Genomic DNA, 55,062 nt, shown 5'->3' with positions numbered 1-55,062 from the left:
AAGCCACCGGCGCGGGTGATGCCGGGATCGAGGTGCTGGCCGATGCCGATGGCAGCTACACCAAGGCGCTTGGCCTGAACATCGAGGGCGCTGGCTGGGTCAATGGCCGCTCCAAGCGCTATGCGATGCTGGTCGACAACGGCACCGTGACCGAAATTCAGGTCGAGGAAGCCGCCGGGGCCTGCACGATTTCCTCGGGCGAGTCGCTGCTGGATCTGGTCTGAGGCGTCACGCTGAAGAAGCTGGTGAACTCCTGCGCGGCGACCGGATCGCCGTGCAGGGCAATGCGCCCCGCTGCCGCCAGGGCGGTGGGCGGAGGGCCATAGACGGCAGCAGCCAAGGCATTGCCGCTGCCCTCAAGCACGAAATCCGCATCCGGCGCGCGCACGGCGCGGACCTGCGGCAGGCCATTCGCGGACAAAACCACCTCGAACCCCTCGGTTCCTGACAGGAAGCCCGCGCGCAGTGGCGATCCCGCCGCCCGCGCCCGATCCACCGTTGCCGAAATGGAAATCATCAGCGCCGAGATGCTGATGAACTTGCGCGGATCATGGCCCGGCAGCAGCAAGGCCCAGCGGCACAGCTCTGTCAGCAGCGGGTGCAGCGCCCGGCCCAGATCGGTCAGCGTGTAAATTCCCAGCACCGGATCATGCGCGATGATCGCGGTCTGGGTCAGTTGCCCCAGTCTTTGCGTCAGCACGCTGGCGGTGATCCCGGGCATGCCCGCCCGTATCATCTGGAACCGCTTGGGCGCGAACATCAGTTCGCGCACGACCAGCAGCGCCCAACGGTCGCCGATGAAATTCAGGGCGTGGGCGCCAAGGCAGCCCTCGTCATAGCGGGTTCGCGGGGTTTGGCCGATCTCATTCATGTTTTCATATTAACAGTTGCTTTTTACTACTGCAACTGAGACCCTTCGACTCACCGGCGTTTCTTTCGCCGTCTGAGGAGGACGACAGATGACTTACTATTCCGGTTTTCTTCTGGCTGTACCGACCGAGAACAAGCAGAAATACATCGACCACGCCCGCATGGCCTGGCCCTATTTCAAGAAATGGGGCGCACAGCGCATGGTCGAGAACTGGGGCGTCGATGTGCCCCACGGCAAGGTCACTGATTTCTATATGGCGACCAAGGCCAAGGAGGATGAGACGATCCTGTTTTCCTGGATCGAATGGTCCGACAAGGAAACGGCCGACGCCGCCTATGCCAAGATGATGTCCGATCCCGACATGGCCAAGATGGGCGACATGCCCTTTGACGGGATGCGGATGATGTGGGGCGGGTTCGAACCCGTCGTGGACGAAAGCTGAGGGTGGGGCGATGTATCACGGAAAACCATGCTGGTTCGAGCTGTCCACCGCCAAGGGCGCGCTGGACGATGCCGGGGCCTTCTATGACAAGGTCTTTGGCTGGAAGATCAGCGACGCCGGAATGCCCGGCTTTACCTATCATCTGGCGCATTACGATGGCGGCCCGATTGCCGGGCTGATGGAGCGGCCCGAGGACTGCGCCGATGTCCCGCCCTTCTGGATGATCTATTTCGACGTGGACGATGCCGACGGTGCCGCTGCCAAGGTCAAGGCGCTGGGTGGCAAGGTCTTTCGCGAACCCGCCGACATTCCCGAAACCGGGCGTTTCGCCGTGCTGTCCGATCCGCAAGGCGTCGGTTTCGGCATCCTGCAACCGCTGGGCATGGACCCGAAACCGCCCGCCGATGCCGGGCCATGGAACCAGCAGAAGGAAAGCCACGGCAACTGGATCGAACTGATGTCCACCGATCCCGGCGCGGCCTTCGATTTCTACGCCGAGCTGTTCGGCTGGACCAAGTCGACGCCGGTCGACATGGGGCCGATGGGGACCTACCAGCTGTTCTCGTGGAACGGCGCGGATATCGGCGGCATGATGGGCTTGGGCAATTCGCCCGTGCCGAACTGGCTGCCCTATTTCGGCGTGAACGGAGTCGATGCCGCTATCGAGCGCATCACCTCGGGCGGGGGCACGCTGCTGCATGGCCCGGTCGAGGTGCCCGGCGGTGCCTTCATCGCTTTCTTCCGCGATCCGCAGGGGGCGCATTTCTCGGTCGTCGGACCGAAAGAGAACGCCTCATGATCCGCGCGGCGCTGATTGCGCTGGTTCTCTGCGCCGCCCCCGCGGCGGCGCAGGACTACAAACCCTCGGACGTGCCGCATGGGCAGAAAAACTATCACGCGGCGGGTCCGGGCAGCTATGCGCTGGACCCCTATCACAGCGCGGTCATCGCCCGCGTGCTGCATCTGGGCTTTTCCTACAGCGTGTTCCGCTTCGACAAGGTCAGTGGCACGCTGGACTGGAAGCCCGACGATCCGGCAGCCAGCAAGCTGGAGGTCGAGGTCGATGTGACCTCGATTTCCTCCCCGGTCGAGGGCTTTGCCGACGTCCTGCGGGGCAAGGACTATCTGGATACGGCCGCCAACCCGACCGCCCGCTTCGTGTCCGAAGGCTTTGTCGCCGAAAGCGACACCAGGGGCAGCGTCAACGGTCAGCTGACCCTGATGGGCAAGACCCATCCCGCGATTTTCGGGGTCGAACTGATCGGCGCGGGCAAGGGCTTCACCGGCGACGAAAACGGCAATCCGGTCATCCGCGACCTGATCGGGCTGCATGCGCAGACCCAGATCGACCCTCAAGCCTACGGCCTCAACGCATTCTTCACCGAGCCGATCCTGATCTCGATCGACGCGGAGTTCGCTCGAAAGGAATGACCCATGACACTCGTGATCACGACATTTGACTGGGTTCCCGACATCTCCAAGGGCTATGTGCGCGACATCCGTGTCCGCTGGGCCTGCGAGGAAGCGGGCCTGCCCTATCACGTCGAGACGACCAGCGTGCGGGAAAAGACCCTGCCTTACATGCTGCGCCAGCCCTTCGGGCAGGTGCCGATGGTCGATGACGGGGATATCTCGCTGTTCGAAAGCGGCGCGATCCTGCTGTATCTGGGCGACCGGCACGAGGCGCTGATCCCCCGCGATCCCCGCCAGCGGGCCGAGACGCAGCAATGGATGATCGCCGGGTTGAACACGCTGGAGCCGGTGATCATGGCCTTTTTCATGGCCAAGATCTCGGACCAAAACGAGACGGCGACCGGCCTGCTGCAACCCCGCCTGCAAGAACGCCTGCGCCAGCTGACCCCGGTTCTGGCCAAGCGCGAATTCATCGCCTCGGGCCGCTTTACCGCCGCCGACATCCTGATCTGCGAGGCGCTGCGGCTGGTCGCCCATATGGATGAGCTGGACCCCCATCCGGTGCTGACGGACTATGTGCAGCGAATGACCGCGCGCCCGGCCTTTCAGCAGGCGCTTGCCGCCCAGCTTGATCATTTCACCGAGGCCGCGTGATGCTGACCATCTATGGGCATCCGCTGTCATCCTATACCCAGAAGGTGCTGGTCGCGCTGTATGAAACCGGCGCGCCCTTCACCTTCCGCCAAATCGATCTGGGCGACCCCGAGGACCGCGCGCTGATGAAGCGGATCGAACCGATGGGCCGCATGCCCGGCCTGCGGGACGAGGCGCGCGGGGTGATCCTGTCGCAATCCTCGGTGATGATCGACTATGTCCAGCTGCATTATCCGGCGACGCGCAAGCTTCTGCCCGCCGATCCCGATGCGGCGTTTCTGGCGCGGCAATGGGACCGGTTCTTTGACTTTCAGGTCAATGGCATCGCTCAGCAGATCGTCGATGCGCGGCTGTTCATGGGCGAGGGGGCCGAGGCCCCGGTCAGCGCCTTTGCGCGCGACAAGCTGGATCTGGCCTATGACGCGCTGGACCACCATCTTCAGAACCGGGAATGGGCGGCTGGCGATTACGGCTTGGCCGATTGCGCAGCCTCTCCGGCGCTGTTCTATGCGGGTATCCTGCAGCCGTTCGGCGACCGTCCGGCGCTGTCAGCCTATTTCGAACGGCTTCTGGCGCGGCCCTCGTTCCACCGCGCCCGAACCGAGGCGCTGCCCTGCCTGAAGCTTTTCCCCTTCCCCGAGCTTATTCCGGCAAGGTTCCTGACCTAGCGCCTCTTGGCCTTTTGTCTGTGTTTCGCTATCCCCTTCGCGATCAAAGGGGTGACCAGATGGCCATGGAAAAGAACTTCGACGCGAATACCGCCGAGGCGCGGATCGCGGGTGAATGGGCGGCGAGCGATGCTTTTGCCGCGGGTGCCAACGCGAAACCGGGCGCCGAGAGCTTTTCGGTGGTGATCCCACCCCCGAACGTGACCGGCAGCCTGCATATCGGCCACGCGCTGAACAACACGCTGCAGGACATTCTGGTGCGCTGGCACCGGATGCGCGGCTTTGACACGCTGTGGCAGCCGGGTCAGGACCATGCTGGCATTGCGACCCAGATGGTGGTCGAGCGCCAGATGGCCCAGCGTCAGGAACCCAACCGCCGTGAGATCGGGCGCGAGGCATTCCTGCAGAAGGTCTGGGCGTGGAAACAGGAATCCGGCGACACCATCATCGAGCAGTTGAAGCGCCTTGGCGCCTCCTGCGACTGGTCGCGCAATGCCTTCACCATGTCGGGCGCTCCGGGTGCCCCTGCAGGTGAGGAAGGGAACTTCCACGACGCCGTGATCAAGGTCTTTGTCGAGATGCATGACAAGGGCCTGATCTATCGCGGCAAGCGGCTGGTCAACTGGGACCCCCATTTCGAGACCGCGATCTCGGATCTGGAAGTCGAGAACCGCGAAGTTCCCGGCCATATGTGGCATTTCAAATACCCGCTGGCCGGTGGCGCGACCTATGAATATGTCGAGCGCGATGAGGACGGCAACGTCACCCTGCGCGAGACCCGCGACTATATCAGCATCGCGACGACCCGGCCCGAAACCATGCTGGGCGACGGCGCGGTTGCGGTCCATCCTGACGACGCCCGCTATGCCCCGATCGTCGGCCAGTTGTGCGAAATTCCGGTCGGGCCGAAACAGCATCGCCGCCTGATCCCGATCATCACCGACGAGTATCCGGACCCGGATTTCGGCTCGGGCGCGGTCAAGATCACCGGCGCGCATGACTTCAACGACTACGGCGTTGCCATGCGCAACAACATCCCGCTTTACGCGCTGATGGATGGCAAGGGCGCGATGCGTCAGGACGGCCTGTCCTATGAGGAAAGCGCCGAGATCGCGACCCGCGCCGCCAATGGCGAGGATGTGGGCGATGTCTCGAACGTGAACCTCGTCCCCGAGGAGTTGCGCGGTCTGGACCGGTTCGAGGCCCGCAAGCTGGTCATCGAGCAGATCAGTGCCGAGGGTCTGGCCGTCACCTATCTGCACAAGGAAATCGAGAAAGAAACCGGCGCCGAGCATCTGGAACGCCGCGCGCTGGTCGATTCCAAGCCGATCATGCAGCCCTTTGGCGACCGTTCGGGCGTCGTCATCGAGCCGATGCTGACCGACCAGTGGTTCGTCGATACCGCCAAGATCGTCGGTCCGGCGCTCGACGCAGTGCGCTCGGGCCAGACCAAGATCCTGCCCGAGCAGCATGAGAAGGTCTATTTCCACTGGCTGGAAAATATCGAGCCTTGGACGATCAGCCGCCAGCTGTGGTGGGGCCACCAGATACCAGTCTGGTACGGTCTGAACCTGTCGCTGGAAGGTCAGGTCGATGATGACCATGACGGCGCGCTGGACGACGTGGAAATCTTTGCCCTGCTCGAAGAAGGTCTGGTCCATCGCGACGAGATCCACCACGCCGCCTCGGGCTTTGCCGATGTGGCCGAGAAGTTCCGCGACAGCATTGCCGGTCTGCCGCAGCCGCTGGAAATCGCCCGTGTCATCGAGGTTGCCAACCGCGAGGCCGCGGTGGACGCCTTTGCTCAGGGGCTGGCCGATTACAACTTGACGCAGGACCCGACCAAGCTGGTCTACCCGGTCTGGCGCGATCCCGACGTGCTGGACACGTGGTTCAGCTCGGGCCTGTGGCCGATCGGGACGCTGGGTTGGCCGGAACAGACGCCGGAGCTGGCGCGCTATTTCCCGACCAGCACGCTGATCACCGGCTTCGACATCATCTTCTTCTGGGTCGCCCGGATGATGATGATGCAACTGGCCGTCGTCGGGGACGTGCCCTTCCGCACGGTCTATGTCCACGGGCTGGTGCGCGACGAAAAAGGCGCGAAGATGTCGAAGTCGAAAGGCAATGTCATCGACCCGCTGACGCTGATCGACCAGTTCGGTGCCGACGCGCTGCGCTTTACCCTGACCTCGATGGCGGCGATGGGTCGCGACCCGAAGCTGGGTCCGAAGCATGTCGAGGCGAACCGCAACTTCGTCACCAAGATCTGGAACGCCACCCGCTTTGCCGAGATGAACGGCGTGAAGGGCGGCGTCGCCCGTCCGGAACCCAAGCATGTGGTGAACCGCTGGATCATCGCTGAACTGGCCCGCATCCGCATGGCGACCGATGAGGCGCTGGAAAGCTACCGCTTCAACGATGCCGCGACCGGGCTTTACGCCTTTGTCTGGGGCAAGGTCTGCGACTGGTATGTGGAATTCTCGAAGCCGCTGTTCGACGGTGAGCATCGCGAGGAAACGCAGGCCACGATGGGCTGGGTGCTGGACCAGTGCTACACCATGCTGCACCCGATCATGCCCTTCGTCACCGAAGAGCTTTGGGCGCTGACGGGCGAGCGTTCCAAGATGCTGGTCCATGGCGACTGGCCGGAATTCGGCGCGGAACTGATCGACGCCGAGGCTGATCGCCAGATGAACTGGGTGATTGCTCTGATCGAGAACATCCGCTCGGCCCGCGCCCAGATCGGCGTTCCGGCTGGCGCGCGCCCCGACCTGATCGTGACCGAGGCCGATGAGGCCGCCCGCGCCGCCTTGGCCGCGAACGGTCCGCTGATCGAGCGTCTGGCCCGCGTGAACCCGCCCGCTGACGGCGCGATGGGGCCGGGGATGATCTCGGTCGCGGCACTTGGGGCGAGCTTTGCCCTGCCGGTCGGCGAGATGATCGACGTAAAGGCGGAATCGGCGCGGCTGGAGAAATCGGTCGGCAAGACCGAGAAGGACGCGCAGGGCCTGCGCGGGCGCTTGTCGAACCCGAAATTCGTCGAGAATGCCGAGGCCGAGGTGATCGAGGAAACCCGCGAGAAGCTGGCCGCGCTTGAAGATGACGTGTCGCGCATCCGTGCCGCGCTGGCGCAGTTGCAGGCGATGTGACCCATGGGCCGCGCCGCTTTTGTGGCGCGGTTGCTGTTTGGGTATTTGAAAAACGGAGAAACCGAGGGGCCGCGCTTTACAGTGCGGCCCTGATCGTTTCGGCGATCATGGCGGGAACCTTGGCGGCCATGCCGACCGGAGGCAGGGTGATGCCGCGAAAACCTGCCTGCGCGAGGGCCTCTGGCAGGTCGTCGGTGACATGCTCGGCCCGCGTCGCGAATAGCGGCAGGCAGATGGATTGCGCGGGCAGGTTCGCGGCGGCGTCGGCGAGGTATGGTGGTTCCTCGATGAAGCCACAGGTTACGCGGAGCGGGAGAAGGTCTTGGGCCATTTTCTGCACGGCCTCGAAAGGCGCGCGTGAGCGGCCGGAGCCATGCGCGGCAAGCAGGATATGGGTGGTTTCCATTGGCCAACCCTGCGCCGCAGTCGCTTGTTCGATGAGGTCGCGGCACAAGGTGGGCAGACCCGGATCGTTGCCGAAAGGCGGCAGGATCCGGGCATTGGGCGCGCCGGACAGGCCAAGGCGGCGGGGCAGTTCGCTGCGGGTGAACCAGCCCTCGGCCATGAACATCGGATAGATCAGCGTGTCGTTATCTGCGACATCAAGCGCGCCGGGCATGGCCAGCGTCGCGCCCCGGACCTGATGGCCCGGTAGAAGCGCGGCGACGCTGGCGGCCAGTGTCTCGACCGCCTGTTGCTGCGGGCCGGGGTCACCCGGCTGGCCATGGGCGACGATCAGGACCTTAGGCACGGAAGGCGGCGGCGAAGGGCTCGGGAATGGCGAATTCGACCAGCGCGCGGGCGCGGGCGGTTTCCGACATCTTGCGCGCGGTCTTTTCGACGATGCGCTGTAACTCTTCCGCGTCGCGGCCTTCGGCGAAGGGGCCGAGATACCAGCGGATGAAGGTGAAGCAGGCGGCGTCTTCCAGTGCCTGCACGTCGCCGTCGCGCTTGATGCCCTGTTTGGTCAGCATCTTTTCGGCGTGCTGGATGTCGTCATCGGCATAACCCGCCTCGCGCATGATCCCGGCAATACGGGCGGCGTGGCGGCGGCCCTGCTCGGTGCGCCAAGCGAGGTAGCCGGGGCGGTCCATGGGGAAATCCTTGCGCGGTAGCAGCCAGCGCTCGACATGCTGGCCGCGGCAGGCGATGCGCAGCGGGTCCGAGGCCTCGGGGTAAAGCGCCTCTTGCTCGGCGCTCATGCGCTGGCCGTAAAGCAGGGCCTCGGGCTGGCCGTCTGTCAGGGTCGGGTCGGCGGAATTGGCCTTGTCGATGGCATCGAAAGCGGTCTGAAGGCGGGTCATGGGCGTCCTCTTTTTTGCCTATCATGGCGCGACCGGGTGCGGCGTCAACGCGGATTGCCGCACGAGAGGGGCGCGGCTAGGGTTTCGGTCATGGAATGGGCAGAATTTTCATTGGCCTTGGCGGCGTTTCTGGTCTCGCATGTGATCCCGGTGCGGTTCCGGGGGGCGCTGGTCGCGCGTTTCGGGCGACGGACCTATCTGGTCGGCTACAGCCTGCTGTCGCTGGCGTTGCTGTACTGGCTGATCGTGGCCTCGGGGCGGGCACCCTTTGTCGAGATCTGGCCGCAGGCGGGCTGGATGCGCTGGTTGGTGAATATCGCCATGCCGGTCGCGGTGCTGGCGGCCTGTCTGGGCGGCATGGTCGGGTTGATGGCGGGGGTCAGCCTATGGGCGGGGACGCATCTGCTGGCCAATGGCGAGCTGGCGCATGTGGTGCTGTTCGGGCTGCTTCTGGCCTATGCGCTGTTCGGCTTGGCGATGGGGCTGCGCCGTGGCGCCACCGTCAGGCTGGGCTGGCGACGCATCGTCGCGGCCCTGCTGATCTGGGCCGCGCTGTTCCATCTGCATCCGCTGGTCGTGGGGGTCAGTCCGCTGCCATAGGTGGGCGGAAGCCTTCGGGGATGCGGTCGCGGCCCTCAAGGATCAGATCGGCCAGCATTCCGGCGGCGGCCGGGGCCATGGCAAGGCCGATCTTGAAGCCGCCATTCGCCACGTAATGGCCGGGCCGTCCGGGCCAAGCGCCGACGATGGGCGCGCGGGACTTGGCGCGAGGGCGGATACCCGCCCAGCGATCCACCACCGGAGCATCGGCGAGAGCTGGGCAATAAAGCCGCGCCTTGGCGATCAATTCATCAAGCTGATGATCCGTCCCGGTATCCGTCGCGTCGCGCTCGGAGGTCGAGCCGATCGCCACCGTCCCATCGGAATGCGGCACGATATGCAGCCCATCGGCAAAGACCTGCGGCTGATCGCCAGCGTCGAATGCCAGCAGTGCCGACTGGCCCTTGACCCCGTTCCCGCCGAACGGCGCAAGGCCTGCGACGCCCGTGGCCCAGATCGCGGGGGCGTCGGGGGCGGGTGTGCCCTCGATGATCTCGCCGCCCTTGGCGCGGATGGCAGCGGCCAGCGCTGCCCCGGCGCGTCGCGGGCTGATCCGCGCGGTCAGGCGGTCGATCAGCCACAGGCCCGAGGGCGAGACCGGCACCAGACCGGCCTGAGGTCCGTCGGTCAGCTCCATCCCTGCCCAATCCGGCCAGTTCACCTTTGAGGCTGCGATCCGCTCGCGCATGCGATCCTCGGCCCCTTCGGCGACCGGCTGGATGCGACCGGTGCGGGCATAGCCGGGATCTGTGCCGCCGACACGCGCCACCTCGGCCCACCAGTCATGGGCACCGATCAGGGCATCCAACTGGATCTGCTTTTTTGGATTCCAGTTCTCGGGCGCATGAGGGGCCAGCGCGCCGACATGGCCGCCGGATGATCCCGCGCCGATCCGTGCTGCCTCAAAGACCTGCACAGGCTGGCCGCGCCGCAGCAGTTCCCATGCGCAGGCAAGGCCGAACACGCCTGCGCCCGCCACGTTGAGTTTTGCACTTGCCATCCCGCCACCCCATATCGCATCTGCCGTGAAAAAGGAGTTAGCGCTTATGGGCGAACACGACCAGAGCAGCGCCGATCTGGACTGGCGCGACGGGCAGATTCCGGTCTCGCGCCGCTTCGACGACCCTTATTTCAGCTTGAATGGCGGGCTGGAGGAAACGCGGCATGTGTTCCTGTCCGGCAATGACCTGCCACAGCGGTTGCAATCGGGCTTTCATGTCGCGGAACTGGGCTTTGGTACCGGGCTGAACCTGCTGGCATTGGCGCAGATCGCCAGCCAGCCCATCCGCTTCACCAGTTTCGAGGCCTTTCCGATGAGCCTTGAGGAACTGGCCCGCGCCCATGCCGCCTTTCCCGAGCTGGCCGATCTTTCCGCCCAGCTGCGCGAGGGCTGGCCCAGCCGCCGCTTTGTCGTGGGCATGGTTCAGGCCGAGATCATCGAGGCCGATGCGCGCGACGCGCTGCCCAGCTGGCAAGGTCAGGCCGATGCATGGTTTCTGGACGGATTTTCCCCGGCCAAGAACCCGGAGCTTTGGGGTGAGGATCTGATGACGCAGGTTGCCCGCCACACTGCGCCGGGCGGCACATTCGCGACCTATACCGCCGCTGGGCATGTGCGCCGCGCCTTGGCTGCGGCGGGGTTCAGCGTGGAACGCGCCCCCGGTTTCGCAGGCAAGCGGCACATGAGCCGGGGCGTGCTAGCGGCGGACCTCGGGGATGCGTGAGGGCGTATAGACCAAGGGCAGATGCGGCGGACGGCCCTGCGTTATCCGCCAGAAATCCCTGCCGCCCAGTCGCAGAAAGACCGGAACGGCAAAGATGATGCCCGCGACGAAGCCCGCCGCATGGGCGATATGGGCCACCCCGTCATCCTGCGCCAGCGCGGTCGAGAACAGTTGCAGCCCGAACCATGCCAGCAGCAGCACCCAGGCGGGGATAATGAAGCGCTTGATGATGATGATGATGATGGCGATGACCTCGACCCGCGCCTTCGGAAACAGCAGCAGATAGCCGCCCATCACCCCGGCAATGGCGCCGGATGCCCCGACCATCGGGATCGTGCTTTGCGGATCGCCCGCAATCTGGCCGATGGCGGCAGCGACCCCGCAGGCCAGATAGAACAGCAGGAAACCGGCATGGCCCATCTGGTCCTCAAGGTTGTCGCCAAAGACCCACAGGAACAGCATGTTGCCCGCGATATGCAGCAGGCCCGCATGCAGGAACATGTGGGTGACGATCCCCCAGGGCCATTCGCCATGCATGACCGCCGCCGGATACAGCGCCAGCCGGTCCCAGATCCCGGTCATGCCCCCCAGCAGCGGATCGGTCAGCAGGTAAAGCAGCACGTTCAGAAAGATCAGCCCGTTGCGGACATAGGGCGTGCGCTCGGAGGGGTTATGGTCTCGGATCGGGAACATCGTCGCGCCTTTGCTGGTCAGGCCCAAGGTGACGCATGGCGCAGGGCCACGCAAGCGGGCCTATTCGCGGCGCTTTGGCGCATATAGCATCAGGCCCGAATCCATGAGGAGGAGGGGCCATGAACAGCCTGACCGATCGCAAGAATGCCGCCATCTCGCGCGGAGTCGGCATGACGACGCAGATCTATGCCGAGCGCGCCGAGAATGCCGAGATCTGGGACAAGGACGGCAACCGCTATATCGATTTCGCCGCCGGGATCGCGGTGGTGAATACCGGCCACCGCCATCCCCGCGTGATCGAGGCGGTCAAGGCCCAGCTGGACCGCTTTACCCATACCTGCCATCAGGTCGTGCCTTATGAAAACTATGTCGCCCTGGCCGAGCGTCTGAACGATGCGGTGCCGGGTGACGGGCCGAAAAAGACCGCCTTCTACACCACCGGGGCCGAGGCGGTGGAAAATGCCATCAAGATCGCCCGACACTACACGGGCCGCGCGGGGATCGTGGCCTTTGCCGGGGGCTTTCATGGCCGTACCTTCATGGGCATGTCGCTGACCGGCAAGGTCCAGCCCTATAAGGCCGGTTTCGGGCCGATGATGAACGATGTCTGGCACCTGCCTTTCCCGAACCCGCTGCATGGCGTGACCCCCGAGGATGCGCTGGCGGCGCTGGACCGGCTGTTCAAGGCCGATATCGACCCCGCCCGCGTCGCCGCGATCATCATTGAGCCGGTGCAGGGCGAGGGCGGCTTCTATGAAGTCCCCACCGCCTTCGTCAAACGCCTGCGCGAGATATGCGACCAGTATTCGATCCTGCTGATCGCCGATGAGGTCCAGACCGGCTTTGCCCGCACCGGCAAGCTGTTCGCCATGGAGCATCACGGCGTCGCAGCCGATATCACCACCATGGCCAAGGGGCTGGGCGGTGGGTTGCCGATCAGCGCCGTCACCGGCCGGGCTGAGGTCATGGACAGCCCCGCACCGGGTGGCTTGGGGGGAACCTATGCCGGAAACCCGCTGGCCGTCGCCGCGGCCCATGCGGTGCTGGACGTGATCGCGGATGAGGGTCTGTGCGACCGCGCCACCCGTCTTGGCCAGCGCCTGAAGCAGCGTCTGGCCAGCCTGCGCGACGACGTGCCCGAGATCGTGGATATTCGCGGCCCCGGCTTCATGAACGCGGTCGAGTTCAATATGCCCGGCAGCGACAGCCCCAACCCGGAAATGGCGAACCGCGTCCGCGAACAGGCGCTGTCGCGCAACCTGATCCTGCTGACCTGCGGGGTTTACGGCAATGTCATCCGCTTCCTTGCGCCGCTGACCATCCCCGATGAGGTCTTCGACGAGGCGCTGGATATCCTTGAGGAATCGATCCGCGCCGCGCGCTAAAGCTTTTCGCCGGGCAGTTTGCTGGCTTGGGTCACCCAGTCGGCAAACTGCGCCTCATCCAGAGGCTCGGTTTCCGAGACATGCAGATAGCGCACCTTGGGCTGTTTCGAGCCGACCGGGGGCGGCGGAAGCAATTCGGCCCCGTCAAAGAAGCCGATCTTGACGTATTTCGCCATGCAATGCAGGCCAAGGAACCAGCGGCCTTCCTCGACCCCGTAAAGCGGCGAATTCCATTTCACCGCTTTGCGGATCTCGGGCAGGGTTTGGGTGATGACCCTGTCGATCTGCCACCCCACCGCCTGTTTCCAGTCCGGCATGGCACGAATGTAATCCTGAACGGGGGCGTCGCCGTAACCCTTGGCGATCTGGGGATTGCCGCCTGACAGCAGAACTGGCGCGGCTTTCTTGTCGGGCATCGGGAACCTCCGGCTGCGTCATGCTAGGATGACACAGCCGGGGGCATGGCCCAAGCGGTAGCTCAGGCCAGCGCCTTGGAGCCCATGTTCAGGAATTTCTGGCGGCGATCCTTGATGATCTCGGCGGGCTTCTTGCCCTCGAACTCGGCCAGCATCTCGGCGATGGCATTGCCAACGGCGGTGATCGCCTCGGAAGGCGCACGCTGCGCGCCGCCGACCGGCTCGGGGATGATGCGGTCGATCACGTCCAGCTTCTTCAGATCCTGCGCGGTCAGCTTCAGCGCATGCGCCGCCTCGCGCATTTTCTCGGCATCCTTCCACAGGATCGAGGCGCAGCCCTCGGGCGAGATCACCGAATAGATCGAATGTTCCAGCATGGCGATGCGGTTGGCGGTGGCAAAGGCCACAGCGCCGCCCGAACCGCCTTCGCCGATGACCACCGACACCAGCGGCACGCCGATCTGCAGGCATTTTTCGGTCGAGCGGGCGATGGCTTCGGATTGGCCGCGTTCCTCGGCCCCTTTGCCGGGATAGGCGCCGGGGGTGTCGACCAGCGAGATCACCGGCAGGCGGAAGCGGTCGGCCAGATCCATCAGGCGGATCGCCTTGCGATAGCCCTCGGGGCGGGCCATGCCGAAATTGTGGGTCAGGCGCGACTTGGTGTCATTGCCCTTTTCATGGCCGATGACCACGCAGGGTGCATCGCGGAAACGGGCCAGACCGCCCATGACGGCATGGTCTTCGCCAAAGGCACGGTCACCGGCGAGGGGGGTGTATTCCTCGAACAGCTGGGCGATGTAATCGCGGCAATGCGGGCGCTCGGGGTGGCGGGCCACCTGCGTCTTGCGCCAGGGGTCGAGCTGCTTGTACAGGTCGCGCAGCATCTCCTCGGCCTTCTTGTCGAGCGCGGCGGCCTCTTTTTCAAGGTCCACGCCTTCGCCCTTGCGCGCAAGAACGCGCAGTTCCTCGGCCTTGCCTTCCAGATCGGCAAGAGGCTTTTCGAACTCGAGATAGGTCATTCAGGGCTCCGCGTCGTCATCCGGTCGGGTTCGCGCTCTATATGATGGGCAAGTTGCGGGATTGCAACTTGCGCCTTACCAGCGGGACAGGGCGTCTTCGTCCGACTGGATCGCCTCGACCCATTCGCCGGGGCCGTCGGGGGTGATTTCGCGCTTCCAGAAGGGGGCGCGGGACTTCAGCCAGTCCATCAGATATTCCGCACCTTCAAAGGCGGCGGCGCGATGGCGCGAGGCGGTCGCGACCATCATGATCTGTTCGCCGGGCTCAAGGCGGCCATGGCGGTGAATGATCTTCCACTCGCTCAGCCCGAAACGCTCGGCGGCCTTTTCGCCGTAAGCGGTCAGTGCCTTTTCGGTCATGCCGGGGTAATGCTCGATTTCCAGCGCGACCAGACGGCCATCCTCATCGCGGACCAGCCCGGTAAAGGTCACGACCGCGCCTGCGCCCGTGCCGAAACCGGAAAGCTCGGTTCCAAGGTCAAAGGGGTCAAGCTGGACGCGGGCGGGCATGATCAGCCCCCTGTCATCGGCGGAAAGAAGGCGATCTCGCGTGCGCCAGCGATGGGCGCATCCAGATCGGCCAACTCCTGATCGACGGCCACGCGCACCGCCGACAGGTCGGAAAGGGCGCTCGCATGCCAGTCATCCATTCCCGAAAGCTGGGCGACAAGTTCGCGCACGGTTGCGGCTTGGGTTTCGACCTTTTCGCGCGGCTGGCCGATGCGTTCGCGCAGCCAGGCGAAGTAAAGCACGTCAACGACCATCGGGATCCCTCAGGAATGGGCGGGCCTTGTCGAAATAGTCCCAGCCGGTGATGGCGGTCAGGATGGCAGCGACCCAGATCAGCAGCAGTCCGAATTGCGTCGCCAAATCCGACCAGTTGTCCGACCAGGGCAGGCGGGTTTCGCCGACCAGAGGCGGATGGCCGACCTCATAATAGTTCAGCCCGGTGCCCAGAAACAGCACCGAGATGGCGGTCATCTGGGCGGTGGTTTTCCATTTGGCCAGCTTGGTGACCTGAAGCAGCTTGGCCTTATCGCCAAGGAATTCGCGCAGCCCCGAGACGAAGACCTCGCGGAACAGGATCACGGTCGAGGGCAGGATCAGCCAGGGGTTCATCCCCGAATAGCCGGTGATGATCACGACGGCGATGATGACCATGGCCTTGTCGGCGATGGGGTCCATCGCGGCACCGAATCGGCTTTCCTGCCCCCAGAGCCGGGCCAGATAGCCGTCGAACCAGTCGGTGATCGCGGCCACCAGAAACAGCACCAGCGCCGCGAAATCCGCAAAGGGCCGGCTGAGGAACAGAAACATCAGCGGAACCAGCGGGGCGGCCGCCAGACGCAGAACAGTCAGTAGGTTGGGCAAGGTCCAGCGCATGGGCCGCAATCTAGGCACTTGTTGTGGCGGGGGGAAGGGGGCGCAGCTTCGTGGGCGACAATGATCCTGCAGGACTTGTCCGCGGGTCGGTCTTTGGGTAAATCATGATTCGTGACGTAATAACATTACATTTAATGAAGGGCGAAACATGCGGGACAGGATGAACACGCAGCTTGGCGCGGCAATCATGGGGGCATTCATGCTGGGCGGCCTGGCGCAGGCCGCTTATGCCGAGACGGCGACTGCGGCGCATTCCCATGATCATGCACATGACCACGATCATGCGCATGACGCTGACGCGGCTATCGCCAAGGGGCGTTTCACCGATGAACGGATTCGTCCGCGCGCGCTTTCCGATTGGCAGGGCGACTGGCAATCGGTCTATCCCCATCTGCAGGCTGGCACGCTTGATCCGGTGATGGCGCATAAGGCCGAGCATGGCGACAAGACCACCGCCGAATACCGTGCCTATTACGAAACCGGCTACAAGACCGACATCGGGCGCATCACCATCGACGGCGACGAGGTCACCTTTCAAGGCGCGGGCGGTGCGGTCGCGGGCCACTATGCCAGCGACGGGTTCGAGATCCTGACCTACAAGGCTGGAAATCGCGGGGTTCGCTATGTCTTTGAAAAGACTTCGGGTGATCCGTCCGCGCCAAAATTCATCCAGTTCAGCGATCACGCGATCGCACCGGTCAAGGCCGGGCATTACCATCTGTATTGGGGCGATGATCGCGCCGCGTTGCTGGCCGAGGTGACGAACTGGCCGACCTATTACCCTGCCGCGCTGGACGGTGCGGGCATTCTTGCCGAGATGATGGCGCATTGAACGCAAGGGGGCGGCGTGGGGCGGCCCCTAACCGTTGTGGAAGTGGTCGATGATCTTCTGGGCCAGAGCCTCGCTGATGCCCTCGACCGCGACCAGATCGGCCAGACCGGCGCGGCTGACCGCCTTGGCGCTGCCGAAATGCTGAAGCAGGGCGCGCTTGCGGGCGGCTCCGACGCCGGTGATCTCGTCCAGCGGATTGGCCATGGTGGCCTTGGCGCGTTTGGCGCGGTGGGTGCCGATGGCCCAGCGATGCGCCTCGTCGCGCAGGCGCTGGATGAAATACAGCACCGGATCGTTCATCCGCAGGGCAAAGGGGCGTGCGCCGGGGCGGTGGAATTCCTCTTTGCCGTGGTCGCGGTCCTCGCCCTTGGCGACGCCGATCATCGGGATGTCCTCGACCCCCATTTCGGCCATGATCCCCTGCACCGCCGAGACCTGCCCTGCACCGCCGTCGATCAGCAGCAGGTCGGGCCAGATATCGGTCTGGCGGTCGGGGTCTTCCTTCAGCAGGCGGGCGAATCGGCGGGTCAGGACTTCCTTCATCATGCCGAAATCGTCGCCCGGCGTGATCTCGGTGCCCTTGATGTTGAACTTGCGATACTGGCTTTTGATCCAGCCCTCGGGGCCGGACACGACCATGCCGCCCACCGCATTCGTGCCCTGAATGTGGCTGTTGTCATAGATCTCGATGCGCTGCGGCGGTCCGGGCAGGTCAAAGGCATCGGCCAGCCCCTCCAGCAGACGCTGCTGGGCCGCGCTTTCCGACATGCGGCGGGCAAGGCTTTCGCGGGCATTGCGCAGGGCGTTTTCCACCAGCTCGGCCTTTTCGCCGCGCTGGGGCACGCCCAAGGTCACCTTGCGCCCGGCCTTTTCCGACAGCGCCTCGGTCATCAGGTCGGGGTCCTCGATACCATGCGACAGCAGGATCATCCGGGGCGGGATCTTGCCGTCATAGAATTGCACCAGGAACGCCTGCATCACCTCATCGGCGGATTCGACCCCGTTGAGCTTGGGGTAGAAGTCGCGATTGCCCCAGCTTTGGTTGCCGCGAATGAAGAAGACCTGCACGCAGGCCTGTCCGCCCTCGATATGCAGGGCGATCACATCCGCCTCGGGGACGCCGCGCGGGTTGATCGCCTGCACCGATTGCACGGCGGTCAGCGCCTTGATGCGGTCGCGAAGCGCGGCGGCGCGCTCATATTCCATCGCCTCGGCAGCCTCGGCCATCTCGCGGGCGAGGTCGGCCTGAATCCGGGTGGACTTGCCGCGCAGGAACAGTTCGGCGTCGGCGACCAGCTCGTTGTAATCGTCCTGACCGATCCGCCCGGTGCAGGGGGCCGAGCAGCGCTTGATCTGGAACAGCAGGCAGGGCCGCGTCCGGCTGGAAAAGGTCGCGTCCGTGCAGGATCGCAGCAGGAACACCCGCTGCAGCTGGTTCAGCGTCCGGTTCACCGCACCCGCGCTGGCAAAGGGGCCGTAATAGTCGCCCTTTTCCGACTTCGCGCCGCGATGCTTCTTGATCTGGGCAAAGGGGTGGGACTTGGCGACAAGGATATTGGGGAAACTTTTGTCGTCGCGCAGCAGCACGTTGTAGCGCGGCTTGAGCTGCTTGATCAGGTTCTGTTCAAGCAGAAGCGCCTCGGTCTCGGTGCGCGTGGTCAGGAACATCATCGAGCAGGTTTCGCGGATCATCCGCGCGATACGGCCCGAATGGCCGGTGCCGCGCGCATAGTTCGAAACCCGCGCTTTCAGATTGCGCGCCTTGCCGACGTAAAGCACCGCGCCTTGCGCATCCAGCATCCGATACACGCCGGGCGAGCCGTCAAGCGTGCGCAGATAGTCCTGGATCAGGGCCTGCCCGGTCCTGCCGGGCGCGTCGGGAATCGAAGAATCGGTCATGGCCTGTCAAATGAAATGATTCCCCGCCCCCGCTGCAAGTTCACGACGCGAAGATCAAGCTGAATCCTGTCCACGGAATCTGTGGATAAGTCTGTGAGTCTCCTTGGGAGCAATGGGTCTTCCGTGAGCGTTTGCTGGGGATTCATTGAGTTGCGCAAAAAATACGCAGTTTACTACAGCATTGATTTTCAATGGAATTTTTTATCAACGCAACAATCCCATGAAAACACACGCAGAATCGTCAACATCTTGCGGTCGATCCCGTCAAGGTGGACAACTTGTCGCGCCAAGGCTGAGGTGCGGCGCTATTCGTCAACCAGCGCATCCGGTGTCTGCCAGGCCAGATGCTGCCCGCCGTCCACACAGATCATCTGTCCGGTCACCGATCTGGCGTCCAGAAGGTAGCTGAGCGCGGCGCAGATATCCGTGGGACTCGCGCCGCGTTGCAGCACGGTAGCGGCGCGTTGCTGGGCGAACGCCTCGGGGTCTTGGCGGCTGCCCTGCAAGGTCGGACCGGGGCCGATGGCATTCACCCGGATCGCCGGAGCCAGCGCCTGTGCCGTGGTCTGTGTCAGCCACCACAGCCCGGCCTTGGCCAGCGAATAGGTGATGAAATCGGGCCGTGGCCGCTGCACCCGCTGGTCGATCATGTTGACGATCAGGGACTGCGCGAGGGGCTCGCCCTCGCTGATCTGGGCAGGTGCGGCCTGTGCGGCGAATTGCTGGGTCAGCATGAAGGGCGCGCGCAGGTTCGACGTCATGTGCCGGTCCCAGCTACCGCGGCTGGCATCATGGATGCTGTCCTGTTCAAAGACCGAGGCATTGTTGACCAGCAGCCGCAGCGGACCCATCGTCGCGGTAACACGGGGGATCAGCGCCTCGATCTGGTCCAGATCCAGCAGGTCGGCGGCAAAGACCTCGGCCCGGACGCCAAAGGCGCGGGCCTCGGTCGCGGTCCGTTCTGCTTCAACAGTCGATGCATGGCAGTGGATCGCGACATCATACCCGCGACGGGCCAGATGCAACACGATCTCGCGCCCGATCCTTTTCGCCCCGCCTGTGACCAGCGCGGTCATTCCAGTCCGTGCCGCGTCGGTCATTTATAGGGAATTCCCAGAATGCGGGCGATGATCCGGCGCACCCCCGGTCCGGCGGCCAGCGCCAGCGCGATGATGATCAGCAGGCATAGCAAGACGGTCTTGATCATCAGCCCCTCGCGTCGAAGCGGGCGAAAGCCGCGCGTTCCTCAAGCGTTTCCATCACATCCCCGGCCGACAGGCCGAAACGCCGCAGCAGCGGCACGCGCTGACCATAGGTCAGGAAACGCACATCCTTGCCGTAAAGCTCGCGCATCTTGGGGACAAGATGCGCGATGCCATCGGCAAGGCCAAGCTGGACGGCCTCGGACCCGACCCAGATATCGCCGGTGAACAGGTCGCGATCCGAAGGCAGCTTGGACCCGCGACGGGACCTGATCTGCGCCTTGAAGGCCTCGTGAATGGGCAGCAGCAGGCTGTTGAGCCGCTCGATATCCTCGGGTTTCTCGGGGCGGAACGGGTCCAACAGCGATTTCGACTGGCCGGCGGTGTGAACGCGCCGCTCGATTCCGTGGCGGGCGATCAGTTCGGAAAAGCCGAAACCGGCCGAGATTACCCCGATCGAACCCAGAACCGAGCTTTCATCCGCCCAGATGAAATCCGCGCTGGAGGCCAGCCAATAGCCGCCCGAAGCCGCGACATCCTCGACAAAGGCATGGACCGGGACGTGGTGTTCCTCGGACAGGCGGCGGATGCGCGCGCCGATCAGGCTGGATTGCACCGGTGAGCCGCCGGGCGAGTTGACGACCAGCGCGACGGCCTTGGGCTTGCGGCGTTTGAAGGCGCGTTCCAGCAGCGGCGCAAGGCCTGCATCGGACAGGCCGTTGCCACGGGTCGACGCACCGATCACGCCCTGCAGACGGATGACGGCGACCGAGGCGGGGCGGTTCAGGAAGGGGATTTTCATGCGTTACCAGATAGGAACGAGGACGGGGTTCGGCAAGGTTCAGTCCCGGCTGCCCTGAAAGGCGATGACCTCGGTACGGTCGGGCATGGCGTCGCCCGCGCCGTGGCGTGTGACCTGAACGGCGGCGGCCGCGGCGGCGTGACGCAACGCAGTCGGGATGTCCTCGCCACGGGCAAGACCCGCCGCAAACCAGCCGGTGAAGCAGTCTCCGGCCCCGGTCGTGTCCAGTGCCTCGACCGGATAGGCGGGTTGGCGGAAGGTCTCCCCGGTCGAAAGGTCGCGGTACTCGGCCCCCGCCGCGCCGCGCGTGACCAGCAGGCCCTGCACGGGCAGATCCTCGCCAAAGGCGGCAAAGGCCTCGGCGGCCTCGACCTCGTTCACCGACAGGATCGAGATATGGGGCAGGACGACGCGCAGCGCCTCGATTTCGAAGGGGGCTGCGGAATAGATCACGGTTGCGCCCGCCGCGCGTGCCTGTGCGGCGGCCTCGGGTTGAAGGTTGGTTTCGTTCTGCATCAGCAGGATGTCGCCCGGCCCGATGCCGGTCAGGTGACGGACCAAGGTTTCATCGGGCAGCGACTGGTTCGCGCCGCCATGCAGGATGATCGAATTCTCACCGCCGGTCTCGACCAAGATGATCGCATGACCGGTGACCTGATGGGGCAGACGTGCGATGTGGTCGGTTTCGACCCCGGCTTGGGACAGGCGGTCCAGAACCCAATCGTCGGCCGTGCCCATCGCGCCCAGATGCACGACCCTTGCCCCCGCGCGTGCTGCGGCGACCGACTGGTTCGCGCCCTTGCCGCCCAGCCCATGCGACAGGTCGCGGGAATGGATGGTCTCGCCCGAGCGGGGCAGGCTCGCCAGCCGATAGACATGATCGATATTGATCGAGCCGAGGTTATAGATCGTCATCATCGCATCCTTGAGCCGCTGGGTCGGTATCTGAACGGCGATACCCGGATTTGTCCAGCGCCCGGAATGCAGAACGCGCCCCTAAGGGCGCGTTCCGGTGTCACGATGAAGCTTCGATCACTCGGGCTTGCGGCCGTTCTTGATCGGCGCCCACAGCTTCTTGTTGGTCAGATACAGCAGCGAGGCCAGCAGGATCAGGAACAGCACCGAGACCATGCCGACCTGCTTGCGGTCCATCATCTTCGGCTCGGCCGTCCACATCAGGAAGGCTGCGACGTCGCGGGCCATCTGGTCCACGCTTGCCTCGGTCCCGTCCTCATAGGTGACCTGACCTTCGGTCAGCGGCTGCGGCATCTTGATCCAACGGGTCGAGAAAGCCGCGTTGTGATAGAAGGTGCTGCCCGCCTCTTCCTTGGTTTCACCGTCATAGCCGGTCAGGATGGCGTGGATGTATTCCGGCCCGCCGATGCCCCGGAACAGTTGCGAGATGCCGGTGCCGTAAGGGCCATGGAAGCCCGCACGGGCCTTGGCCATCAGCGACAGGTCCGGACCCATGCCTTCGCCCGAAACGGTCGGGAAATGGTCGGTGGGCGTGCGCGGGCGATCCTCGCCGGTTTCGGCGTCGGTGATGTCCAGATTGGCCGCATAGGCGCGGACCTGATCTTCGGGCAGGCCGGGGCCGCCACTGTCGCCCAGCGTGCGCAGGGGGACATAGCGCAGCCCGTGGCAGGCCGAGCAGACCTCGGTATAGACCTGCAAGCCACGCTGCAATTGATGCTGGTCGAAGCTGCCGAAGGGGCCTTCGAAGCTGAACGAGATGTCCTCGATATGCGGGGCGGCGTGGGTGTCCTCGGCGGCCTCGGCATGACCGCCCTCGGCGGCGGCATGTTCCGCAGCAGGTGCCTCGGTCGCGGCGGCTGCGGGTGCTTCGGCAGCCGCAGGGGCGGCCTCGGGTTCCGCAGCCGGAGCGTCAGTCGGTGCCTCGGCTGCGGGCTGTTCTGCTGCTGCCGGGGCCTCGGTCGGCGTCGCTGCAGCCGGGACAACCGGTGCCTCGGCCGGAGCGGTTGGCTCGGCGGTAGCCGCAGCATCAGCTGCAGGCTCGGCCGGGGCCGCAGTTTCTGCCGGTGCTGCCGCCGGAGCCGCAGCGGGTGCGGCTTCGGGGGGTGCTGCCGGAGCCGGAGCCGGGGCCGGTTCGGCCGCGGGCGCTTCGACCGGAGCCGGAGTTGCCGCAACCGCGGGTGCCTCGGTCGCGGCAGGTGCCGCAGCCGGGGCGGGCGTGGTCGTGCCGCTGTGATAGCTGGAACCTGCCGGGGCCGTCGTGCCGGGCGCTGTCGAGGCGTCCTGCGCGACCGCAGCCCCCGTCAGGGCAACGGTCAGCGCCGCAACGGCCGTGAGCGTCGTATTTCTCAGGGTCATTGGTGCCTCTCCTTACTCGGCAGGATGGGTTTTGGCGCCGTAATGGGCGTCGAAGTCTTCCTCGATGGTCGAGGGCATCGGGTCAGGCTTCTCGATGATGCCGAGCAACGGAAGGATCACGAGGAAATAGGCGAACCAATAGGCCGCACCCGCCAGCGCGATATAGGGATAGATCCCCTCGGCTGGCATGGCGCCCACCCACATCAGCACGACGAAATCGACGGCGAGGATCCAGAACCACCATTTGAACAGTGGACGGAACCGGCCCGAACGCACGCGCGAGGTATCCAGCCACGGCACCAGCGCCATGACCAGGATCGCGCCGAACATCGCCAGAACGCCGAAGAACTTGGCGTCGATGATGCCGAAGGACAGCCAGTTCACCAGCATCACCACCCAGACATCGGCGGTGAAGGCACGCAGGATCGCGTAGAAGGGCAGGAAATACCATTCCGGCACGATATGGGCGGGCGTGGCCAGCGGGTTCGCCTCGGTATAGTTGTCGGGGTGGCCCAGATAGTTCGGCATGAAGCCGACCACCGCAAAGAAGATCACCAGCACGATCGCCAGGCCGACGAAGTCCTTGATCACGAAATAGGGCCAGAAGGGCAGGGTGTCCTTCTTGGCCTCTTCCTTCGAGGTCCGGCGCACTTCAACGCCCGAGGGGTTGTTGTTGCCGGTGGTGTGGAAGGCCCAGATATGGACCACGACCAGCGCCGCGATCACGAAGGGCAGCAGATAATGCAGCGAGAAAAAGCGGTTGAGCGTGGCGTTATCGACCGCAGGTCCGCCCAGCAGCCAGGTCTGGATCGACTGGCCAATGCCCGGAATCGCGCCGAACAGACCGGTGATCACCGTCGCGCCCCAGAAGGACATCTGCCCCCAGGGCAGCACATAGCCCATGAAGGCGGTGCCCATCATCATCAGATAGATCAGCATGCCGACGATCCAGGTCACCTCGCGCGGGGCCTTGTACGAGCCGTAGTAAAGACCGCGGAAGATGTGGATATAGACGGCAAAGAAGAACAGAGACGCGCCGTTTGCATGCAGATAGCGCAGCATATGGCCGCCGTTCACGTCGCGCATGATGTGTTCGACCGAGGCGAAGGCCATGTCGACATGCGGCGTGTAATGCATCACCAGCACCACGCCGGTCGCGATCTGCATCACAAGGCAGAAGGCCAGCACGATGCCCCAGATCCACCACCAGTTCAGGTTCTTGGGGGTAGGGATCATGATCGTGTCGTAAAGCAGGCCGATCACGGGAAGGCGGCGGTGAAGCCAGCGCTCGGGTTCCGATTTCGGCTCGTAATGGTCGTGGGGAATTCCGGCCATATGCGCCTCCTCAGCCCAACTGGATGGTGGTTTCGTTGACGAAGACAGAGACCGGGATATGCAGGTTCTGCGGTGCCGGGCCTTTGCGGATGCGTCCCGCCGTATCGTAATGCGAGCCGTGGCAGGGGCAGAACCAGCCGCCGAAATCGCCGGCGCCATCGCCGATCGGGACGCAACCCAGATGGGTGCAGACCCCCAGCATGACCAGCCACTCGCCCGCCTCGTCGAGGGTGCGGTTCTGGTCAAGCGCGGGTTCGTCCGGCTTGTTGGCGTTCTCGGCGCTTTGGTCGATCAGCTGGTTCAGCTCGACATCGCGGCCTTTCTGGATCTCATCTTCAGTCCGGCGGCGGATGAACACGGGCTTGCCCAGCCATTTGACGGTCAGCTGGGTGCCGGTCTCGACGCCGCTGACATCGACCTGGATCGAGGCGAGCGCCTGAACGTCGGCCGAAGGGTTCATCTGGTTGACAAGGGTCCAGGCGGCAGCGCCGGCCGCGACGGCGCCGGCACCGGCGGTCGCGAAATAGAGGAAATCCCTCCGGGTGGCACCGCTGTCTCCTGCGTGGTCGTCTGCGTGGGACACGGGTCTGATCTCCATTCTTGCCCCGGTGAGGGGCCGATACGACAGAGTGGGGCCGTGATGTGCACTTCCCCCTCCCTGGCGAATGTGTAGCGGTCAAATTTCTGTCAGTCTAGCGCGGGGGGTAGGGCAGCAGGTCGCAACCCCGCGCAGGTGTGGGATTTTGGTTTCGGGTTCCACGCGGTGCGATCACTGCGGATGGGTCACAGCAGCCCTTCGGCACGAAAGCTGAGTTCGCGCGACTTGCCGATGATCAGGTGGTCATGGACGGTAATGCCCATGACCTCGGCCGCGGCGCAGATGCGGGTGGTCATGGTGATGTCGGCCTGCGAGGGCGTCGGATCGCCGGAAGGGTGGTTGTGGACCAGGATCAAGGCGCTGGCGGTCAGTTCCAATGCCCGGCGCATGATCTCTCGCGGGTAGACGGGGACATGGTCAACGGTGCCGCGGGCCTGTTCCTCATCGGCGATCAGCACGTTCTTGCGATCAAGGTAAAGCACGCGGAATTGCTCGATCTCGCCATGCGCCATGGCGGTGTGGCAGTAATCCAGCAACGCGTCCCAACTGGTCAGCACCGGGCGGTGCATGACGCGCGAGCGCGCCAGACGCTGGGCCGCCGCCTCGACGATCTTCAGTTCCTGAATGACGGAATCACCGACCCCGGGAATGGCCTTGAGCCGGGGCACCGAGGCTGAAAGCACCCGGTTGAAGTCCCCGAAGGTGTCGATCAGTTGCCGAGCGAGGGGTTTCACATCCTGACGCGGAATCGCCCGGAACAGCACCAGTTCCAGTAACTCGTAATCGGGCATGGCCTCGGCCCCGCCCTGCATGAAACGGTCGCGCAGACGCTTGCGATGGTCGGAGATGTAGCTGGGTAGTCGCCCGGATAGCAGCGCCGCCTGCGTCACTTCGTCGCTGGCGGGTGCTGGACCGGCCGCGGGGGAGGCGACCGGTGCGAAAAGCGGCAATGGGGCTTCGTTGAATGAGCGATTCGGGTCCATGCCCGAATGCTGCCACAGGCGTGGTAAACGGGCCGTTAATCCGGCCCGTTTGGGGCGTCAGCCCTTCATCTCGTCCCAGAAGCCCTTGATCTTGTGAAAGAAGCCTTGGGTTTGGGGACTGTTGTCGGCCTGGATCGCCTCGAATTCGCGCAGCAGGTCACGCTGGCGCGCGGTCAGGTTCACCGGGGTTTCGACCGACAGCTCGATCAGCATGTCGCCCGCTTCGCCATTCATGCCGGGGCCGTGGCGCAGCGGAGGCATGCCCTTGCCGCGCAGGCGCAACTGCTTGCCCGATTGCGTTCCCGGCGGGATCTTCACCCGCGAGCGCCCGCCGTCGATGGTCGGAACCTCGATCTCACCGCCAAGCGCGGCCGAGATCATGCTGACCGGCACCTGACAGGCCAGCATCCGGCCGTCGCGGATGAAGATCGGATGCTCCTGCACCTCGATGAAGATATAAAGATCGCCCGAGGGGCCGCCGCGCATCCCGGCCTCGCCTTCGCTGGCAAGACGGATGCGGGTTCCGGTCTCGACCCCGGCGGGGATGTTGACGGAAAGCTGGCGCTCCTTCTCGATCCGTCCGGCACCCTGACATTGCTTGCAGGGATTCTTGACGATCTGGCCCTGACCGTTACAGGTCGGGCAGGTGCGCTCGACGGTAAAGAAGCCCTGACTGGCGCGGACCTTGCCCATGCCCGAGCAGGTCGGGCAGGTCGCGGGTTCGACCGAGCCTTCGGCGCCGGTGCCGTTGCAGCCGCCGCAGGCGACCGAACCGGGGACCGAGATCGCCTTTTGCGTGCCGGTGAAGGCCTCTTCCAGTGAGACGCGCAGGTTGTAGCGCAGGTCCTGACCTCGGCTGGCGCGCGAACGGCCATTGCCGCCACCGCCGCGCCGGCCCATCATGTCGCCGAACAGGTCTTCGAAGACATCGGCAAAGGCCGAGCCGAAATCACCATGTCCATTGCCGCCACGGCCAAAGCCGCCGCCGCCATTTTCAAAGGCGGCATGGCCAAAGCGGTCATAGGCCGCTTTCTTCTGGTCGTCCTTCAGGCACTCATAGGCCTCGTTCGCTTCCTTGAACGCGGCTTCAGAGACCTTGCAGTCCTTGTTTCGGTCGGGGTGCAGTTCTTTGGCCTTGGTGCGATAGGCCTTTTTGATCTCGTCGGCAGAGGCGCCCCGAGTCACACCCAGCACTTCGTAATAGTCACGTTTCGCCATGTCGATCGCGTCCGGGGTCCTTCAAGAGAAAGCCGGCCCGCGCCTTGAATGCTGCGGGCCGGCCGGTTCGTTTACATGCGCTTACTTACGTTTGTCGTTGCCGAGATCTTCGAAATCGGCGTCGACAATGTCATCTTCGTCACGTCCGCGCGGGCCGTCTTCGGGCTCACCGGCGTCAGCGCCTTCGGACTGGCTGGCCTTGTAGATGGCTTCGCCCAACTTCATCGAAGCGTCCATCAGGTTCTGGATGCCGCCCTTGATCTTGCCGGCGTCATCGGTTTTCAGCGCATCTTCCAGCGCACCGATGGCCAGTTCGATCACTTCGACGGTCGAGCCATCGACCTTGTCGCCATGCTCTTCCAGCGATTTCTTGGTCGAGTGGATCAGGCTTTCGGCCTGGTTGCGGGCCTCGACCAGTTCCTTGCGCTTCTTGTCGGCTTCGGCATTGGCCTCGGCGTCCTTCACCATCTGTTCGATATCCTCGTCGGACAGACCGCCCGAGGCTTGGATGGTGATGTTCTGCTGCTTGCCGGTGCCCTTGTCCTTGGCCGAAACCGAGACGATGCCGTTCGCGTCGATGTCGAAAGTGACTTCGATCTGCGGCATGCCACGCGGTGCCGGCGGGATGTCTTCAAGGTTGAACTGGCCCAGCATCTTGTTGTCCGCAGCCATTTCGCGCTCACCCTGGAAGACCCGGATGGTGACGGCGTTCTGGTTGTCCTCGGCGGTCGAGAAGATCTGCGACTTCTTGGTCGGGATCGTGGTGTTGCGGTCGATCAGACGGGTGAAAACACCACCCAGCGTCTCGATGCCCAGCGACAGCGGCGTCACGTCCAGCAGGACCACGTCCTTGACGTCGCCTTGCAGAACGCCGGCCTGAATGGCAGCGCCAAGCGCCACGACTTCATCCGGGTTAACGCCCTTGTGGGGCTCTTTGCCGAAATATTCGCTGACGGTCTCGATCACCTTGGGCATGCGGGTCATGCCGCCGACCAGAACGATCTCGTCAATGTCGCCTTTCGACAGGCCGGCATCCTTCAGCGCATCCTGAACCGGCTTGATCGTGCGTTTGATCAGGTCGGCAACCAGGCTCTCCAACTTGGCACGGGTCAGTTTCATGACCATGTGCAGCGGCGTGCCGGTATTCTTGTCCATCGAGATGAACGGCTGGTTGATCTCGGTCTGGCTGGCCGAGGACAGTTCGATCTTGGCTTTTTCTGCGGCCTCTTTCAGGCGCTGCAGGGCCATCTTGTCCTTGGTCAGGTCGACGCCGTGTTCTTTTTTGAACTCGTCGGCCAGATAGTTGACGATGCGCATGTCGAAGTCTTCGCCGCCAAGGAACGTGTCCCCGTTGGTCGATTTCACTTCGAACAGGCCGTCGTCGATTTCCAGAATGGTGATGTCGAAGGTGCCGCCGCCAAGGTCATAGACCGCGATGGTTTTCGATTCTTTCTTGTCCAGACCGTAGGCCAGTGCGGCTGCGGTCGGCTCGTTGATGATGCGCAGGACTTCAAGACCCGCGATCTTGCCGGCATCCTTGGTCGCCTGACGCTGGGCGTCGTTGAAATAGGCGGGAACCGTGATGACGGCCTGCGTCACCGGCTCACCCAGATAGGATTCGGCGGTTTCCTTCATCTTCTGCAGAATGAAGGCGGAAACTTGGCTGGGCGAGTAGTTCTCGCCACGGACTTCGACCCATGCGTCGCCATTGCCGCCGTCGACGATGTTGTAGGGGACAAGCTTCTTGTCCTTCTCGACTTCGGCGTCGGTGGTGCGGCGGCCGATCAGGCGCTTGACGGCGAAGACGGTGTTCGACGGGTTGGTGACCGCCTGGCGCTTGGCCGGCTGGCCGACAAGGCGTTCGCTATCGGTGAAACCGACGATCGAAGGCGTCGTGCGCGCGCCTTCCGAATTCTCGATGACCTTGGGCTGGCTGCCGTCCATGATGGCGACGCAGCTGTTCGTGGTCCCGAGGTCGATGCCGATGACTTTAGACATGCAATAACCTTTCTTACGGCGATATTCTGGGCTTTGGGTCCTGAAAAGGCCCCCACGGCCCGATCCCTGGATTGACCGGAGGGGAAGCCCTCCAAACTCTTGGGGCTATATAGGAAGGGCTGAAACCGCCTGCAAGCTAAGTGGGCGCGAGAATCTGGCCCTGAGGCGGGCCGCCCTAGCGTCCCGCCATCGTACTGACCGAAACCGATTTACGAGTGACGAATTCGGCCATCAGCCCGATCATCAGCAGCGCGATCACGCAGTAGATCGGGTAGCTCAGCGACGAGTTGCGCGGCGAATAGTTGATGAAGGCAAAGCCGCGCGTCTGGTCGATGATGTGAAACAGTGGATTCCAAGTGAAGGAATGCAACAGAAACGTCGGCATGGTGTTCGCAACGAACATCTTGCCGGAAAAGACCATGTTGATCCGCTGGTAAAACCCGGTCATCACAGTTGCCCCCTGCGGCCACCACGGGCGCAGAGACAGGAAAATCAGCCCGATACAGCAGCCCGATAACCATGCCAGCAGCAGCATCGCGTAACAGGCAAGCGGTTGTTCGATATGCACCGGCTGCATCATGTAGTGATAGGCCGACAGGATAACTATGGCCGAGATCGTCTGCTGATAAAGCACCGCCAGCGCCGCGGCGGAAATCAGCACCGCCGTGCTCATTGGACCGTGCTTCATCATCTGGTTCGTGGGATTGCCCGCCCCCGATACCGCGCCAATGGACCTGGTATGGGTGATGAACATAAAGATCCCGGTCATGATGTAGACGATGAAGTCTCCTCGGATCGGAGAGCTCCTTACCCCGACCACCGCAAAGATCAGGTAGAATCCGACGATCATCAGCAGCGACTGGACGATGGTCATGACTAGCCCGACCATGGCGTTGCGCTGCGTCTTGCGCAGATTGTTGACCGTCACATGATAGATTAGCGCCAGCGTCGTGAACGCGGCTTCGAACATGTTGCGGCTGCGGCGCTGGACGAACATCAGGCCCGGTTCCTTTACTGGCGCGAGCGGGCGCTTGCCCTGCGCATTCGGTGGCATCATAAGAAACCGAACAGCTGCATTCAATCGCCCCTGCCCGATGGGTGGTTGCGACGAAAGGGAAAGTCCATGCAATTCGATGTAATGATTTCCGAAATGCGCCGTCTGGCCATCAAGGCCGGCGAAGAGATCATGCGGATCTACAATGCCGAGGACTTCGAAGTCCGCGCGAAATCCGACTCGTCTCCGGTGACTGAAGCGGACGAGGCGGCGGATGCGTTGATCTCGGCGGGGCTGCGCGCCGCCTTCCCCGATATCCCGCTGGTGACCGAGGAGCAGGCCGACACGCATGGCCAGACTCTGTCGACGTTCCTGATCGTCGATCCGCTGGATGGAACCAAGGAATTTATCCAGCGTCGCGGCGATTTCACCGTCAACATCGCCTATGTCGAGAATGGCAAGCCGCGCTTCGGCGTGGTCTATGCCCCGGCCAAGGAGCGGCTGTTCTACACCGTCGCCAGTGGCGGTTCGGTCGAGGAAAAGGGGCCTTTCGGCGACACCCCCGGAGAAGTCGCCCCGATCGGTGTCAATTCGATGCCCGACAACCGCCGTCTGATGGTCGTCGCCTCGAAATCGCATCGTGACGCTGCGACCGATGACTATATTTCGCGCTATAGCGTGCGCGACATGACCTCGGCAGGCTCGTCCCTGAAATTCTGTCTGGTCGCCACCGGAGAGGCCGATCTCTATCCGCGTCTTGGCCGGACCATGGAATGGGACACGGCGGCGGGCGATGCGGTCCTGCGCGGTGCCGGCGGCGAGGTCGTGCGCTTTGACGATCACAGCGCGCTGGCTTATGGCAAGCCGGGCTTCGAAAATCCCTTCTTCATCGCCTTTGCCCCGGGCGTGCTACTGGTCAAAGGCTGATCAATGTCTGTCGTCATCGTTATTCCTGCCCGCCACGCCTCGACGCGCTATCCGGGCAAGCCCCTTGTCGAACTGCGCGGTGCCACCGGCGAGGGTCTGTCCCTGATCCGTCGCAGCTGGGAGGCCGCCTGCGCCGTCGAAGGCGTCGACCGCGTGATCGTCGCCACCGATGACAGTCGCATCCGCGACCATGCCGCAGGTTTTGGGGCCGAGGTCGCGATGACCTCGCCCGAGGCGCGCAACGGGACCGAGCGCTGCGCCGAGGCTGTCGCCAATCTGGGCCTGTCCCATGACATCGTCGTGAACCTACAAGGCGACGCGCCGCTGACGCCTTCGTGGTTCGTCGAGGAACTGGTTCGCGGCTTGCGCGAAGACCCCGGTGCCGATGTTGCGACCCCGGTGCTGCGCTGCTCGGGCGCGATGCGTTCGGAGCTGATTGCGGATCGCGTGGCGGGTCGCGTTGGCGGGACCACCGCGGTTTTCGGCCATGACCGGCGCGGGCTCTATTTCTCGAAGGAAGTGATTCCCTTTGCCGCGGCTGAGTTCGGGCCGAACGATCCGACGCCGGTGTTTCACCATGTCGGCGTCTATGCCTATCGCCCCGAGGCGCTGGCCGAATACCCGACATGGGACGAGGGCCGACTGGAGGCGCTGGAAGGGCTGGAGCAGCTGCGTTTCCTTGAGCGCGGTCGCAAGATCCTCTGCGTCGAGGTCGAAGCACGGGGGCGGGAATTCTGGGAACTGAACAACCCCTCGGACGTGGAAAAGCTGGAAGCGATGATGCAGCGCATGGGCATCGCCTGAGCGCTGTGCCCGGCGGGTCGTCGCGGATTCCTGCCTCGGTCATCTTGGTCTCGCGCGGGCGTCCGCGCGAGCTGCAGGCCTGCCTTGCGGCACTCAGCCGCCAGACCCATCCGCTGTTCGAACTGATCCTGGTCGCCGACCCGCCATCGCTGGGGTTGCGGCCGGATCTGGCCATCAAGCGGGTGAGGTTCGACGAACCCAATATTTCCGCCGCGCGCAATGCCGGGATTGCCCAGGCTGCGGGCGATATTGTGCTGTTTATCGATGACGATGCACTGGCCGCGCCGCGCTGGATCGAGCGGCTGACCCAGCCCTTTGAGGATGCCCGTGTCATTGCTGCGACCGGCTTCACGCGCGGACCCGATGGGCTAAGCTGGCAGGTCCGGGCCGAGCGCATCAATGCCTCGGGGCAAGGACGCGCGATCCCGGTCACATCGCCCACATTGCTTGGCCCGGAAAACGGCGCGGCGATCAGCACGGTCGGCACGAACTGTGCGTTTCGTCGCAGCGCCCTGACTGCGATCGGCGGCTTCGATCCGTCCTTTGCCTATTTTCTTGATGAAAGCGATGTGAACCTGCGGCTGGCGGCACAGTTTCCCGAGGGGCTGACAGCCGTCATCCCCGAGGCCGAGGTCATCCACGGACTTGCGCCGGGTGTGGCCCGTGCGGCGGCGGGCGTGCCGTCGGACCTGCAGGCCATCGGGCGTTCGGCTGCAATCTTTGCCGCGCGCCACGGTGGCGACGTTTCCTGGCTGCGCCATGCGCAGCGGGTCCGATTGCTGCGACATATGGTGGCAGGCAGGTTGGACCCCTTGGCTGTGGGGTCGGTGTTGCGCACGCTGGATATGGGTCTGGCCGAAGGTGCCGGCGTCAACGCCGCTCCGCCCAAGTGGGCAGCCGAGTCTCCTCCCGATTTCTTGCATTTTCAGGCTGCTCCTGCCGCGCCGCTTTTCCTGTCGGGTTGGTACTGGCAGCGCCGCGTGCTGCGAAAACAGGCAGCTGCTGCCGTGGCCAAAGGGGCCGCGCCATTGATCCTGCTTTTGACGCCATCCTTCATTCCGCACCGGAAAATGCTGCATTCCGGCGGGTGGTGGGAACAAAGCGGCGGGGCATGGGGTCCATCGCAACCAGGTGATTCAACAGTAATAACCATGCGACCTTCCGCCCGGATTCTACGCGAGCGTGCCTTTTTTGCCGCGACGCAGCATTAAATGGGCAGAATTCTGCCATCTTGTGCACGAGCGCTTAACTTTTCTTAATTCGACTGAACTATTACACTGCCTTCGCAATTATTGTGCATTAACCGGCGAAGCGTCATAATCTTCGCTGCCTCGGCACTGACACAGGAGACCCGTTCCATGAGCCGCAAAGTTACCAAAGCTATCTTCCCGGTTGCAGGCCTTGGGACGCGTTTTTTACCGGCGACGAAAAGCGTTCCCAAGGAAATCATGACGCTGGTCGACCGTCCGCTGATCCAATACGCGATCGACGAAGCCCGCGCCGCAGGAATCGAGGAATTCATTTTCGTTACCTCGCGCGGCAAAGGCGCTCTGGAAGATTATTTCGATCACTCGCATGAGCTTGAATCGAGCCTGAAAAAAGCGGGCAAGAACGACCTTCTGGAAATTCTGCGCTCGACCAACATGGATAGCGGCGCCATCGCCTATATCCGCCAGCACAAGGCCCTTGGTCTGGGCCATGCCGTGTGGTGCGCCCGCCGTCTGGTCGGCGACGAGGCCGTGGCCGTCATCCTGACCGATGACGTGATCATGGGCGAGCCGCCCTGCCTGCAGCAGATGATCGAGGCCTATCAGGAAACCGGTGGCACCATGGTTGCGACCATGGAGGTTCCGGCCGAAAAGACCAAATCCTACGGCGTTCTGGACGTGGCCGAGGACATGGGCGCGATCGTCCGCGCCAAGGGCATGGTCGAGAAGCCCAAGGAAAACCCGCCGTCGAACCTTGCCGTGATCGGCCGCTACATCCTTGCGCCGACGGTGATGGAGAACCTCAACAAACTCAAGCAGGGCGCGGGCGGCGAGATCCAGCTGACCGACGCCATCGCCGATGAGATCGAGGAAGGCCGCGACGTGTTCGGCCTGCGTTTCCGTGGTCAGCGCTTCGACTGCGGCTCGAAGGCGGGCTTCCTGCAGGCGACCGTGGCCTTTGGCCTTGCCCGCGATGAGCTGAAAGACGAGTTCAGCGAATATCTGGCCGATGTCATGGCGATGCGCCGGGCCGCAGAATAAGATGTCGCAGAAGGTTCTGGTAACGGGCGGTGCGGGCTATATCGGCTCGCATGCCTGCAAGGCGTTGCGTGATGCGGGCTTCACCCCCGTCACTTATGACAATCTCTGCACCGGTTGGCAGGATGCGGTGAAATTCGGTCCCTTCGAGCAGGGCGACCTGATGGACCGCGCCCGGCTGGATCAGGTCTTTGCCACTCATAAGCCGATCGCCGTGATGCATTTCGCGGCACTGAGCCAGGTCGGCGAAGCCATGCGCGAGCCGGGCAAGTACTGGCGCGGCAATGTCTCGGCCTCGCTCAGTCTGATCGAGGCGACGCTGGCCGCGGGTGTGCGGAACTTCGTCTTTTCGTCTACCTGCGCGACTTATGGCGATCATGATGGCGTGGTGTTGGACGAAAACACCGCGCAATTGCCGCTGAACGCCTATGGCGCCAGCAAGCGCGCGATCGAGGACATGCTGAAGGATTTCGGTGCGTCTGACGGGCTGAAATCGGTCATCTTCCGCTACTTCAACGTGGCAGGTGCCGATCCCGATGGCGAGGTGGGCGAATTCCACCAGCCCGAAACCCACCTGATCCCGCTGATCCTGGATGCCATCGACGGCAAGCGCGACGCGCTGACCATCCACGGCACGGATTATCCGACGCAGGACGGAACCTGCATCCGCGACTATGTCCATGTCATGGATCTGGTCGATGCGCATGTTCTGGGCCTGAAGCACCTGCTGGACGGCAAGGTCGCTGCGGGCGCGCATGATGTCTTTTGCCTGGGAACCGGTAACGGATTTTCCGTGCGCGAGGTGATCGACCATTCCCGCCATGTCACCAACCGCCCGGTTCCGCTGAATGAGGGTCCGCGTCGCGGCGGTGACGCAGTGAAACTGGTCTCGGGCAGCGAAAAGGCCGTGGCGGTGTTGGGGTGGAATCCCGAACGCTCGACCCTGCCGCAGATGATCAGCGATGCGTGGCGCTGGCACCAGAACGGCGGATATGAGCGCTGATCCGGCGATCCTGCTGGATGTCTCAAGACTGATCTCGCGCCTTGGCAAGGGGCCGGCGACAGGCATCGACCGTGTCGAGGCCGAGTGGCTGGCCCATCTGCATGATGCGGAAATTCCGCATCTGCTGCTGGCCCGCGTGCCGCGTGCGCAGCTTGTCCTGCCGCCCGAGGCGGGGTACGCGATCCGGAAATGGCTGGCCGGGGCGCTGGGGGACCTGCCGCCTCCCCGGCTGATCGACCGCCTGCGCGGCAGGCGCGGGGCCACGGTGCGGGCGAGCGTCGCCCTGCGCAAGATGGCGCTGCTGACCGCGCGCTCGACAGGGCGCGGCATTGCAGGCTTCGTGACCGAAAAGCTGGGGCCGCAGGTGGCCTATCTGAATGTCGGTCACAGCAATCTGACCCGCCCGCTGCTTCATCATCTGGCGCCGCTGCTACGGACCATCCTGATCCATGACACCATCCCGCTGGATCATCCCGAGTTTACCCGTAAGGGAACGACGGCGCTCTTTCGCAAGCGACTGGTGGCGGCGCTGGGGCAGGCCGATCTGGTCATGACCATTTCGGAATCCAGCCAGTCCGACGTGCTGCGCTGGCGCAAGACGCTGGGGGTGAAGTCCACCGCGCCGGTCGTCGTCGCGCGGATTGGCACCCGGCTTCAGGCCGCATCCGGGGCAGGTCTGCCTGCTGGGCTGGACCTGTCACGCCCCTTCTTCATCACCCTGGGCACGATCGAGCCGCGCAAGAACCACGCGCTTCTGCTGGATGCCTGGGACGAACTGGCCCGGCGCATGCCTGCGGCCCGCCTGCCGCGCCTATACATCATTGGCCGCCGGGGCTGGGAAAACCGCGAGGTCTTTGCCCGGCTGGACCGCCTCCCCCCCGATGGCGCGGTGCGCGAGTTTTCCGCGCTCAATGATGGTGCGGTCGCAGAGTTGCTGGAGCGCACACACGGACTTTTGATGCCCAGCCGGGCCGAGGGTTTTGGCCTGCCGCTGACCGAGGCCGCCGCCCGTGGCGTGCCGGTCATCTGCAGCCCGATCCCACCCGCGCGCGAGCTGCTGGGCGATTACGCGCATTATCTTTCCCCCGACGATCACCGGGCATGGGCGGGGGCGGTCTCGCTGCTGGCCGGTGCGCTGCCCTTGCGGATGACGCCGCTGCCTGTGCCGCAATGGCCAGCACATTTCGCGCAAGTTTGCTCAGCAATGCGCGAACGATTGCACGTCAGGGTGGCGAAGGTTATTCCCAGCTAAAATTAGCGAAGAGTGCCCGTGCTGCGCCTTTTCAAAAAACTTCGGCGAAATTTACGACTCCGCGGCCGGCGGCAAATGCTGCTGGTCCGCGCGATCCGTCGTCGGCGTCGCCTGCGTCCGGTGGCGGACCGCACCAAGCGTATTCGCCGCAGCGACATTCTGCTGTTCATGACGATCCGCAATGAGAAAATCCGGCTGCCTTATTTTCTGGAATATTACCGGCGAATGGGCATCCAGCATTTTCTGGTCGTGGATAACGGCTCGGATGATGGCGGGCTGGAATATCTGGCCGAAGAACCCGATGTCTCGGTCTGGTCGACGCATGACAGCTACAAGGCATCGCGATTTGGCATCGACTGGATCAACTGGCTTTTGTACCGCTATGGCGCGGGTCATTGGTGCCTGACCGTCGATCCCGACGAATTCCTGATCTATCCGCATCACGATTCCCGCCCGATCAAGGCGCTGACCGACTGGCTGGATGCCTCGACGGTGAAATCCTTCTCGGCGATGCTTCTGGACATGTATCCCAAGGGCCAGATCGCCGCGCAGCCCTATCTTGAGGGCGGCGACCCGTTCCAGATCGCCAGCTGGTTTGACCCGGCGAATTACACGATCCGCAAGAATGGCGAATACTGGAACCTGTGGATTCAGGGCGGTCCGCGCTGCCGGGCGTTTTTCCGCGACAATCCCGAACAGGGGCCGGCGCTGAACAAGATCCCGCTGGTGCGCTGGGAACGATCCTATGTCTATGTCAGTTCGACCCACATGCTGCTGCCCCGCTCATTGAATGTGGTCTATGACGAAGATGGCGGAGAGAAGGCCTCGGGCTGCCTGCTTCATGCCAAGTTCCTGTCGACCTTTGAAACCAAATCCGCCGAGGAACTCGAGCGGCGACAGCATTATTCCGACAGCCAGGAATATATGGCCTACCATTCGGGCCTGCAGGAAAGTCAGGATTTCTGGTGCGACGAGTCGCGCCGCTTCGAGGATTGGCGGCAGCTTGAAAATCTCGGCCTGATCTCGAAGGGGAACTGGGCGTGAACGCGATGTCCGATCCGTCGCAGCCCTCATCGGCGGCGCATGTCCGGCTGGGCATTGTCATGCTGTGCCACAATGAGCTGCCGCGTGCGGCCAAGCTGGCGCAGGTCTGGGCAGCGGGTGGGGCGGTGGTTGCGATCCATATCGATGCCAATGCCCCCGCCGATGAGGTGGCGACCCTGCGCGCCGATCTGGCCGGGCATGAGGACATCGTCTATTCGCGCCGCCACCGCTGCGAATGGGGCGCCTTCAGTCTGGTGCGGGCGACGCAGGATGCGGCTGCCCTGCTGCTGGACCGGTTCGAGGATATCACCCATGTCATGGTCGTCTCGGGGTCCTGCCTGCCGCTGCGCCCGGTCGCGGATCTGCGCGCTTTCCTTGCCCGACATCCGACGCGGGATTTCATCGAAAGCGTGACGGCGGCGGATGTCGGCTGGACCGTCGGCGGGCTGAACGAAGAGCGCTTCACCATGCGCTTCCCCTTTGCCTATCGCCGCCACCGGAAACTGTTCGACCGCTATGTCGCGCTGCAGCGGCGCTGGAAGTTCCGCCGCCATATCCCCGAGGGGCTGGTGCCGCATCTGGGTTCGCAATGGTGGTGCCTGACCCGTCCGACCCTGCACGCCATTCTGGCGGACCGCAGGCGGCCGGAATTCGACCGCTATTTCAGCCGGGTCTGGATTCCCGATGAAAGCTATTTCCAGACTCTGGCGCGGCGGCATTCGACCCAGATCGAAAGCCGGTCGCTGACGCTGGCCAAGTTCGACGGGCAGGGCAAACCCTATATCTTCTACAACGACCATCGGCAGTTGCTTGAGGAATCGGGCTGCTTTGTCGCGCGCAAGATCTGGCCGAATGCCACCGGGCTTTTCGCGCATTTCCCGCGCCCGCTGATTGGCGAAGCCTCGGCGGCCGAGCCACAGCCGGAGCGGGTCGACCGGATGATCGGGCAGGCGGTGGCGCGGCGCAAGCTGGGGCGGCCGGGGCTGTATATGCAAAGCCGCTTTCCCCGCAAGGACGCGGAAAACGGCAAGACCTCGGGGTCCTATGCGGTGATGCAGGGGTTTAGCGACCTGTTCCCCGATTTCGAGGAATGGCTGGCCGACCGCATCGATGCCGATGTGCATGGCCATGTGATGTCAAAGCATGGCGTCGAATTTGCCGGGCGCATGCCGATCGGGCCGGGGGGGTTGTCGGACAGCGCCGCGCTGCGCGATCTGGACCAGCGCGGCTTTGTCGCGAACCTGATCCGCATCTCGCAGCGCGAACAGATCGTCCAATACAGCCCGCGCGACAGTCAGGACCTGAACTGGTTCATGGCCACCGACCCCAATGCGCAGATCTTTGTCATCACCGGGGCATGGGCCGTGCCCTTGCTGCATTCGGGGATGCCTTTCGACGATATCCGCCGGGTTGCGGCCAAGCTGCAGCGCATCGAGCTGGCCCAGATCGACATCCTGAATTCGGTCTGGCTCAAGGCGCGGACGCGGGTCTGGGATCTGGGTGATTTCTGCTCGCGGCCCTCGGGGGTCATGCGCAATATCCTGCGCGACCTTGGCGGAGAACCCGCAGCAGCCGCGAACCTGCCGCAGATGCGAGAGATCGCCGGCATGGGCCGCTTCCTGCAACGGCTGCGCAATGCCGGCCTGCGTCCGCAATTGATGGGTGAATTTCCCGTCGCCGATACCATGCCCAAAAAGGAAAACATCTGACAATGACCCAGGCATTTCAGCGCTTCGTGATTTTCGCCGAGATGCGGACGGGTTCAAACCTGCTTGAGGGAACGCTGAACGCGATCAAGCGCGTTACCTGTCATGGTGAGGCCTTCAACCCCTATATGATGGGCTGGCCCGACAAGGCCGAGATGAAGGGCATCACCATGGCCGAGCGGGACGAAAACCCGCATCGCCTGTTGGCCGCGATCTTTGACAAGCCGAACCACCTGCCGGGTTTTCGCTATTTCCACGATCATGACCCGCGCGTCTTTGACGCGATCATGGATGACCGCGCCTGCGCCAAGATCGTGCTGACCCGCAACCCGGTCGAAAGCTTCATCTCGACCGGGCTGGCGCGTGCCACCAACCAGTGGAAGCTGAACGAGACCGAGAAACCGATCCAGACCACCGTCCGTTTCGACACCGGCGAATTCACACAGGTCGTCTCCGAGGTCGAGGAATTCCAGCTGAAGGTGCAGCACCGGTTGCAGACTTCCGGCCAGTCGGGCTTCTGGCTGGGCTATGAGGATCTGCGCGACGCCGAGGTGATGACCGGCCTGCTGCACTGGCTGGGCCGCACCGATCTGAAGAAAGTCGATCCGGCCAGCGATCTGGTGCCGCAAAACCCGCGCGAACTGGCCGAGAAGGTCTCGAATTTCGACGAGATGCAGGCGGCTTTGGCGAAGTTCGATCCGTTCATGCTGCGCAAGATCCCGAATTTCGAACCCAGACGCGGGGCCGCGGTCCCGTCCTTTGTCGCCTCGGATGCGGGCAAGGGGCTGATCTTCATGCCGATCAAGGGCGGTCCCTCGGATGCGGTGACCGGGTGGCTTGAGGGGTTGGGCGCGGTCACCGGCGATTTCAACCAGAACAGCCTGCGGCACTGGAAGCGCGACCATGTCGGGCATCGTAGCTTTACCGTGCTGCGCCATCCGCTGCGCCGGGCATGGGCCGCGTTTTCGGCGCTGATCTCGGGCGGGAATGCCGAGCTGCGCGATTTGATGCGCCAGACCCATCGCGTGGCCCTGCCCGCGGACGGGGAATTGGCCACGCTGGACGAGGGCCGCAAGGCCGAGCTGTTCGAGGCGTTTCTGGACTTCCTGCGCCGTAATCTGAACGGCCAGACCTCACTGCAGACCTATCCGCAATGGGCCAGCCAGTCCGAGATTCTGGCCGGTTTCGCGCGTTTTGGCGCGCCCGACATGGTCCTGCGCGAAGCCGATCTGGACCGCGATCTGGGCTTTCTGGCGCACAGCGTCGGTGCGTCCGCGCCTGACGGGCTGAAGGACGAGAAATTCCCGGCCTTCCTCAAGGACCAGCCCCTGCGCGCAGCGGCGAAGAAAGCCTATCTGCGCGACTACATCGCCTTTGGCTTTGCGGGTCAGCCCTGATCAGCCCTGCGGCGTCATCGCCTTGCGCTGGCGGTTGCGCTCCAGCCCCAGCTGGTGCTCGCGCCAGATGATCAGGATACCGGCGCTGATCACCAGCGCCGCGCCGATCAGCATGACGACGGTGGGGGCCTCGTCAAAGACGAACCAGCCGATCAGCAGCGCCAGCAGCATCGAGGCATACTCAAAAGGCGCGACCAGCGAGGCATCGGCAAAGCGATAGGCCGAGGTCAGCAGGATCTGCCCCAGCCCGCCCAGCAATCCGATGGTGATCAGCAAGGCCAGCGTGCCGGGGCTGGGCATGACCCAGCCGAAAGGCAGCGTCAGCAGGCTGAGCAGCGTCGAGGTGACCGAGAACCAGAAGACGATGGCCGAGGTGCGTTCCTCTTGCACCAGCTTGCGCACAAAGATCATTGCCATCGCCGTACAGGCCGCGCCGGTCAGGGTAACCACCGCGCCAAGGCTTTGACGCAGTTCCATCTCGGCGGTGTCGGTGAAGCGCGGCGACAGCACGATGACCACGCCCAGCAGGCCCATGACTACCATGCTCATGCGAAACAGCCGCACCTCCTCGCCCAGAAACATCGCGGCAAAGATCACGGTCAGCAGGGGTGCGGCATAGCCGAGGGCCGTGACTTCGGGGAAGGGCAGCAGGGACAGTGCCCAGAAGCCCAATCCCATCGCCATGGTGCCGACCAGCCCACGATAGAAATGCCCCATTGGACGGAAGGTTTTCAGCCCGACATGCAGCTCTCGCCGCCAGACCAGCCAGATCAGGATGACCGGAATCGCGAAAAGCGAGCGGAAGAAGACCTGCTGTCCCGGTGGGACGCCCAAGCCCCCCTCCGAAGTCGCCTTGATCAGCGAGGCCATGATGGTGAACACCACCACGCTGATGCATTTCAAAAGTATTCCGCGCAAAGGACTTTGAGGCGTATGAATCGTGTGGATCATGGCAATCTTTGGCAGGCCCATCGCGCCGCATCGGCGACGGCTGGATCGGGATCATCCGCCAAGGCTTCGGCCAGTGGGCGCAGATGTGCAAGCCCCGAATTGCCGATCGCGTAAAGCACATTCCTGACCATCCGGTCGCGCCCGATCCGCTTGATCGGGCTGCCCGAGAAGCGCTCGCGGAAGGCGGCATCGTCCAGCACCACCAGCTCGGCCAGCGCCGGGCCGCCATGCGGGCCGTGATAGCGCAGCTCGGTCGCGGCTTGGGCGAACTTGTTCCACGGGCATGCGGCAAGGCAATCGTCGCAGCCATAGATGCGATTGCCCAGCATGGGCCGCAATTCGGGATCGACCGGGCCTTTATGTTCGATGGTCAGGTAGGAAATGCAGCGCCGCGCATCCAGCTGATAGGGCGCGGGGAAGGCCCCGGTCGGGCAGGCATCAAGGCAGGACCGGCAAGACCCGCAGCGTTCCCGTTCAGGCGCGTCCTTGGGCAGGTCCAGCGTGGTGAAGATCGCGCCCAGAAAGAACCAGCTGCCCAGATCGCGTGACAGCAGGTTCGTGTGCTTGCCCTGCCAGCCCAGACCCGCCGCCTGTGCCAGCGGCTTTTCCATCACCGGGGCGGTGTCGACAAAGACCTTGATCTCGCAGCCGGTCTTCTGGACCAGCCAGCCGCCAAGGCGCTTCAGGCGCTTCTTGACCAGATCGTGGTAATCCTTGCCCTGCGCATAGACGCTGACCGCACCCCGGTCGGGATGCTGGATGATCTCGGACGGGTCATGCTCGGGTGTGTAAAGTTCGGCCAGCATGATGACCGAACGCGCCTCGGGCCACAGCACGTCGGGGGCGGCGCGCCAATGGGTGCGCTCGGCCATCCATTCCATCTGGCCGTGGCGTTCCTTGGCCAGAAACTCGGCCAGCCTTTCGGGCAGATGCGGGTTGGCGTCAGGCGCGCAAATGCCAAGGGCCGAGAAACCCTCGGCCCGTGACTGTTCCTCAAGCGCGGAACGAATTTCGACGGGATCAGAAATCCAGGAGCGCATAATGCGGCGCCGGGTGAACCCCCGGCAGGTGATCGGCCAGAAGGCTACGGAAAGCCGGGCGCGATTTGATCTTGGCGTACCATTCCTGCACTTCCGAGGAATGGGTCCAGTCCACGTCCGAGATGTAATCCAGACAGGACAGATGCGCCGCGGCGGCGAAATCGGCCAGCGTCATCACGTCGCCCGCCAGCCAGCGGCGATGCTCCAGCAGGGATTTCATGTAATCCATGTGATAGCGGATCGAGGACAGCCCCGCCTTGACAGTGCGCGAATCCGGGTAGCCCAGGCGCATGACCTTTTTCCACACGCGTTCGTTCATGACCGGGCGGGTGCATTCATTGGCGAACTTGTCGTCGAACCACGAACACAGGCGGCGCACCTCGTAGCGGTCGATGGCCGAGGCGGGCATCAGTGCCGGGCTGGGATAGCGCTCATCCAGATATTCGCAAATGGCCTGACTTTCGGCCAGCAAGCGGCCGTCCATGCGCAGCACCGGCAGCTTGCCCGCCGGGTTGCGGCGCAGGATCTCGGAGCCGGGTTCCCAGAAGCGGTCCTCGACCAGTTCGACCTCGATGCGTTTTTCGGCCAGGACCAGACGCACCTTGCGGCAATAGGGCGACAGGGCGATGTGATACAGCCTGATCGTGGAGTTGGGCGAGGAAGTATTCATAGAGGGAAAACACCGGAGGTCGTTCGCGGACTATCTTCCTGATACGCTTCGCCTATCGAGGTTTCAACCGCGATGGGGTCAGCGATCAAGCAGCAGGCAGGAATCGCGCCCATCCGCGCGGATGGTGGCGGCCCCATCGGCAATTGCCCGCGCGCGGGCCGTGCCGCCCTGCGGCTTGCGCGATTTCGGAGCAGGCAGGATCGAGGCCAGACCCGCCGCCTGCCTTCCCGTCAGCTTGTCGGGCGTGGTCTTGAAGTAATGCGCGGCGGCAGCATGGACGCCGAAGACGCCGGGGCCGAATTCGGCAAGGTTCAGATAAACCTCGACGATGCGGCGCTTGGACCACAGCATCTCGATCATCGGGGTATACAGCGTTTCCAGTACCTTGCGGGGCCAGCTGCGGCCCTGCCACAGAAAGACGTTCTTGGCCGTCTGCTGCGAGATGGTCGAGGCCCCGCGACTGGAACCCGAAGCAACGACCTTGCGGATCTCGCTCATGTCGAAGCCCCAATGGGCGCAGAAATTGGCATCCTCGGCCGCGACCACCGCGCGCACCATCGCGGGCGAGATATCGTCCAGCGCCGTCCATTCGTGCGGCGTGCCCGGATGTTCGCGCATGCCCGCAATGATCGTCCAGCTGGTCGGCGGGTTGATGAACGAAAAGATGAAGACCAGCACGAACATCAGCGCCAGCAGCCGCAGTCCCAACCAGCGCGCCCAGCCCCAAGTCCACAACGCCGCGCGGCGCATCGGCTGCCAGCGCCGACCTGTTCGGGGCGGTAGCGGCGAGGCGATAGCCTCGGATTCCATGGGGCTGTTCTTGCGGGGCATTGGCGCGTCCTGTCACGCCAATGCCGTTTGCGTCAAGCTTTTGCGCATGTCGCGCAGGGCCGGCTTAGCTTTCGGGGGCTGCCGTGGTGTCGGCGGGGACTTTCGGGACTGCCGGCGGATCGGCCTCGGGGGCGCCCAAGGCGCTGCCCAGCTTGCCACCGGCAAAGGCCTCGCGCAGCTTCTCCTCGGTCTCTTCCGAGAGCGAGGTCTGCATCACCCGGCCACGCTTGTTGAAGGCCTCAAGCCGCGCCAGCACCTTGTCCGCGGTCATCTTGCGCACAAGAATGAACACCGCCGAGCCTCCCGGCGGGATCGACTTGCCCAGATCGCGCATGAAGTCGTCATTGATGCCGATATCGGTGAATTTCCCCGCGATTGCGCCCGAGGCCGCGCCGACCGCCGCACCGATCAGCGGGTTCAGCAGGATCAGCCCGACCAGCGTGCCCCAGAACCCGCCGCCAAGCGCGCCCGCGGCGGTCAGGTTCACGGCCTGATGCAGTTGCACGTTATCGGCGGTGGGCCGGGTCACGACCACGGCATCCTCAAGCTGGATCAGGTATTCCTTTTGCATCTTCACCAGTTCGCTGCGCAGATCGAAGCCGGTGGTTTCATCGTCGAAGGCAATGACAAGCAGGTCGGACATGCGGGAAATCCTTTCGATTTGGAGGGCGCGTCCCAGCCCAGAACGTCCCATCCCGGCACCGCGTTCCCGACGCATCGCATGAAAGATCGACTTGGCTGTAAATCGGGGTTGTCACCCGCCACCCGCTTGATGCCAAATGCAAAGCAGTAAGACAGTCAACAGCGCGGCGGAGTACCCGGATGCTTGTCCAGCTTGTCCATATCCAAGTCCTTCCGGGGAAAAGGCAGGCCTTTCTGGATGCGTTCCGGCTGAACTGGGAAGGGTCGCTGCGCGAACCCGGCAATATCCGTTTCGACGTGCTCTGCGATCCCGAGGATGAGAACAGCTTTTCCATCTACGAAGTCTTTCAGGACGAGGCCGCGCTGGAAGCCCACCGCGCCACCGAACATTACCGCAGGTGCGTCGAACTGATCGCGCCGCTTTCCGACGGGCCGCGCAGCAAGCGCTTCTACCAGCCCGTCATGGTCGAACGGCCCGTGCGCGAAAGCGTCTGAGCCGCGCAGGACGGGACAAAGCGACAGGCCGATGCCGAACCCTCTTCGCCCCTACAACGCCCGGTTCCGCAGGCTGCTTGGCCGACCCGAGCCGGACTTCATGGCCGGTGCGGTGGAAAGCTGGACCGAGGCTCCCTCGGATATCCGCCGCGTGCGCCCGGCGCTGCATTTGCCCGGTCAGCTTGAGCGGGTGCGCGCCAGCGTTTTCGCCAATCTGGCCGAGACGGTCAGTGCCCTGACCCGCGACGGTGAGATGCGCGAGGGCGCGACCACGGGCTGGCGTTTCCGCAATGTCGATCTGATCGACGGCGTGCTTTACGGCGACGGGGCCGAACTGCATCTGCGCAATCGCCAGCGCCGCTACGGGTTGGCCCTGCGCCCGCAACAGGCGGTCAGCGGCGCGCTTTATGAGACATGGACCACGAATCGCTGGTTCGGAAGCTGGCTGATGGAGGGTCCGGCGGCCTGGCTGCTGGCCTCGCGTCGGCACATGGCGATGACCACGGCGGCTCAGCCCAAGCCGGGCAGTCATGCCGCGCGCTATGAGCAGATCATGGGAATCGCGCCTCAGCGGATTGCGGGCGACGTGCATTTCGACGAGCTGATCCTGTTCGGTGACATGTCGAACAATGCCGACAAGCGCCGCAGGCAGCATCAGATGCGCGAAAAGCTGCTGGCTGGGCGCGATCCCAAGCCAGTGCCGGGCGTGTTCCTGCTGCGCGGGACGGCGGGTGATCTGCGGTTGCTGCGCAATGAACGCGAGCTGGCCGAAAGGCTGGCGGCCGAGCGTGGCTTTCTGGTGATCGACCCGCTAGCTGCGACTGCCGATGAGCTGATCGAGGCCTGTAGCGCAGCGCGCGCCATTGTCGGGGTCGAGGGCAGCCAACTGGTCCATGGCATCATCGCCGCCCCCCAAAACGCCGCCATTCTGCCGATCCAGCCGCCTGATCGGGTGGCGGCGACGCTGAAGGGCCTGACCGATCGGCTTGATCAGCGTTTCGGCCTGCTGGTGGCCGAGGGGAATGACACGGTCTTCACGCTGAACTGGCGCGACCTTGCGGCGACGCTGGACCTGTTTGACTGACATGTCTGGAAAGTATGTGCGTGGTTGCGACCACTCTTTCCGGTATCTGGCGATATTCTGGAAAAAGTGGTGAGCCCGACAGGATTCGAACCTGTGACCCACTGATTAAAAGTCAGTTGCTCTACCAACTGAGCTACGGGCCCACTGCACTTGGCGGCTAACTAGGGGTGGTGGCGGACGGGGTCAACCCACGAAATGCCCGGATGAACAGGAAAAATGCGAATGGCCGCAAATTGTTCAAAATGCCCGGTGGAACGGAAAATATAAGTTGGAATTGTGCGAGATGTCGCGTGGGGCAAATTCTCGCCACGCTGTCCATTGATTTGATTTCAAGGGAAAAAGTGGTGAGCCCGACAGGATTCGAACCTGTGACCCACTGATTAAAAGTCAGTTGCTCTACCAACTGAGCTACGGGCCCACTGCACAGGGCGGCTAACTAGGGGCGGCGACTGTTGTGGTCAAGCGGAAAATCACGACCTCTGGAAAAAACATTCGGGCCAGCGTATGTGAGCGATCATGGAACAGCAGCAAAACCTGGACAGGCACGCGCCCTGGCCCTTCATGAAGATGCATGGGCTTGGCAATGATTTCGTGGTCATCGACGGTCGCAAGACCGGCGGTGGGCCGGGCAGTGCCGTGATCGCGGCCATGGCCGACCGGCATTTCGGCGTCGGATTCGACCAATTGGCCGTCATCCTGCCCTCGGATCAGGTCGATGCGCGGCTGGTCTTCTATAATGCTGATGGCTCGATTTCGGCCGCCTGCGGCAATGCCACGCGCTGCATCGCGCGTCATTTGCTGGACGAATCAGGCGCGAAAACGCTGCGTCTGGCCACTGATCATGCGGTCCTGATGGCCGAGGATGCCGGAAACGGCCTGACCCGCGTGAACATGGGGCCGCCGGTGCTGGACTGGGACCGCATCCCCTTGGCGCAGGATATCGACACGCTGCATCTGCCGATCGACGGCGATCCGGTCGCGACCGGCATGGGCAATCCGCACATGACCTTCTTTGTCCCCGACGTCTCCGGCATCCATCTGGAGCATTTCGGCCCCATCCACGAGAATCACCCGCTTTATCCGCAGCGCACCAATGTGGAAATCGTGCAGGTCGTCTCGAAGGACGAGATCATCCTGCGCATCTGGGAACGCGGGACCGGGATCACCTGGGCCTCGGGGTCGTGTTCCTGCGCGGCAGTTGTCGCCGCGGCACGGCGCGGGCTGACGGGTCGCCGGGTCAAGGTGAACGTGCCCGGCGGCGTGCTGGAAATCGACTGGCGCGAGGACGGGGTCTGGATGACCGGCCCGACCGCGCATGTCTTTGACGGGGTGTGGCGCGGATGAAGGATCAGGCGAACACTCCGGTCTTTGCGACACTTGGCTGTCGGCTGAACGCCTATGAGACCGAGGCCATGCGCGAAATGGCCGATGCGGCGGGGCTGAAAGGCGCGGTGATCGTGAACACCTGCGCCGTCACCGCCGAGGCCGTCCGCAAAGCCCGGCAGGAAATCCGCCGCCTGTCGCGCGAAAATCCCGGCGCGCCGGTGATTGTCACCGGCTGCGCGGCCCAGACCGAACCCGAGACTTTCGCCGCGATGCCCGAAGTCTCGCGCGTGATCGGCAACCATGAAAAAATGCAGCCCGCGACCTGGACCAGCATTCAGGCCCCCGACCTGATCGGCCAGACCGAAAAGGTGCAGGTCGATGACATCATGTCGGTCAAGGAAACCGCGGGCCATCTGATCGACGGTTTCGGCCGCCATCGTGCCTATGTGCAGGTCCAGAACGGCTGCGACCACCGCTGCACCTTCTGCATCATTCCTTACGGCCGTGGCAATTCGCGCTCGGTCCCTGCGGGCGTCGTCGTCGACCAGATCAAGCGTCTGCGCGATCGCGGCTTCAACGAAGTCGTGCTGACCGGGGTCGATCTGACCTCATGGGGTGCCGACCTGCCGGGCCAGCCGAAACTGGGCGATCTGGTCATGCGCATTCTGCGGCTGGTTCCCGATCTGCCGCGCCTGCGCATCAGTTCGATCGATTCGATCGAGGCCGATGAGAATCTGATGCTGGCCATCGCCAGCGAACCCCGCTTGATGCCGCATCTGCATCTGTCCTTGCAGGCGGGCGACGACATGATCCTGAAACGGATGAAGCGCCGCCACCTGCGCGACGACGCCATCCGCTTCTGCGAGGATGCGCGCAAGCTGCGTCCCGGCATCGTCTTTGGTGCCGATATCATTGCCGGTTTCCCGACCGAAACCGAGGAAATGTTCGAGAACAGCCTGAAGCTGGTCGATGATTGCGGCCTGACCTTCCTGCATGTCTTTCCCTATTCCGCGCGCAAGGGCACGCCCGCCGCGCGGATGCCGCGTGTCGCCGGTCCCGCGATCAAGGAACGTGCGGCCCGTCTGCGCGCCAAGGGTGATGCGGCATTGTCCAGCCATCTGCAGGCACAGATCGGCCAGACCCGTCTGGTCCTGACCGAAGGCCCGCGTCTGGCCCGGACCGAGCACTTCACCGAAGTCTCCTTCGACCGCGACATGCCCGAAGGCTCGCTGATCGAAGTCGCGATCATCGGCCATGACGGGCAACGGCTGATCGCCTGAATCCTGCTGCCGGGGCGCATGTCCCCGGCCGCGAATGGCCGATATGCCACGCGAAATTGCGCCACACCCATCCATTTCGACAGGTAGGTGAACAATTTCTTGCTGCATGGCAGCATGGCCAATAATTCTTTGCGGATGACGCTTCTTTACACACATCCGTCGGGATTTCGGCATGTTACGCCACCCAGCCACCCCGAACAGGTGGCAAGGCTTGACGCCGTGGAAAAAGCCTTGGCCGATCTGGAGCTTGACCGCCGCGACGCCCCCGATGCCACGGATGACGACATCCTGCGCTGTCATCCGCTGGCCTATCTGTCGATGGTGCGACGCAAGGTCCCGTCCGAAGGCTGGACCATGCTTGATGCCGATACCTACCTGTCGCCGGGCAGCCTGATCGCCGCGCGCCATGCGGTTGGCGGCGTCTGCGCGGCGGTGGATGCGGTGCTGGCGGGGCAGGGACGCAATGCCTTTGTCGCCATGCGCCCGCCGGGGCATCATACCGAACGCGCCCGTCCCATGGGGTTCTGCATCTTCAACTCGATCGCCATCGGCGCGATGCGGGCGCTGGATCACCACGGTCTGGACCGGGTGGCAGTGCTGGATTTCGATGTCCATCACGGCAATGGTACGCAGGATCTGCTGTGGAATGAACCGCGTGCCTTTTTCGCCTCGACCCATCAGTATCCGCTGTATCCCGGGACCGGCGCGGCCAGCGAACGCGGCGCCCATGACCAGATCATGAATGTCCCCCTGCATTCTGGCACCGATGGCGGCCCGGCCCGCGACGCTTGGGCGGCAATCTGCGCGCGTGTCGTCGACTGGCAGCCGCAGCTGGTTCTGGTCTCGGCCGGGTTCGACGCGCATGTCGATGATCCGCTGGCCTCGCTGGCCTGGGACGAGGGCGATTTCGGCGCAATTACGCGGATGATCTGCGACGCGGCGGCTGCATGTTCGGCCCCGGTGGTATCGGTCCTCGAAGGCGGTTATGATCTGGCCGCTTTGGGCCGCTCGGCGCGCGTCCATGTCCAAGTTCTGAGGGAGACGGCCGCATGACCGGGATCGAAAACATGTCCTTCGAGGAAGCCATGCGCGAGCTTGAGGCGACCGTCGGCAAGCTTGAGCATGGTGAGGCCACGCTTGAGGAATCGATCGCACTTTACGAACGCGGTGCGGCGCTGCGCGCCCATTGCGACAAGGTCCTGCGCGCTGCCGAGGAACGGGTCGAGAAAATCACCCTTGCCGCCAATGGCCAGCCGACCGGCACGGTCCCCGTCGAGGGGCTGTGATGCAAGCCCGCCTTGAGGATGTGAAGGCGCAGGTCCAGACCGCGCTTGATGAGGCCATGGCGCATCTGCCGCCGGGCGAGCTTTCCGACGCGATGCGCTATGCCTGTATCGGCGGCAAGCGGCTGCGCGCCTTTCTGGTCATGGAATCGGCGCGGCTTTTCGGCCTGTCCGACCGCGAATCCCTGCCCGTCGCCGCCGCTGTCGAGGCGCTGCACGCCTATAGCCTTGTCCATGACGATCTGCCGTCGATGGATGACGACGACCTGCGCCGCGGCCTGCCGACCTGCCATATCCAATGGTCCGAAGCGACCGCCATTCTGGCCGGCGACGCGCTGCAGACGCTGGCCTTCGGTCTGCTGACCGAAGCCCAGATCGGTGGCCCGGAAACCCGCCTGTCGCTGATCCGCGCCTTTGCCGAGGCTGTTGGTGCGCGCGGCATGGTCTGGGGTCAGGCACTGGACATCGCCGCCGAAACCGCGATCCAGCCGCTGGACATCATCGCCATCAAGCGGCTGCAAGGCGCCAAGACCGGCGCGCTGATAGTGTTCTCGGCCACCGCAGGCGCGATCATGGCGGGTGAGGACACCGCTGCCCTGACCGAATATGCCCGCAATATCGGCCTCGCCTTCCAGATTCAGGACGACATTCTGGACGTGACCGGCAATGAGGCTGAGACCGGAAAACGCCTGAACAAGGACGATGCCGCGGGCAAGGCGACCTTTGTTTCGCTGCTGGGCCTTGACGGCGCGCAGGATAAGGCGCGCAAACTGGTCCGTGCCGCCGAGGCCGCACTTGAACCCTATGGCGACGATGCCGGAAACCTGCGCCAACTTGCGCGGTTTATCATCGAACGCGACGCCTGAAATTCCAGACGAAAGGGTCAGCCATGAGCCAGACCGACCAACCCGACCGCCCCGCGACGCCGGTGCTTGACCGTGTCAGCCTGCCCTCGGACATGAAGGCGCTGACCGACCGAGAGCTGATCCAGCTGGCCGACGAACTGCGCGCCGAAACGATCAGCGCCGTGTCCTGCACCGGCGGCCATCTGGGCGCGGGGCTGGGCGTCGTTGAACTGACCGTGGCGCTGCATGCCGTGTTCGAGACGCCCCGCGACAAGATCATCTGGGACGTGGGCCATCAATGCTACCCGCACAAGATCCTGACCGGGCGTCGCGACCGCATCCGCACCCTGCGCACCGAAGGCGGGCTGTCGGGCTTCACCAAGCGTTCCGAAAGCCCCTATGACCCGTTCGGGGCCGGGCACAGCTCGACCTCGATCAGCGCGGCGCTGGGTTTTGCGATGGCGCGCGAATTGGGCGGCGATCCGGGCGATGCGATCGCGGTGATCGGCGATGGCGCGATGACCGCCGGCATGGCCTTTGAGGCGATGAATAATGCGGGCGATCTGGGCAAGCGCCTGTTCGTAGTGCTGAACGACAATGAAATGTCGATTGCGCCGCCGACCGGGGCACTGTCGCGCTATCTGACCCGGCTTTATGCCGAACGTCCACTGCAGGATCTCAAGGCCATGGCCAAGGGCGCGGTGGGCTTCCTGCCGCCGACCCTGCAAGAGGGTGCGCGCCGTGCCAAGGAAATGCTCAAGGGTATGACCATCGGCGGCACCCTGTTCGAGGAACTGGGCTTTTCCTATGTCGGCCCGGTCGACGGCCATGACCTGACCCAGCTTCTGCCGCTGCTGCGCACCCTGCGCGAGCGCGCGACCGGCCCGGTGCTGATCCATGCGGTGACGAAAAAGGGCAAGGGCTATGCCCCGGCCGAACGCGCCGCCGACAAGGGCCACGCGACCGCGAAATTCGACGTGGCGACCGGCACGCAGGCCAAGGCGAAATCCAACGCGCCCAGCTACACCTCGGTCTTTGCCCGGGCGCTGGTCGATCAGGCGTCGCGCGATGACAAGATCGTGGCCGTGACCGCCGCCATGCCGGACGGGACCGGGCTGAACCTGTTCGCGGAACGCTTCCCACGCCGCTGCTTCGACGTGGGCATCGCGGAACAGCATGCCGTGACCTATGCGGCGGGGCTGGCGGCGGGGGGCATGAAGCCCTTCTGTGCGCTTTACTCGACCTTCCTGCAGCGCGGCTATGATCAGGTCGTGCATGACGTGGCGATCCAGCGCCTGCCGGTGCGCTTTGCCATCGACCGCGCCGGGCTGGTTGGTGCCGACGGTGCGACCCATGCCGGGGCCTATGACATCGCCTTCATGGCGAACTTGCCCGGCATGGTCGTCATGGCCGCCGCCGATGAGGCCGAGCTGGTCCATATGGTCGCCACCGCCGCTGCCCATAATGACGGCCCCATTGCCTTCCGCTATCCGCGCGGCGAGGGCATGGGCGTCGAGATGCCGGAACGCGGCACCCCGCTGGAAATCGGCAAGGGCCGCGTCATCTGCGAAGGCAAGCGCGTCGCCATCCTGTCCTTCGGCACCCGTCTGGCCGAGGTCATGCGCGCCCGCGAGGAGCTGGTGGCGCTTGGCATCCAGCCGACCGTGGTCGATGCGCGCTTTGCCAAACCTCTCGACCGCGAATTGATCCTGCGCCTTGCGGCCACGCATGAGGCACTGATCACCATCGAGGAAGGCTCGGTCGGCGGCTTCGGCAGTCTGGTCGCGCAGCTTCTGTCGGATGAGGGCGTCTTTGATGACGGGCTGCGCTTCCGCCAGATGGTCCTGCCCGACACCTTCATCGACCATGCCAGCCCCGAAGCCATGTACCGCGAGGCGCGCATGTCCGCCCCCGACATCAAGGCCAAGGTGCTGGAAGTGCTGGGCATCGCCCAGATCGCCGAACGGCGGGCGTGACCCGGTCCGGCTGAAACATATTCTCTAACCGTGGCGAAAGCGCACGGACCGACTGACAGGAAAGATCCCTCGATGCTGCGTATCCTTATGACCGGACTTGCGCTGACCCTGCCGCTGGCGCTCAACGCGCAGGAGGCCCCCGCCGCTGCCGCGCCGAAATCGGCCCCGGCAGCTGCACCCGCCCCGGCAGCCGAGGCTGCCAAGCCGGCCGCGCCCGCTCCGGCAGCGGCTCCAGCTGCCCCGGCCCCGGCCCCGGCACAGGCCGCGCAGGCCAAGCCGCCGGAATATCTGCCCAATCTCTACGACGTTACCGTGGTCGAGACATGGGACACGCTGAACGTGCGCGAGACGCCGGACGGGCAGGGCAAGGTCATCGCGACGCTGCCCGCCACCGCCAAGGGGATCGAGCTGCTGGCCCGCGACCGCGAGGGCAAGTGGGGCAAGGTCAATGTCGGCGAACAGACCGGCTGGGTTGCCCTGCGCTTCCTGAAACTGGAACCGGGCATCTGGCAGCCCGCCTCGCTGCCGCAAAGCCTGCATTGCAGCGGGACCGAACCGTTCTGGTCACTGAAAGCCGTGAAATCCGGGCTGGTCTTTTCCGAACCCGACCAACCCGAGCGCCAGCTGGAACTGCGCAAGGTTATGGATCGCGGCATCGAGGGCGAACCGACCCGCGGCCTGATCGCCGGCGACGGCAAGGGCCGGGTCACCGCCTTCATGCGCCCGGCGCAATGCAGCGACGGGATGTCGGATCGTGACTTTGCACTGGCGGTGTCGGTCATCCTTGACGGTCAGGACATGCCGTCGCGGATGCTGACCGGCTGCTGCTCGATCGCGCGCTGATCGTCAGTCGTCAGGGGCGGCCAGCAGCGCCGCCAATCCGCTGCGGTAATCGGGGTGGATCAGGGTAATGCCCAGCTCCTCCTTGATGCGGCGGTTCGAGACGCGCTTGCTTTCGGCATAGAAAGACCGGGCCATCGGCGTCATCTCGGCGGTGGCGAAATCCTCGGCCGGTGGCAGGGGAAGGCCCAGCAGGGTGGCGGCATGGGCGATGACTTCCTCGGGTGGGGCAGGGTCATCGTCGCACAGGTTATAGATCCCGCCCGCGCGCGGGGCCTTGATCGAGGCCAACAGCACCTGCGCGATATCCTCGGCATGGATGCGGGAAAACACCTGCCCCGGCTTCACGATGCGCCGCGCCGTGCCCGCCCGGACCTTGGCGAAGGGGCCGCGCCCCGGCCCATAGATCCCGGCAAGGCGAAAGATATGCAGGGGCAGGCCGCTGGCCGCAGCCAGTTCCTGCCAGCCCTGCTCGGCTGCCACCCGCTCGACCCCGCGACGGGTCGAAGGGGTCAGGGGCGTCGTCTCATCGACCCAGCCACCAGCGTGATCCCCGTAAACCCCGGTCGTCGACAGATAACCCAGCCAGCGCGGCTGGGCGCGGGCGATATCGTCGGCGAACTCGGCCAGGGCAGGGTCGCTGCCCGCTTCCGGTCCGGCCGAGATCAGGATGGCATCGGCCTGTGCGATGCGCTCGCGGATCGCGGGCACATCGCCCGGCCATAGCAGCGGCTCGGCCCCGGTCGCCGCCACGCGTTCGGGGGCGCTGCGGGTCGTGCCGGTCACCTCCCAGCCCTCGGCCCGCAAGAGCGGCGTCAGGAAGCCAGCGGAATAGCCATGGCCAAGGACCAGCATCCTCATGCCCGGCCCCGCAGGATCTCGGCGGCCATTTCAAACGAGCGGTGGCGGGCCTGCTGGTCGTAAATATTGCCGACAAGGATCAGCTCATCCGGGCGGTAGCGGGCGATCAAACCGTCCAACTGCGCGGCGACGGTCGCGGGTGCACCGACAGCGCTGACCGACAACGCCTGCTGAACCGAGGGCAGCACCGCCGCCGGAACCTCCTGCGAGATGTCATCGACCGGCGGAGGCAGCAGTCCCGGAGTGCCCAGCCGCAGCCGGGCAAAGCTGATCATCTGGCTGGTGCGCAACCGCTGCGCCTGCGCATCGGTATCGGCCACGATCACGTTCACCGCCAGCATGAAGCGCGGACGCTCGCCAAAGGGCGTCTGCTCGAAGCGTTCGCGGTAAAGTTGCACGGCCTGATCCAGATCGCCGGGCGCGAAATGGCTGGCAAAGGCATAGGGCAGACCCAGCGCCGCCGCCAGACTGGCACCATAAAGCGACGAGCCCAGAATCCACACCGGAACATTTGTGCCCTGACCGGGATGGGCGGCAACGCGGGCCTGCGGCTGCTCGGGGCCCAGATAGCGCAGCAGCTCGACCACGTCGTTCGGGAAGTCCTCGTTGCGCGACATGCTGCGGCGAAGCGCATGCATCACCG

57 protein-coding genes and 2 tRNA genes (2 of these 59 running past the window's edge) are annotated in these 55,062 nt (G+C 64.1%); 29 read left to right on the top strand and 30 right to left on the bottom strand.

Going from position 1 to position 55,062, the window contains the following annotated elements; translation table 11 throughout:
• Nucleotides 1-224 carry the 3' end of a peroxiredoxin gene (locus IB235_RS04815; RefSeq protein ID WP_155038443.1) on the top strand. The gene continues 259 nt to the left of window position 1, outside the view, so the window shows 224 of its 483 coding nt (coding positions 260-483); its start codon lies off the left edge, out of view; its stop codon occupies nucleotides 222-224.
• Here IB235_RS04815 and IB235_RS04810 read toward each other — a convergent pair.
• Nucleotides 158-871, bottom strand: a complete 714-nt coding sequence (locus tag IB235_RS04810; protein ID WP_155038442.1) for a winged helix-turn-helix transcriptional regulator — start codon at nucleotides 869-871, stop codon at nucleotides 158-160. The genes IB235_RS04815 and IB235_RS04810 overlap by 67 nt on opposite strands.
• 88 nt (nucleotides 872-959) lie before the next feature.
• On the opposite strand from IB235_RS04810, the gene IB235_RS04805 reads away from it, so the two are divergent.
• Genes IB235_RS04805 through IB235_RS04780 form a run of 6 tightly spaced genes read left to right on the top strand, consistent with a single transcriptional unit; the run spans nucleotide 960 to nucleotide 7,200 of the window.
• The gene (locus tag IB235_RS04805; RefSeq protein WP_192335849.1) at nucleotides 960-1,313 is read left to right on the top strand and encodes a DUF1428 domain-containing protein; all 354 of its coding nucleotides are present in this window, start codon (nucleotides 960-962) and stop codon (nucleotides 1,311-1,313) included.
• A gap of 10 nt (nucleotides 1,314-1,323) precedes the next feature.
• Nucleotides 1,324-2,112: a VOC family protein gene (locus IB235_RS04800; RefSeq protein WP_192335848.1), complete on the top strand. Its 789-nt coding sequence runs from the start codon at nucleotides 1,324-1,326 to the stop codon at nucleotides 2,110-2,112.
• Complete coding sequence (locus tag IB235_RS04795; protein ID WP_192335847.1) at nucleotides 2,109-2,744, top strand: YceI family protein; 636 nt, start codon at nucleotides 2,109-2,111, stop codon at nucleotides 2,742-2,744. Before IB235_RS04800 ends, IB235_RS04795 begins: the two co-directional genes overlap by 4 nt.
• Before the next feature lie 3 nt (nucleotides 2,745-2,747).
• Entirely contained in the window at nucleotides 2,748-3,380 is a 633-nt protein-coding gene (locus IB235_RS04790; protein WP_192335846.1) for a glutathione S-transferase family protein, read from the top strand.
• Entirely contained in the window at nucleotides 3,380-4,048 is a 669-nt protein-coding gene (locus IB235_RS04785) for a glutathione S-transferase family protein (protein WP_225612040.1), read from the top strand. The genes IB235_RS04790 and IB235_RS04785 overlap by 1 nt, the downstream gene beginning before the upstream one ends.
• A gap of 59 nt (nucleotides 4,049-4,107) precedes the next feature.
• Entirely contained in the window at nucleotides 4,108-7,200 is a 3,093-nt protein-coding gene (locus IB235_RS04780; protein WP_192335844.1) for a valine--tRNA ligase, read from the top strand.
• Nucleotides 7,201-7,276: 76 nt separating this feature from the next.
• Here the strand turns inward: IB235_RS04780 and IB235_RS04775 are convergent, their stop codons facing one another.
• Complete coding sequence (locus tag IB235_RS04775; RefSeq protein WP_192335843.1) at nucleotides 7,277-7,951, bottom strand: CbiX/SirB N-terminal domain-containing protein; 675 nt, start codon at nucleotides 7,949-7,951, stop codon at nucleotides 7,277-7,279.
• Complete coding sequence (locus IB235_RS04770; RefSeq protein ID WP_192335842.1) at nucleotides 7,944-8,504, bottom strand: DUF4202 domain-containing protein; 561 nt, start codon at nucleotides 8,502-8,504, stop codon at nucleotides 7,944-7,946. The genes IB235_RS04775 and IB235_RS04770 overlap by 8 nt, the downstream gene beginning before the upstream one ends.
• 90 nt (nucleotides 8,505-8,594) lie before the next feature.
• Here IB235_RS04770 and IB235_RS04765 point away from each other — a divergent pair, with 90 nt between their 5' ends.
• Entirely contained in the window at nucleotides 8,595-9,104 is a 510-nt protein-coding gene (locus IB235_RS04765; protein ID WP_192335841.1) for an NnrU family protein, read from the top strand.
• Here IB235_RS04765 and IB235_RS04760 read toward each other — a convergent pair.
• Nucleotides 9,088-10,104, bottom strand: a complete 1,017-nt coding sequence (locus IB235_RS04760; protein ID WP_192335840.1) for an FAD-binding oxidoreductase — start codon at nucleotides 10,102-10,104, stop codon at nucleotides 9,088-9,090. The two genes, IB235_RS04765 and IB235_RS04760, sit on opposite strands and share 17 nt — an antisense overlap.
• Before the next feature lie 46 nt (nucleotides 10,105-10,150).
• Between IB235_RS04760 and mnmD the strand changes: the two genes are divergently transcribed.
• Entirely contained in the window at nucleotides 10,151-10,828 is a 678-nt protein-coding gene (gene mnmD, locus IB235_RS04755; RefSeq protein WP_192335839.1) for a tRNA (5-methylaminomethyl-2-thiouridine)(34)-methyltransferase MnmD, read from the top strand.
• Here mnmD and IB235_RS04750 read toward each other — a convergent pair.
• Complete coding sequence (locus IB235_RS04750; protein ID WP_155038431.1) at nucleotides 10,802-11,521, bottom strand: rhomboid family intramembrane serine protease; 720 nt, start codon at nucleotides 11,519-11,521, stop codon at nucleotides 10,802-10,804. The two genes, mnmD and IB235_RS04750, sit on opposite strands and share 27 nt — an antisense overlap.
• Nucleotides 11,522-11,640: 119 nt before the next feature.
• On the opposite strand from IB235_RS04750, the gene IB235_RS04745 reads away from it, so the two are divergent.
• Nucleotides 11,641-12,906, top strand: a complete 1,266-nt coding sequence (locus IB235_RS04745; protein WP_192335838.1) for a 4-aminobutyrate--2-oxoglutarate transaminase — start codon at nucleotides 11,641-11,643, stop codon at nucleotides 12,904-12,906.
• Here the strand turns inward: IB235_RS04745 and IB235_RS04740 are convergent.
• The 5 genes from IB235_RS04740 to pgsA all read right to left on the bottom strand — a co-directional run bounded on the left by IB235_RS04740 (nucleotide 12,903) and on the right by pgsA (nucleotide 15,724).
• Complete coding sequence (locus tag IB235_RS04740) at nucleotides 12,903-13,322, bottom strand: DUF1801 domain-containing protein (RefSeq protein WP_192335837.1); 420 nt, start codon at nucleotides 13,320-13,322, stop codon at nucleotides 12,903-12,905. The two genes, IB235_RS04745 and IB235_RS04740, sit on opposite strands and share 4 nt — an antisense overlap.
• A gap of 62 nt (nucleotides 13,323-13,384) precedes the next feature.
• Entirely contained in the window at nucleotides 13,385-14,341 is a 957-nt protein-coding gene (locus IB235_RS04735; protein WP_155038428.1) for an acetyl-CoA carboxylase carboxyltransferase subunit alpha, read from the bottom strand.
• A gap of 75 nt (nucleotides 14,342-14,416) precedes the next feature.
• Complete coding sequence (locus tag IB235_RS04730) at nucleotides 14,417-14,851, bottom strand: molybdenum cofactor biosynthesis protein MoaE (RefSeq protein ID WP_192335836.1); 435 nt, start codon at nucleotides 14,849-14,851, stop codon at nucleotides 14,417-14,419.
• Between the two features lie 2 nt (nucleotides 14,852-14,853).
• Nucleotides 14,854-15,105 carry a molybdopterin converting factor subunit 1 gene (gene moaD, locus IB235_RS04725; RefSeq protein ID WP_192335835.1) on the bottom strand — a complete coding sequence of 84 codons (252 nt, stop codon included), beginning with the start codon at nucleotides 15,103-15,105 and terminating at the stop codon, nucleotides 14,854-14,856.
• Nucleotides 15,095-15,724 carry a CDP-diacylglycerol--glycerol-3-phosphate 3-phosphatidyltransferase gene (gene pgsA, locus IB235_RS04720; RefSeq protein WP_155038425.1) on the bottom strand — a complete coding sequence of 210 codons (630 nt, stop codon included), beginning with the start codon at nucleotides 15,722-15,724 and terminating at the stop codon, nucleotides 15,095-15,097. Before pgsA ends, moaD begins: the two co-directional genes overlap by 11 nt.
• A 148-nt stretch (nucleotides 15,725-15,872) precedes the next feature.
• Here pgsA and IB235_RS04715 point away from each other — a divergent pair, with 148 nt between their 5' ends.
• Nucleotides 15,873-16,556: a metal-binding protein ZinT gene (locus tag IB235_RS04715; RefSeq protein ID WP_192335834.1), complete on the top strand. Its 684-nt coding sequence runs from the start codon at nucleotides 15,873-15,875 to the stop codon at nucleotides 16,554-16,556.
• Nucleotides 16,557-16,583: 27 nt separating this feature from the next.
• On the opposite strand, the gene uvrC is transcribed toward IB235_RS04715, so the two are convergent.
• The 11 genes from uvrC to IB235_RS04660 all read right to left on the bottom strand — a co-directional run bounded on the left by uvrC (nucleotide 16,584) and on the right by IB235_RS04660 (nucleotide 29,919).
• On the bottom strand, nucleotides 16,584-18,455 hold the full coding sequence (gene uvrC / locus IB235_RS04710; RefSeq protein ID WP_155038423.1) for an excinuclease ABC subunit UvrC: 1,872 nt from the start codon (nucleotides 18,453-18,455) through the stop codon (nucleotides 16,584-16,586).
• Nucleotides 18,456-18,760: 305 nt separating this feature from the next.
• Complete coding sequence (locus IB235_RS04705; RefSeq protein ID WP_192335924.1) at nucleotides 18,761-19,531, bottom strand: SDR family oxidoreductase; 771 nt, start codon at nucleotides 19,529-19,531, stop codon at nucleotides 18,761-18,763.
• Between the two features lie 130 nt (nucleotides 19,532-19,661).
• Nucleotides 19,662-20,459, bottom strand: coding sequence for a S49 family peptidase (locus tag IB235_RS04700; protein WP_192335833.1), 798 nt, complete (start codon nucleotides 20,457-20,459; stop codon nucleotides 19,662-19,664).
• Nucleotides 20,460-20,498: 39 nt separating this feature from the next.
• On the bottom strand, nucleotides 20,499-21,374 hold the full coding sequence (locus IB235_RS04695) for a PfkB family carbohydrate kinase (RefSeq protein ID WP_192335832.1): 876 nt from the start codon (nucleotides 21,372-21,374) through the stop codon (nucleotides 20,499-20,501).
• A gap of 117 nt (nucleotides 21,375-21,491) precedes the next feature.
• Nucleotides 21,492-22,790 carry a cytochrome c1 gene (locus IB235_RS25720; RefSeq protein WP_192335831.1) on the bottom strand — a complete coding sequence of 433 codons (1,299 nt, stop codon included), beginning with the start codon at nucleotides 22,788-22,790 and terminating at the stop codon, nucleotides 21,492-21,494.
• A gap of 12 nt (nucleotides 22,791-22,802) precedes the next feature.
• A complete protein-coding gene (petB, locus tag IB235_RS04685; RefSeq protein WP_155038418.1) occupies nucleotides 22,803-24,125 on the bottom strand; it encodes a cytochrome b in 1,323 nt (440 codons plus the stop codon).
• A gap of 10 nt (nucleotides 24,126-24,135) precedes the next feature.
• Complete coding sequence (gene petA, locus IB235_RS04680; RefSeq protein WP_192335830.1) at nucleotides 24,136-24,708, bottom strand: ubiquinol-cytochrome c reductase iron-sulfur subunit; 573 nt, start codon at nucleotides 24,706-24,708, stop codon at nucleotides 24,136-24,138.
• Nucleotides 24,709-24,908: 200 nt separating this feature from the next.
• On the bottom strand, nucleotides 24,909-25,706 hold the full coding sequence (gene radC, locus IB235_RS04675; protein WP_155038416.1) for a DNA repair protein RadC: 798 nt from the start codon (nucleotides 25,704-25,706) through the stop codon (nucleotides 24,909-24,911).
• 57 nt (nucleotides 25,707-25,763) lie between these two features.
• Nucleotides 25,764-26,924 (bottom strand): molecular chaperone DnaJ, encoded by a 1,161-nt coding sequence (gene dnaJ, locus IB235_RS04670; RefSeq protein WP_155038415.1) that lies wholly within the window; start codon nucleotides 26,922-26,924, stop codon nucleotides 25,764-25,766.
• 81 nt (nucleotides 26,925-27,005) lie between these two features.
• Entirely contained in the window at nucleotides 27,006-28,922 is a 1,917-nt protein-coding gene (gene dnaK, locus IB235_RS04665; RefSeq protein WP_192335829.1) for a molecular chaperone DnaK, read from the bottom strand.
• A gap of 175 nt (nucleotides 28,923-29,097) precedes the next feature.
• Nucleotides 29,098-29,919 carry an ABC transporter permease gene (locus tag IB235_RS04660; protein ID WP_155038413.1) on the bottom strand — a complete coding sequence of 274 codons (822 nt, stop codon included), beginning with the start codon at nucleotides 29,917-29,919 and terminating at the stop codon, nucleotides 29,098-29,100.
• A gap of 126 nt (nucleotides 29,920-30,045) precedes the next feature.
• Between IB235_RS04660 and cysQ the strand changes: the two genes are divergently transcribed.
• From cysQ to IB235_RS04615, 9 genes are all read left to right on the top strand, one after another.
• Nucleotides 30,046-30,843, top strand: a complete 798-nt coding sequence (cysQ, locus tag IB235_RS04655; RefSeq protein WP_155038412.1) for a 3'(2'),5'-bisphosphate nucleotidase CysQ — start codon at nucleotides 30,046-30,048, stop codon at nucleotides 30,841-30,843.
• Nucleotides 30,844-30,846: 3 nt separating this feature from the next.
• A complete protein-coding gene (locus IB235_RS04650; protein WP_192335828.1) occupies nucleotides 30,847-31,647 on the top strand; it encodes a 3-deoxy-manno-octulosonate cytidylyltransferase in 801 nt (266 codons plus the stop codon).
• 5 nt (nucleotides 31,648-31,652) lie between these two features.
• Entirely contained in the window at nucleotides 31,653-32,858 is a 1,206-nt protein-coding gene (locus IB235_RS04645; protein ID WP_192335827.1) for a glycosyltransferase family A protein, read from the top strand.
• Between the two features lie 147 nt (nucleotides 32,859-33,005).
• A complete protein-coding gene (locus tag IB235_RS04640) occupies nucleotides 33,006-33,896 on the top strand; it encodes a UTP--glucose-1-phosphate uridylyltransferase (RefSeq protein WP_155038409.1) in 891 nt (296 codons plus the stop codon).
• Nucleotide 33,897: 1 nt separating this feature from the next.
• On the top strand, nucleotides 33,898-34,896 hold the full coding sequence (galE, locus tag IB235_RS04635; protein WP_192335826.1) for a UDP-glucose 4-epimerase GalE: 999 nt from the start codon (nucleotides 33,898-33,900) through the stop codon (nucleotides 34,894-34,896).
• Nucleotides 34,886-36,148 carry a glycosyltransferase family 1 protein gene (locus tag IB235_RS04630; protein ID WP_192335825.1) on the top strand — a complete coding sequence of 421 codons (1,263 nt, stop codon included), beginning with the start codon at nucleotides 34,886-34,888 and terminating at the stop codon, nucleotides 36,146-36,148. The genes galE and IB235_RS04630 overlap by 11 nt, the downstream gene beginning before the upstream one ends.
• Before the next feature lie 75 nt (nucleotides 36,149-36,223).
• On the top strand, nucleotides 36,224-37,192 hold the full coding sequence (locus IB235_RS04625) for a glycosyltransferase family 2 protein (protein WP_155038406.1): 969 nt from the start codon (nucleotides 36,224-36,226) through the stop codon (nucleotides 37,190-37,192).
• A 5-nt stretch (nucleotides 37,193-37,197) separates the two neighbouring features.
• Nucleotides 37,198-38,901 (top strand): beta-1,6-N-acetylglucosaminyltransferase, encoded by a 1,704-nt coding sequence (locus IB235_RS04620; RefSeq protein WP_225612069.1) that lies wholly within the window; start codon nucleotides 37,198-37,200, stop codon nucleotides 38,899-38,901.
• A 2-nt stretch (nucleotides 38,902-38,903) separates the two neighbouring features.
• Nucleotides 38,904-40,295, top strand: coding sequence for a hypothetical protein (locus IB235_RS04615; RefSeq protein ID WP_192335824.1), 1,392 nt, complete (start codon nucleotides 38,904-38,906; stop codon nucleotides 40,293-40,295).
• Here IB235_RS04615 and IB235_RS04610 read toward each other — a convergent pair whose 3' ends face one another.
• The 5 genes from IB235_RS04610 to IB235_RS04590 form a co-directional block, all read right to left on the bottom strand.
• Nucleotides 40,296-41,246: a DMT family transporter gene (locus tag IB235_RS04610; RefSeq protein ID WP_192335823.1), complete on the bottom strand. Its 951-nt coding sequence runs from the start codon at nucleotides 41,244-41,246 to the stop codon at nucleotides 40,296-40,298.
• Nucleotides 41,243-42,286 carry a tRNA epoxyqueuosine(34) reductase QueG gene (gene queG, locus IB235_RS04605; protein WP_192335822.1) on the bottom strand — a complete coding sequence of 348 codons (1,044 nt, stop codon included), beginning with the start codon at nucleotides 42,284-42,286 and terminating at the stop codon, nucleotides 41,243-41,245. The genes IB235_RS04610 and queG overlap by 4 nt, the downstream gene beginning before the upstream one ends.
• Nucleotides 42,267-42,956, bottom strand: a complete 690-nt coding sequence (locus tag IB235_RS04600; RefSeq protein WP_155038402.1) for a glutathione S-transferase family protein — start codon at nucleotides 42,954-42,956, stop codon at nucleotides 42,267-42,269. Before IB235_RS04600 ends, queG begins: the two co-directional genes overlap by 20 nt.
• A gap of 78 nt (nucleotides 42,957-43,034) precedes the next feature.
• Complete coding sequence (gene mtgA / locus IB235_RS04595) at nucleotides 43,035-43,787, bottom strand: monofunctional biosynthetic peptidoglycan transglycosylase (RefSeq protein ID WP_225612038.1); 753 nt, start codon at nucleotides 43,785-43,787, stop codon at nucleotides 43,035-43,037.
• Nucleotides 43,788-43,851: 64 nt separating this feature from the next.
• Nucleotides 43,852-44,430, bottom strand: coding sequence for a DUF1269 domain-containing protein (locus IB235_RS04590; RefSeq protein ID WP_155038401.1), 579 nt, complete (start codon nucleotides 44,428-44,430; stop codon nucleotides 43,852-43,854).
• Between the two features lie 179 nt (nucleotides 44,431-44,609).
• On the opposite strand from IB235_RS04590, the gene IB235_RS04585 reads away from it, so the two are divergent.
• A complete protein-coding gene (locus IB235_RS04585; RefSeq protein WP_155038400.1) occupies nucleotides 44,610-44,924 on the top strand; it encodes an antibiotic biosynthesis monooxygenase in 315 nt (104 codons plus the stop codon).
• Between the two features lie 31 nt (nucleotides 44,925-44,955).
• Entirely contained in the window at nucleotides 44,956-46,008 is a 1,053-nt protein-coding gene (locus IB235_RS04580) for a glycosyltransferase family 61 protein (RefSeq protein ID WP_192335821.1), read from the top strand.
• Between the two features lie 67 nt (nucleotides 46,009-46,075).
• On the opposite strand, the gene IB235_RS04575 is transcribed toward IB235_RS04580, so the two are convergent.
• Both IB235_RS04575 and IB235_RS04570 read right to left on the bottom strand, forming a co-directional pair.
• A tRNA-Lys gene (locus IB235_RS04575) sits at nucleotides 46,076-46,151 on the bottom strand.
• A gap of 199 nt (nucleotides 46,152-46,350) precedes the next feature.
• Nucleotides 46,351-46,426: transfer RNA gene (locus tag IB235_RS04570), tRNA-Lys, on the bottom strand.
• A gap of 98 nt (nucleotides 46,427-46,524) precedes the next feature.
• On the opposite strand from IB235_RS04570, the gene dapF reads away from it, so the two are divergent.
• The 7 genes from dapF to IB235_RS04535 all read left to right on the top strand — a co-directional run bounded on the left by dapF (nucleotide 46,525) and on the right by IB235_RS04535 (nucleotide 53,561).
• Entirely contained in the window at nucleotides 46,525-47,352 is an 828-nt protein-coding gene (dapF, locus tag IB235_RS04565) for a diaminopimelate epimerase (RefSeq protein WP_192335820.1), read from the top strand.
• Entirely contained in the window at nucleotides 47,349-48,614 is a 1,266-nt protein-coding gene (mtaB, locus tag IB235_RS04560; protein WP_192335819.1) for a tRNA (N(6)-L-threonylcarbamoyladenosine(37)-C(2))-methylthiotransferase MtaB, read from the top strand. Before dapF ends, mtaB begins: the two co-directional genes overlap by 4 nt.
• A gap of 135 nt (nucleotides 48,615-48,749) precedes the next feature.
• Nucleotides 48,750-49,667 carry a histone deacetylase family protein gene (locus IB235_RS04555; protein ID WP_192335922.1) on the top strand — a complete coding sequence of 306 codons (918 nt, stop codon included), beginning with the start codon at nucleotides 48,750-48,752 and terminating at the stop codon, nucleotides 49,665-49,667.
• The gene (locus IB235_RS04550) at nucleotides 49,664-49,900 is read left to right on the top strand and encodes an exodeoxyribonuclease VII small subunit (RefSeq protein ID WP_155038396.1); all 237 of its coding nucleotides are present in this window, start codon (nucleotides 49,664-49,666) and stop codon (nucleotides 49,898-49,900) included. The genes IB235_RS04555 and IB235_RS04550 overlap by 4 nt, the downstream gene beginning before the upstream one ends.
• Complete coding sequence (locus IB235_RS04545) at nucleotides 49,900-50,763, top strand: polyprenyl synthetase family protein (RefSeq protein ID WP_192335818.1); 864 nt, start codon at nucleotides 49,900-49,902, stop codon at nucleotides 50,761-50,763. The genes IB235_RS04550 and IB235_RS04545 overlap by 1 nt, the downstream gene beginning before the upstream one ends.
• A 23-nt stretch (nucleotides 50,764-50,786) precedes the next feature.
• Complete coding sequence (gene dxs / locus IB235_RS04540) at nucleotides 50,787-52,718, top strand: 1-deoxy-D-xylulose-5-phosphate synthase (RefSeq protein ID WP_192335817.1); 1,932 nt, start codon at nucleotides 50,787-50,789, stop codon at nucleotides 52,716-52,718.
• Between the two features lie 72 nt (nucleotides 52,719-52,790).
• The gene (locus tag IB235_RS04535) at nucleotides 52,791-53,561 is read left to right on the top strand and encodes a COG3650 family protein (RefSeq protein ID WP_225612037.1); all 771 of its coding nucleotides are present in this window, start codon (nucleotides 52,791-52,793) and stop codon (nucleotides 53,559-53,561) included.
• A 3-nt stretch (nucleotides 53,562-53,564) separates the two neighbouring features.
• Here the strand turns inward: IB235_RS04535 and IB235_RS04530 are convergent, their stop codons facing one another.
• Together IB235_RS04530 and IB235_RS04525 are read right to left on the bottom strand one after the other, a co-directional pair.
• Nucleotides 53,565-54,419, bottom strand: coding sequence for an SDR family oxidoreductase (locus IB235_RS04530; RefSeq protein WP_192335816.1), 855 nt, complete (start codon nucleotides 54,417-54,419; stop codon nucleotides 53,565-53,567).
• Nucleotides 54,416-55,062, bottom strand: the 3' portion of a protein-coding gene (locus IB235_RS04525) for an LLM class flavin-dependent oxidoreductase (protein WP_192335815.1). 340 nt of this gene lie beyond the right edge of the window; only the last 647 of its 987 coding nucleotides appear in the window; the start codon falls outside the window, past its right edge — the gene reads right to left on this strand; the stop codon is at nucleotides 54,416-54,418. Before IB235_RS04525 ends, IB235_RS04530 begins: the two co-directional genes overlap by 4 nt.

This window comes from Paracoccus sp. PAR01, from assembly GCF_014851995.1.
In the GTDB taxonomy this organism is placed as follows: domain Bacteria; phylum Pseudomonadota; class Alphaproteobacteria; order Rhodobacterales; family Rhodobacteraceae; genus Paracoccus; species Paracoccus litorisediminis.
This window is presented reverse-complemented; position numbering and strand designations above follow the sequence as displayed.

Coding starts and splice junctions, on each gene's coding strand:
- IB235_RS04735 (WP_155038428.1), bottom strand. CDS start 14,341: ATGACCTATCTCGAGTTCGAAAAGCCTCTTGCCGATCTGGAAGGCAAG.
- queG (WP_192335822.1), bottom strand. CDS start 42,286: ATGCGCTCCTGGATTTCTGATCCCGTCGAAATTCGTTCCGCGCTTGAG.
- cysQ (WP_155038412.1), top strand. CDS start 30,046: ATGCAATTCGATGTAATGATTTCCGAAATGCGCCGTCTGGCCATCAAG.
- IB235_RS04535 (WP_225612037.1), top strand. CDS start 52,791: ATGCTGCGTATCCTTATGACCGGACTTGCGCTGACCCTGCCGCTGGCG.
- IB235_RS04765 (WP_192335841.1), top strand. CDS start 8,595: ATGGAATGGGCAGAATTTTCATTGGCCTTGGCGGCGTTTCTGGTCTCG.
- IB235_RS04810 (WP_155038442.1), bottom strand. CDS start 871: ATGAATGAGATCGGCCAAACCCCGCGAACCCGCTATGACGAGGGCTGC.
- IB235_RS04550 (WP_155038396.1), top strand. CDS start 49,664: ATGACCGGGATCGAAAACATGTCCTTCGAGGAAGCCATGCGCGAGCTT.
- mtaB (WP_192335819.1), top strand. CDS start 47,349: ATGAAGGATCAGGCGAACACTCCGGTCTTTGCGACACTTGGCTGTCGG.
- pgsA (WP_155038425.1), bottom strand. CDS start 15,724: ATGCGCTGGACCTTGCCCAACCTACTGACTGTTCTGCGTCTGGCGGCC.
- IB235_RS04785 (WP_225612040.1), top strand. CDS start 3,380: ATGCTGACCATCTATGGGCATCCGCTGTCATCCTATACCCAGAAGGTG.
- radC (WP_155038416.1), bottom strand. CDS start 25,706: ATGGACCCGAATCGCTCATTCAACGAAGCCCCATTGCCGCTTTTCGCA.
- galE (WP_192335826.1), top strand. CDS start 33,898: ATGTCGCAGAAGGTTCTGGTAACGGGCGGTGCGGGCTATATCGGCTCG.
- IB235_RS04805 (WP_192335849.1), top strand. CDS start 960: ATGACTTACTATTCCGGTTTTCTTCTGGCTGTACCGACCGAGAACAAG.
- mtgA (WP_225612038.1), bottom strand. CDS start 43,787: ATGCCCCGCAAGAACAGCCCCATGGAATCCGAGGCTATCGCCTCGCCG.
- IB235_RS04800 (WP_192335848.1), top strand. CDS start 1,324: ATGTATCACGGAAAACCATGCTGGTTCGAGCTGTCCACCGCCAAGGGC.
- IB235_RS04580 (WP_192335821.1), top strand. CDS start 44,956: ATGCCGAACCCTCTTCGCCCCTACAACGCCCGGTTCCGCAGGCTGCTT.
- mnmD (WP_192335839.1), top strand. CDS start 10,151: ATGGGCGAACACGACCAGAGCAGCGCCGATCTGGACTGGCGCGACGGG.
- IB235_RS04600 (WP_155038402.1), bottom strand. CDS start 42,956: ATGAATACTTCCTCGCCCAACTCCACGATCAGGCTGTATCACATCGCC.
- IB235_RS04530 (WP_192335816.1), bottom strand. CDS start 54,419: ATGAGGATGCTGGTCCTTGGCCATGGCTATTCCGCTGGCTTCCTGACG.
- IB235_RS04650 (WP_192335828.1), top strand. CDS start 30,847: ATGTCTGTCGTCATCGTTATTCCTGCCCGCCACGCCTCGACGCGCTAT.
- IB235_RS04545 (WP_192335818.1), top strand. CDS start 49,900: ATGCAAGCCCGCCTTGAGGATGTGAAGGCGCAGGTCCAGACCGCGCTT.
- dnaJ (WP_155038415.1), bottom strand. CDS start 26,924: ATGGCGAAACGTGACTATTACGAAGTGCTGGGTGTGACTCGGGGCGCC.
- IB235_RS04740 (WP_192335837.1), bottom strand. CDS start 13,322: ATGCCCGACAAGAAAGCCGCGCCAGTTCTGCTGTCAGGCGGCAATCCC.
- IB235_RS04640 (WP_155038409.1), top strand. CDS start 33,006: ATGAGCCGCAAAGTTACCAAAGCTATCTTCCCGGTTGCAGGCCTTGGG.
- IB235_RS04770 (WP_192335842.1), bottom strand. CDS start 8,504: ATGACCCGCCTTCAGACCGCTTTCGATGCCATCGACAAGGCCAATTCC.
- dapF (WP_192335820.1), top strand. CDS start 46,525: ATGGAACAGCAGCAAAACCTGGACAGGCACGCGCCCTGGCCCTTCATG.
- petB (WP_155038418.1), bottom strand. CDS start 24,125: ATGGCCGGAATTCCCCACGACCATTACGAGCCGAAATCGGAACCCGAG.
- IB235_RS04790 (WP_192335846.1), top strand. CDS start 2,748: ATGACACTCGTGATCACGACATTTGACTGGGTTCCCGACATCTCCAAG.
- IB235_RS04700 (WP_192335833.1), bottom strand. CDS start 20,459: ATGAAAATCCCCTTCCTGAACCGCCCCGCCTCGGTCGCCGTCATCCGT.
- IB235_RS04715 (WP_192335834.1), top strand. CDS start 15,873: ATGCGGGACAGGATGAACACGCAGCTTGGCGCGGCAATCATGGGGGCA.
- dxs (WP_192335817.1), top strand. CDS start 50,787: ATGAGCCAGACCGACCAACCCGACCGCCCCGCGACGCCGGTGCTTGAC.
- IB235_RS04590 (WP_155038401.1), bottom strand. CDS start 44,430: ATGTCCGACCTGCTTGTCATTGCCTTCGACGATGAAACCACCGGCTTC.
- IB235_RS04620 (WP_225612069.1), top strand. CDS start 37,198: ATGTCCGATCCGTCGCAGCCCTCATCGGCGGCGCATGTCCGGCTGGGC.
- IB235_RS04695 (WP_192335832.1), bottom strand. CDS start 21,374: ATGACGATCTATAACCTCGGCTCGATCAATATCGATCATGTCTATCGG.
- IB235_RS04795 (WP_192335847.1), top strand. CDS start 2,109: ATGATCCGCGCGGCGCTGATTGCGCTGGTTCTCTGCGCCGCCCCCGCG.
- IB235_RS25720 (WP_192335831.1), bottom strand. CDS start 22,790: ATGACCCTGAGAAATACGACGCTCACGGCCGTTGCGGCGCTGACCGTT.
- moaD (WP_192335835.1), bottom strand. CDS start 15,105: ATGGTCGTTGACGTGCTTTACTTCGCCTGGCTGCGCGAACGCATCGGC.
- IB235_RS04625 (WP_155038406.1), top strand. CDS start 36,224: ATGCTGCTGGTCCGCGCGATCCGTCGTCGGCGTCGCCTGCGTCCGGTG.
- IB235_RS04585 (WP_155038400.1), top strand. CDS start 44,610: ATGCTTGTCCAGCTTGTCCATATCCAAGTCCTTCCGGGGAAAAGGCAG.
- IB235_RS04760 (WP_192335840.1), bottom strand. CDS start 10,104: ATGGCAAGTGCAAAACTCAACGTGGCGGGCGCAGGCGTGTTCGGCCTT.
- IB235_RS04610 (WP_192335823.1), bottom strand. CDS start 41,246: ATGATCCACACGATTCATACGCCTCAAAGTCCTTTGCGCGGAATACTT.
- IB235_RS04555 (WP_192335922.1), top strand. CDS start 48,750: ATGACGCTTCTTTACACACATCCGTCGGGATTTCGGCATGTTACGCCA.
- IB235_RS04660 (WP_155038413.1), bottom strand. CDS start 29,919: ATGTTCGTCCAGCGCCGCAGCCGCAACATGTTCGAAGCCGCGTTCACG.
- IB235_RS04705 (WP_192335924.1), bottom strand. CDS start 19,531: ATGACCGCGCTGGTCACAGGCGGGGCGAAAAGGATCGGGCGCGAGATC.
- IB235_RS04730 (WP_192335836.1), bottom strand. CDS start 14,851: ATGCCCGCCCGCGTCCAGCTTGACCCCTTTGACCTTGGAACCGAGCTT.
- dnaK (WP_192335829.1), bottom strand. CDS start 28,922: ATGTCTAAAGTCATCGGCATCGACCTCGGGACCACGAACAGCTGCGTC.
- uvrC (WP_155038423.1), bottom strand. CDS start 18,455: ATGACCGATTCTTCGATTCCCGACGCGCCCGGCAGGACCGGGCAGGCC.
- IB235_RS04745 (WP_192335838.1), top strand. CDS start 11,641: ATGAACAGCCTGACCGATCGCAAGAATGCCGCCATCTCGCGCGGAGTC.
- IB235_RS04630 (WP_192335825.1), top strand. CDS start 34,886: ATGAGCGCTGATCCGGCGATCCTGCTGGATGTCTCAAGACTGATCTCG.
- IB235_RS04780 (WP_192335844.1), top strand. CDS start 4,108: ATGGCCATGGAAAAGAACTTCGACGCGAATACCGCCGAGGCGCGGATC.
- IB235_RS04615 (WP_192335824.1), top strand. CDS start 38,904: ATGACCCAGGCATTTCAGCGCTTCGTGATTTTCGCCGAGATGCGGACG.
- IB235_RS04750 (WP_155038431.1), bottom strand. CDS start 11,521: ATGTTCCCGATCCGAGACCATAACCCCTCCGAGCGCACGCCCTATGTC.